This window comes from Flavobacterium sp. (genome assembly GCF_004211145.1).
GTDB lineage: Bacteria > Bacteroidota > Bacteroidia > Flavobacteriales > Flavobacteriaceae > Flavobacterium.
Genome location: NZ_SEBS01000024.1, coordinates 1 through 57671, shown reverse-complemented (window position 1 = coordinate 57671; position 57671 = coordinate 1). Strand labels below are relative to the sequence as shown.

45 protein-coding genes and 1 tRNA gene (1 of these 46 running past the window's edge) are annotated in these 57671 nt (G+C 48.0%); 14 read left to right on the top strand and 32 right to left on the bottom strand.

Annotation, left to right across the window (positions count from 1 at the left end; translation table 11 throughout):
* Positions 1-514, top strand: the 3' portion of a protein-coding gene (locus tag EOO50_RS11915; RefSeq protein WP_290840407.1) for an ATP-binding protein. It extends 3644 nt beyond the left edge of the window; only the last 514 of its 4158 coding nucleotides appear in the window; its start codon lies off the left edge, out of view; it ends in the stop codon at positions 512-514.
* 53 nt (positions 515-567) lie between these two features.
* Here EOO50_RS11915 and EOO50_RS11910 read toward each other — a convergent pair whose 3' ends face one another.
* The 10 genes from EOO50_RS11910 to EOO50_RS11865 all read right to left on the bottom strand — a co-directional run bounded on the left by EOO50_RS11910 (position 568) and on the right by EOO50_RS11865 (position 18316).
* Complete coding sequence (locus EOO50_RS11910; protein ID WP_290840405.1) at positions 568-2898, bottom strand: BamA/TamA family outer membrane protein; 2331 nt, start codon at positions 2896-2898, stop codon at positions 568-570.
* Between the two features lie 70 nt (positions 2899-2968).
* Complete coding sequence (locus EOO50_RS11905; protein WP_290840403.1) at positions 2969-8083, bottom strand: translocation/assembly module TamB domain-containing protein; 5115 nt, start codon at positions 8081-8083, stop codon at positions 2969-2971.
* 551 nt (positions 8084-8634) lie between these two features.
* Positions 8635-8994, bottom strand: coding sequence for a response regulator (locus tag EOO50_RS11900; protein WP_290840401.1), 360 nt, complete (start codon positions 8992-8994; stop codon positions 8635-8637).
* Positions 8995-9040: 46 nt separating this feature from the next.
* The gene (locus EOO50_RS11895; protein WP_290840399.1) at positions 9041-10507 is read right to left on the bottom strand and encodes a PAS domain S-box protein; all 1467 of its coding nucleotides are present in this window, start codon (positions 10505-10507) and stop codon (positions 9041-9043) included.
* A 71-nt stretch (positions 10508-10578) separates the two neighbouring features.
* Positions 10579-10959: a DUF3037 domain-containing protein gene (locus tag EOO50_RS11890; RefSeq protein WP_290840397.1), complete on the bottom strand. Its 381-nt coding sequence runs from the start codon at positions 10957-10959 to the stop codon at positions 10579-10581.
* Complete coding sequence (locus EOO50_RS11885) at positions 10940-11719, bottom strand: HipA family kinase (RefSeq protein WP_290840395.1); 780 nt, start codon at positions 11717-11719, stop codon at positions 10940-10942. The genes EOO50_RS11890 and EOO50_RS11885 overlap by 20 nt, the downstream gene beginning before the upstream one ends.
* Positions 11720-12204: 485 nt before the next feature.
* A complete protein-coding gene (gene pdeM, locus EOO50_RS11880; RefSeq protein WP_290840393.1) occupies positions 12205-12858 on the bottom strand; it encodes a ligase-associated DNA damage response endonuclease PdeM in 654 nt (217 codons plus the stop codon).
* The gene (locus EOO50_RS11875; RefSeq protein WP_290840391.1) at positions 12855-15317 is read right to left on the bottom strand and encodes a ligase-associated DNA damage response DEXH box helicase; all 2463 of its coding nucleotides are present in this window, start codon (positions 15315-15317) and stop codon (positions 12855-12857) included. Before EOO50_RS11875 ends, pdeM begins: the two co-directional genes overlap by 4 nt.
* Positions 15318-15394: 77 nt before the next feature.
* Positions 15395-16996 carry an ATP-dependent DNA ligase gene (locus tag EOO50_RS11870; RefSeq protein WP_290840389.1) on the bottom strand — a complete coding sequence of 534 codons (1602 nt, stop codon included), beginning with the start codon at positions 16994-16996 and terminating at the stop codon, positions 15395-15397.
* A gap of 222 nt (positions 16997-17218) precedes the next feature.
* Entirely contained in the window at positions 17219-18316 is a 1098-nt protein-coding gene (locus EOO50_RS11865; RefSeq protein ID WP_290840387.1) for a ligase-associated DNA damage response exonuclease, read from the bottom strand.
* A gap of 457 nt (positions 18317-18773) precedes the next feature.
* On the opposite strand from EOO50_RS11865, the gene EOO50_RS11860 reads away from it, so the two are divergent.
* Complete coding sequence (locus EOO50_RS11860; protein WP_290840385.1) at positions 18774-19541, top strand: SDR family oxidoreductase; 768 nt, start codon at positions 18774-18776, stop codon at positions 19539-19541.
* A 177-nt stretch (positions 19542-19718) separates the two neighbouring features.
* Entirely contained in the window at positions 19719-20450 is a 732-nt protein-coding gene (locus EOO50_RS11855; protein ID WP_290840384.1) for a DNA-formamidopyrimidine glycosylase family protein, read from the top strand.
* Here EOO50_RS11855 and EOO50_RS11850 read toward each other — a convergent pair whose 3' ends face one another.
* Positions 20451-20948 carry a hypothetical protein gene (locus tag EOO50_RS11850; protein ID WP_290840382.1) on the bottom strand — a complete coding sequence of 166 codons (498 nt, stop codon included), beginning with the start codon at positions 20946-20948 and terminating at the stop codon, positions 20451-20453.
* Positions 20949-21025: 77 nt separating this feature from the next.
* On the opposite strand from EOO50_RS11850, the gene EOO50_RS11845 reads away from it, so the two are divergent.
* Positions 21026-21973 (top strand): LD-carboxypeptidase, encoded by a 948-nt coding sequence (locus tag EOO50_RS11845; RefSeq protein WP_290840380.1) that lies wholly within the window; start codon positions 21026-21028, stop codon positions 21971-21973.
* A 163-nt stretch (positions 21974-22136) separates the two neighbouring features.
* Here EOO50_RS11845 and EOO50_RS11840 read toward each other — a convergent pair whose 3' ends face one another.
* Together EOO50_RS11840 and EOO50_RS11835 are read right to left on the bottom strand one after the other, a co-directional pair.
* Complete coding sequence (locus tag EOO50_RS11840) at positions 22137-22328, bottom strand: cold shock domain-containing protein (protein ID WP_290840378.1); 192 nt, start codon at positions 22326-22328, stop codon at positions 22137-22139.
* Positions 22329-22458: 130 nt separating this feature from the next.
* On the bottom strand, positions 22459-23172 hold the full coding sequence (locus EOO50_RS11835) for a phosphodiester glycosidase family protein (protein WP_290840376.1): 714 nt from the start codon (positions 23170-23172) through the stop codon (positions 22459-22461).
* Between the two features lie 187 nt (positions 23173-23359).
* On the opposite strand from EOO50_RS11835, the gene EOO50_RS11830 reads away from it, so the two are divergent.
* Complete coding sequence (locus EOO50_RS11830) at positions 23360-24325, top strand: SMP-30/gluconolactonase/LRE family protein (protein ID WP_290840374.1); 966 nt, start codon at positions 23360-23362, stop codon at positions 24323-24325.
* On the opposite strand, the gene EOO50_RS11825 is transcribed toward EOO50_RS11830, so the two are convergent.
* The 3 genes from EOO50_RS11825 to EOO50_RS11815 are packed head-to-tail and all read right to left on the bottom strand — an operon-like array spanning position 24282 to position 26421.
* Entirely contained in the window at positions 24282-25124 is an 843-nt protein-coding gene (locus EOO50_RS11825; RefSeq protein ID WP_290840372.1) for a sterol desaturase family protein, read from the bottom strand. The genes EOO50_RS11830 and EOO50_RS11825 overlap by 44 nt on opposite strands.
* The gene (locus tag EOO50_RS11820; RefSeq protein ID WP_290840370.1) at positions 25121-25441 is read right to left on the bottom strand and encodes a hypothetical protein; all 321 of its coding nucleotides are present in this window, start codon (positions 25439-25441) and stop codon (positions 25121-25123) included. The genes EOO50_RS11825 and EOO50_RS11820 overlap by 4 nt, the downstream gene beginning before the upstream one ends.
* 11 nt (positions 25442-25452) lie before the next feature.
* Positions 25453-26421, bottom strand: a complete 969-nt coding sequence (locus tag EOO50_RS11815) for a helix-turn-helix domain-containing protein (protein ID WP_290840368.1) — start codon at positions 26419-26421, stop codon at positions 25453-25455.
* A 128-nt stretch (positions 26422-26549) separates the two neighbouring features.
* Between EOO50_RS11815 and EOO50_RS11810 the strand changes: the two genes are divergently transcribed.
* On the top strand, positions 26550-26924 hold the full coding sequence (locus EOO50_RS11810; RefSeq protein ID WP_363331753.1) for a VOC family protein: 375 nt from the start codon (positions 26550-26552) through the stop codon (positions 26922-26924).
* A 110-nt stretch (positions 26925-27034) separates the two neighbouring features.
* Here the strand turns inward: EOO50_RS11810 and EOO50_RS11805 are convergent, their stop codons facing one another.
* The 5 genes from EOO50_RS11805 to EOO50_RS11785 form a co-directional block, all read right to left on the bottom strand.
* A complete protein-coding gene (locus EOO50_RS11805) occupies positions 27035-28480 on the bottom strand; it encodes a glycoside hydrolase family 30 beta sandwich domain-containing protein (RefSeq protein ID WP_290840364.1) in 1446 nt (481 codons plus the stop codon).
* Positions 28481-28593: 113 nt separating this feature from the next.
* A complete protein-coding gene (locus EOO50_RS11800; RefSeq protein WP_290840362.1) occupies positions 28594-29712 on the bottom strand; it encodes a M23 family metallopeptidase in 1119 nt (372 codons plus the stop codon).
* Between the two features lie 291 nt (positions 29713-30003).
* Positions 30004-31248 carry a beta-ketoacyl-ACP synthase II gene (fabF, locus tag EOO50_RS11795; protein ID WP_290840360.1) on the bottom strand — a complete coding sequence of 415 codons (1245 nt, stop codon included), beginning with the start codon at positions 31246-31248 and terminating at the stop codon, positions 30004-30006.
* A gap of 127 nt (positions 31249-31375) precedes the next feature.
* Complete coding sequence (locus EOO50_RS11790) at positions 31376-32107, bottom strand: SDR family NAD(P)-dependent oxidoreductase (RefSeq protein ID WP_290840358.1); 732 nt, start codon at positions 32105-32107, stop codon at positions 31376-31378.
* Between the two features lie 75 nt (positions 32108-32182).
* On the bottom strand, positions 32183-32767 hold the full coding sequence (locus EOO50_RS11785) for a TetR/AcrR family transcriptional regulator (protein WP_290840356.1): 585 nt from the start codon (positions 32765-32767) through the stop codon (positions 32183-32185).
* A 130-nt stretch (positions 32768-32897) separates the two neighbouring features.
* On the opposite strand from EOO50_RS11785, the gene EOO50_RS11780 reads away from it, so the two are divergent.
* Positions 32898-33230, top strand: coding sequence for a hypothetical protein (locus tag EOO50_RS11780; RefSeq protein ID WP_290840354.1), 333 nt, complete (start codon positions 32898-32900; stop codon positions 33228-33230).
* A gap of 2 nt (positions 33231-33232) precedes the next feature.
* Here EOO50_RS11780 and EOO50_RS11775 read toward each other — a convergent pair whose 3' ends face one another.
* From EOO50_RS11775 to EOO50_RS11750, 6 genes are all read right to left on the bottom strand, one after another.
* Positions 33233-33451: a hypothetical protein gene (locus tag EOO50_RS11775; RefSeq protein ID WP_290840352.1), complete on the bottom strand. Its 219-nt coding sequence runs from the start codon at positions 33449-33451 to the stop codon at positions 33233-33235.
* A gap of 3 nt (positions 33452-33454) precedes the next feature.
* Entirely contained in the window at positions 33455-34459 is a 1005-nt protein-coding gene (locus EOO50_RS11770) for a hypothetical protein (protein ID WP_290840350.1), read from the bottom strand.
* A 21-nt stretch (positions 34460-34480) separates the two neighbouring features.
* Positions 34481-35194 carry a LytTR family DNA-binding domain-containing protein gene (locus tag EOO50_RS11765; RefSeq protein WP_290840348.1) on the bottom strand — a complete coding sequence of 238 codons (714 nt, stop codon included), beginning with the start codon at positions 35192-35194 and terminating at the stop codon, positions 34481-34483.
* Positions 35191-36288, bottom strand: a complete 1098-nt coding sequence (locus EOO50_RS11760; protein WP_290840346.1) for a histidine kinase — start codon at positions 36286-36288, stop codon at positions 35191-35193. The genes EOO50_RS11765 and EOO50_RS11760 overlap by 4 nt, the downstream gene beginning before the upstream one ends.
* An 89-nt stretch (positions 36289-36377) precedes the next feature.
* Positions 36378-37529 carry a heparan-alpha-glucosaminide N-acetyltransferase domain-containing protein gene (locus EOO50_RS11755; protein WP_290840345.1) on the bottom strand — a complete coding sequence of 384 codons (1152 nt, stop codon included), beginning with the start codon at positions 37527-37529 and terminating at the stop codon, positions 36378-36380.
* Positions 37529-38326: an SPFH domain-containing protein gene (locus EOO50_RS11750; RefSeq protein WP_290840343.1), complete on the bottom strand. Its 798-nt coding sequence runs from the start codon at positions 38324-38326 to the stop codon at positions 37529-37531. Before EOO50_RS11750 ends, EOO50_RS11755 begins: the two co-directional genes overlap by 1 nt.
* 27 nt (positions 38327-38353) lie before the next feature.
* On the opposite strand from EOO50_RS11750, the gene EOO50_RS11745 reads away from it, so the two are divergent.
* Entirely contained in the window at positions 38354-38503 is a 150-nt protein-coding gene (locus tag EOO50_RS11745; RefSeq protein WP_290840341.1) for a hypothetical protein, read from the top strand.
* A 101-nt stretch (positions 38504-38604) separates the two neighbouring features.
* Positions 38605-39570, top strand: a complete 966-nt coding sequence (locus EOO50_RS11740) for a sugar phosphate isomerase/epimerase family protein (protein WP_290840339.1) — start codon at positions 38605-38607, stop codon at positions 39568-39570.
* Positions 39571-39699: 129 nt separating this feature from the next.
* On the opposite strand, the gene EOO50_RS11735 is transcribed toward EOO50_RS11740, so the two are convergent.
* The gene (locus EOO50_RS11735; RefSeq protein WP_290840337.1) at positions 39700-40200 is read right to left on the bottom strand and encodes a DUF1772 domain-containing protein; all 501 of its coding nucleotides are present in this window, start codon (positions 40198-40200) and stop codon (positions 39700-39702) included.
* Between the two features lie 223 nt (positions 40201-40423).
* Here EOO50_RS11735 and EOO50_RS11730 point away from each other — a divergent pair, with 223 nt between their 5' ends.
* Complete coding sequence (locus EOO50_RS11730) at positions 40424-41470, top strand: NAD(P)-dependent alcohol dehydrogenase (protein ID WP_290840335.1); 1047 nt, start codon at positions 40424-40426, stop codon at positions 41468-41470.
* A 763-nt stretch (positions 41471-42233) separates the two neighbouring features.
* Here EOO50_RS11730 and EOO50_RS11725 read toward each other — a convergent pair.
* Genes EOO50_RS11725 through EOO50_RS11715 form a run of 3 tightly spaced genes read right to left on the bottom strand, consistent with a single transcriptional unit; the run spans position 42234 to position 52168 of the window.
* Positions 42234-44174, bottom strand: coding sequence for an OmpA family protein (locus EOO50_RS11725; protein WP_290840334.1), 1941 nt, complete (start codon positions 44172-44174; stop codon positions 42234-42236).
* Between the two features lie 12 nt (positions 44175-44186).
* Positions 44187-45107 (bottom strand): type IX secretion system membrane protein PorP/SprF, encoded by a 921-nt coding sequence (locus tag EOO50_RS11720; RefSeq protein WP_290840332.1) that lies wholly within the window; start codon positions 45105-45107, stop codon positions 44187-44189.
* 44 nt (positions 45108-45151) lie between these two features.
* Positions 45152-52168, bottom strand: coding sequence for a gliding motility-associated C-terminal domain-containing protein (locus EOO50_RS11715; protein ID WP_290840330.1), 7017 nt, complete (start codon positions 52166-52168; stop codon positions 45152-45154).
* Positions 52169-52553: 385 nt separating this feature from the next.
* On the opposite strand from EOO50_RS11715, the gene EOO50_RS11710 reads away from it, so the two are divergent.
* From EOO50_RS11710 to EOO50_RS11695, 4 genes are all read left to right on the top strand, one after another.
* Positions 52554-53270 (top strand): helix-turn-helix domain-containing protein, encoded by a 717-nt coding sequence (locus EOO50_RS11710; RefSeq protein WP_290840328.1) that lies wholly within the window; start codon positions 52554-52556, stop codon positions 53268-53270.
* 193 nt (positions 53271-53463) lie between these two features.
* Positions 53464-53548: transfer RNA gene (locus tag EOO50_RS11705), tRNA-Ser, on the top strand.
* 171 nt (positions 53549-53719) lie between these two features.
* Positions 53720-56155: an ATP-binding protein gene (locus EOO50_RS11700; protein WP_290840326.1), complete on the top strand. Its 2436-nt coding sequence runs from the start codon at positions 53720-53722 to the stop codon at positions 56153-56155.
* 199 nt (positions 56156-56354) lie between these two features.
* Positions 56355-56816, top strand: a complete 462-nt coding sequence (locus tag EOO50_RS11695; protein ID WP_290840324.1) for a hypothetical protein — start codon at positions 56355-56357, stop codon at positions 56814-56816.
* A 53-nt stretch (positions 56817-56869) separates the two neighbouring features.
* On the opposite strand, the gene EOO50_RS11690 is transcribed toward EOO50_RS11695, so the two are convergent.
* Entirely contained in the window at positions 56870-57331 is a 462-nt protein-coding gene (locus EOO50_RS11690) for a JAB domain-containing protein (RefSeq protein ID WP_290840321.1), read from the bottom strand.
* Positions 57332-57671 lie beyond the last annotated feature (340 nt).

The following is a 57671-nucleotide window of genomic DNA, read 5'->3' as shown; positions in this document are numbered from 1 at the left end:
CCGATTGTCAAAAACCGAAGACCATTTTGTAACCGTCGACATCAATGCGGTCCTACAAAACGTGCTCACCGATTACGAATTGCTCATCGAGGAAAAAGGCGCGGTCGTGCTCGTCGATGAGTTGCCTTCGATCAAGGCGATCCCGTTGCAGTTGAACCAATTGTTTTCGAACCTGATCGGAAATGCGTTGAAGTTCACCGAAGTATCGCCCGTGCTCACTATAAAATGTCGTGTGGTCAGGAATCAGGACATTCCGTTCGAGACGAAATTACCCAACGACGTTTCATTTTTGGAGTTGATTTTCTCAGACAACGGCATCGGGTTCGACCAGAAATACGCGGCGCAAATCTTCACGATCTTCCAACGATTGAATCAACGAACCTCATTTTCAGGAACCGGTATCGGACTCGCTTTGTGTAAGAAAATCGTCGAAAACCACCATGGATTCATTACGGCAAGAAGCCAGGCGGGCGAGGGCGCGTCGTTTTATGTGTATTTGCCCGTTGGGGTTTAATTCGTTAAGCGTTTAATTAGCCAAAACGTCCATTCACTGATTTACTAATTAACCTAAAACGGATATCCAATCGCCAAATTAAACACCAAATTCTCTTTCCTCCAAGCGCCGCTTCCGAAATCGATCTGATCGAGAACCCAACGGTCGCCTTCAGGTAAATACGGTTTGCGAAGCGGAAACGCCAAGTCGGTTCTGAGCACGAGGAACGACAGGTCGAAACGCAATCCCAATCCGGTTCCCACGGCGAGTTCGTTCATGAATTTGCCCGTGAACTTCGCTCCGGGTTTTGGATTTTCGGCCGTTCCGTTGTTGCGAAGCCAGATGTTTCCGGCGTCGATGAAAGCCGCTCCGTGCACGACACTAAATAGTTTTTGTCGGACTTCAGTGTTCATTTCGAGTTTTACGTCTCCCGATTGATCGGGTAGGAAATCGTCGTCGGGTACGTCCTCGTAGAATGTTCCAGGCCCGATCGAGCGCGCCCTGAACGCTCGGATACTATTCGTTCCTCCGATGAAAAATTGTTTGATGAACGGCAATTCGCCCGAATTCCCATACGAATATCCATACCCGAAGATTACGCGGCTCGCCAATTGTGTGTTCGGATTAAACTTGTGATAGTGTCGGAACTCGGCCTCGATCTTCACATACTGGCTGAACGGCACGCCAAAAACCTTCGTCGTGTCGCCTTTTTGGACATTTGCGCCCGTCGCGAATCCGGCGATCGTTCCCGCAACGTCCAAAGTCCCTTTGAAATAGATCGTGTTTTTGAGTCGCTGGCGCATCGTGTTCGTATATGTGTATGAATACACGGGTCCGAAAATCAATTGCTGCTGGATTACTTTTTCGAGCGTTCCGGTTTCATCTTCTAGAATGCGTTGTCGGTACAAATCGGTGATGTTTCCCGGATTTACGTACGTGACTTCGGTGACTTTTAACTCGTGTTCCTTGCGCACGTTTTCCTTCCACAAATAACTGAACGAACCCTTGAACGAGTTGAGCGAGTACAATTGTTCGCGCATCTGATACTCGTAACCCAACGTTGCTTTGGTCTTCGGCATGAAACCGCTTGCCGATTCGAACTTGAAAGGCGAAATGAAACGCGGCCAGACCAGATTCGCTTCGCCACCGACGCGGTACACGTTGAAGCCTTTGTTTTGTCCCGAAACCTGGACTTCGAGCCCGCCGAAAGCCGTAATCTGCAGCAATTCGGCGCCTTTGAACGTGTTTCGGTTGCTCCAGTTCACGTTGAGTTCGGTTCCCGTATAATTCGCCGAATTCGTTTTTCCGACGACTTCCACGCGGATCGATTTCTTCGGAAGCGGCGTCAAATAATAAAACGCATCGAGGTTGGTTCCTTCTTCATCGTCGACCACTTTAAAATCGTTTTTGACGAACTTGAAAACACCCAGGTTCGTGAGTCGGTTCAATGTTAAATTATGGTTCGTGCGGCTGTAGACGTCGCCTTTCTTGAAGTACATCGTGCGGTCGAAAATCCTTGGTTTGAACAAGTTTTTCTTATCGATGATCGTGAAGTCATTGTAATACGTGACGTCGGTCGAATCCACGCCGACCGTATCGCGTTGGCGCGTGTAGTTCGGATAGATGAAAATGTCGTTAATTCGGTAAACTTTTTTCGCGTCCTCGGGCGTGTCCGATTTTACCTTCACGAACAAATCGACCTTGTGTTCGCCGATCGTACTGTCGATCTGCACTTTCAGATAATCGGCGTTGAAAAAGAAATACCCTTTCTGCTTGAGCCGATTGTCGATGCGCTCGCGTTCGTCCTTGATGATATCAAGGTCATAACCGTCCCCGACCTTCAGCAGGCTGCGCCGTTGCGTCCTGGCGATCGTGCTGTCGAGATCAGTCGAATCTAGCGTGTCCTTCGGGAACGTGACGCTCTTGATGGTATATCTCGGGCCCGGCGTGACCGTAAATTCTGATTTTGCGCGCTTGCCGCTGCGTGTGGAATCGGCCGAGACCTTGGTTTTGAAGTAACCTTTGTTTTCAGCGTAATTCTGCAATATATCGGCGTTGTAATCGAGATCGACTTTGCTGAAAAGCACGGGCGCTTCACCGACTTTGTTGCGCAACCAGTGTCGGAAACCCTTTTCTTTCTTGGGTTCGCCCGCGATGTTGTAGATGTATAATTTCGGACGCAGACCCAGAATGGATTTGTTCGGAATCGGGCGCACCAATCCTTTTAATTCTTTTTCGAGTGCTTTGCGGTCTTTTTTCTTCATGACCGAATCTTTGACGGTGACTTCGGTTCCCGTGTACAGAAGTTCGCCTTCGGGAAGGAAACGCGTGTTGCTGCAGGCTGCGATCAGCGCGCAAATTAGTAGGCCGAGAATTTTTTTTAGTCGCGGATCCGCAGATTTCAATACGGATTGTTGCGTGGAAAAATGCTTAGCAAAATCCGCGAATCTGCTGCAAAAAAGATAAAAGTAATGTTTAATCCTGGCTTCCATCTTCCGGTTCAGTTTGTTCAAGTTCTTTTAATTTGGCGTCGTTCTCGGCTTTTTTCTTCGCATCGGCTTCCTTTTTCTCTTTCTTGCGCTTGCGGTCTTCGCGTATCATTCGCTTTTCCTCGGGGCTGCGATGGAACAGTTCGTTGAATTTGTTGTAATCCATCGTGATGATGAACGCGACGCCCGTTTCGATTACTTGGCCTTGCAACGCCATTTGGTATTCGTTTTTGCGATAGGCGCGCACGGCATAGCGACCGTCACGCGTGAGTTGGTATTCGGCCGACAAATCTCCGGCGATGTTGTTCGTTTCCTCATTCGCCTGCTGCGGACCTTCGAGCCCGAAGCTGCTGCCGACCGTGACGTTGAGTCGGTCGTTGAGCAAGCGTTTCGAAACCGCGACATTCAAGTCGGTGCGGTTTTCGCGCGAGCCCGTCGTGTAGTCATCGCTCGATTCGAGATCGAAGTTGAATTCGACGCCTTTTACCAGTTCGGTCGCGAGGTTGTTGAGTTGTTGCGACAGGATTTTGCTTACCGACTGGCGTGCGAACGTCTCGCCCGACAAACCGCCGGCTTCGCTCGAGAATGGATTTTCGCCTATGAATCGGTTCAACAAAAGAAGCGCGAAAACCTGTTTGTTCAATTCGGCGGGATCGCGTCTCAATTCTTCGAGTTTGGTCCTCGATGCATCGACGACATCGCTTGAAACGCCGTAGTTCTTGTCGGGCAAGACAATGTCAAACGTGATTTCGGGTTTCAACAATTCGCCCTGCATCTTGAGTTGCGCCTGGAACGGAAGCCGTTGTTTGTAGATGTTCTTTTCAGAATCGGTTCCCGTTAATTGGTTCCCGATCAAATCGATAGGCGCGGTGTTCGCGGTATAAACGGCCGTAATGTTGATGTTGGCCGACGTCGGTTCGCCCGTCCATAAAATGTAACTGCCGTCGGCGATCTCGAACTTGCGTTTGATCAAGTTGAACGACATTTGGTAGAAACCTTCCTTGAGTTCGTAACGTCCCGTCAGACTCGTTTTTCCCGATGGATCGATGCCGCCGTTGAGCCGCGCCTCGCCCTTGAGTTCCAGATAATCGCCGTTTCCTTTGTCGATTACGAGTGAAAGCGTCGCTTCTTTATTGATCTCGATGTTTACGTCGATGTCCATTCCCTTGAACTTCGACGTGCTCAGCGAATCCTTTTCAGTCATCAATTTTTCAGTGAGTTCGGGATTGTCGACGTCGATGAATTCAACGATTCCTTCGCGGTCGGCGATTCCCGGATCCTGTTGCGGCAACACGACGGTGAATTTCGTGTCTTTGTTCACCTTGAGCGAGCCCGTCACGACAGGTTTGTTCAAATCTCCGGCGACATTCAGATTCGTGTCGATAAACAGTTTCCCGTAGAACAGGTCGCTGTCTTTTTCGGTCGAATTCACGGCCTTGAAATTGTCGGCGCGGATTTTCAAGTCGAACCCGAAGTCGCGGTAATTCTGAGTGAGCACGCGTCCGTCGAGGCTTAGTTTATTGTTGTCGGAATCCACGAATTCGAACTTATCGAAGTTGATTCCTTCGTTGTTGAACGTGATTCGTTCGTCTGAAACGCGCAATTCCGAATTGAGTTGCGTGATCGTGAATTTCGAATCGTTGAACGCGATGTCTCCGTCGATGTTCGGATTGTCGGCCGTTCCCGTGACCTTGAGTTTGCCCGAGAGGAAGCCGCTGCTTTTTGACAATTGGCCCATACTGAACGCCTGAACGCTCATCATCTGCAAACGCTGCATGTCGAGATCAAGGTCAAAAGTCTTGGTGTCGGCGCGGTAGTTTCCGTTGAGATTTACCTGGTTGTCGTTGCCTGAAATCACCACGTCGGCGCGATACGTATTGGCAACGATATTGTCGACCTTGATGTTCACGTTCCCGACCGTGTCCTTGCTCACCGTGAGTTGCTCGATCGTCAGGTCGGATGTGAAAACCGGATTCGTCGCAAGGTTTTTGAGCAATACGTTTCCGTTCAGGCTTCCGCCTATTGACAAACCTTCCTTGCTGTCCTTGGCGATGATTTCGGTAATCGTCTCGAGCTTAAAGTCAGTGAACGTCGCTTCGAGTGGCGCGTCCATTGCTGTGGATTGCGATTGGAGCTTGATGCTGCTGCCTTCATTCGTCATCTCGAAATCCTGTGCATTCACGCCGCCGCTTCCAAGTGAAATCTTATTGTCGGTCGCGATCGTCCACGGGTCGTAGTTGAGCACGAGCCCGTCGGGATTCAAATGGATCTGGGTGATCTGTTCGATGGCCTTCATGTCGCCTGCGATCCGATAATGTTCTTTCCCCGACAAATCGCGCACTCGCAACGTGTAGGTCACGACATTGTCTTTCACGGTTCCGTTCAGGTTCGTGTCGGGCAGCTGGAACTGCTTGTTCTCGATCTGGTCGATGTTGATGTTGTAGACGAGCGAATCCTGTTCGGTATGGATATCGATCACGCCGCCCGAAATCGTGTTGTCGGCGTACACCAAACGCGGGATCGTTCCTTTTACCGCCAGACTGTCGATCGACGATTTGTAGCCGCCTTCGATATGGATCGGTTCGAGGCGCGTGAGTTCGGGAACGAGTTTGAGCAAGACGGGATCGTTGTTCACATCGGCCGAGAATTCGAATTCCTGATTGCCGACGTCTTCCTTGCGCGCTTCGGATTTTGGCTTGGTCGAATAATATTTGGCGATGGTGTTCGACAGCGCCGTCCCGACTTTGGTGAGTTTGTATTTCCCGTTCATCTCGGCGCGCAGGAATTGCGATTTGAGTGCGAGTTTGGTCGAATCGGCGGTTGAGACTGCGGTCGCCGTGAGTGAATCGAGTTGGAATTGTTCCTTCTCGTTCGCGATCACGAAATGGTAGGCGTTTACGGTTCCGTTCAACATGTCGGGATTTGTCGAATCCATGTCGGCGACGACTTTTCCTTTGAGCTTCATCGGGCCCGCGTGCAGATTGAGTTTGTCGAGGTCGGCCATGTCGATGTTCAGGTCGAGTTTCACGGCCGGATATTTGTCGCGGAAATTCCCGCTTGAAACCATGTCGAACGTCAAATTCGGATCGTCCATCGAGGCCGTCGCGTTGAATTTCCCATTTTTGATATCGCCTTTCAAATCGAGGTTTTTGTACGTGTAACCGTTGAAATCGGCCTTGATCAATCTTCCGTCGAGTTTGGCGGTGGCGGTTTTCGGATCGAGTCCTGTTCCGATCACTTTGGTTTTCAAACTGATCTTGCCGATGGAATCGTTCTTCAGCAATTTGCCCAGATCGAAGTTGTCGAGCGCGACGTCGGCGTTGTATTTCTCCCGGTTTTTGGTTCGCGCGTCAAACGTGGCTTTGACTTTGGCATTGCCGAAACTGCTTTTGAGGTTCAAATTTGCATTCAGATTGTTCGCTTTTCCCTTAAATGTTCCCGACAGTAAAATGTTTGTGGGTAATTGGATATTGTTCGGAATCGTTCCCGGCGGCACGAAACCGTTTATGTCTTTCGCGGTCGTGTTGACTTCGCGGATGTTCAGGTCGAAGTATGCATTCTTCGCGTCGGGCAGACCGATGATGCGACCGCTCGCCGCCAAACGCGTATTCCCGATGCCGCTGATCTCGATGTTCGGGATCGTAAGGTCGCGCAATTTGCCGCTTACCGACCCGTTGAGGAACACGATCGCGTTGGGATTATCCTTGAACGGATTCGTGTCAGCGAGCGTCGGAACGAATTGCAAAATATCTGAGAATGCCAAATGACTGTCGTCGAAAGACGCGTTCACGCCGAGTTCGCCCGGATTTTCCTTGATCGATTCAAGCGACGGATACGTTACGACGACGTGATCGCGCACCAAAGTATTAGGCGTTTTGAGATACAGGTTTTTCAAGTGCGCGCGTGTCTGGCCGTAGAAGAAATCCGTGCGTAATTCCTCGATCTCGACGCCGCTTTTGTCGCGCATAGCGAATTCGCGCACGTTTCCTGAAATCACGCTCGTCGTATAGCTCAGTTGTGTCGCCTTGAGTTTGAATTTTGAAAGTTCGAGGTGTTTGTAGTCGATGCCTTTCGCGACGGGAGCCGAATTTTCATCGTCGAACCTGAAGTTCACATCCGATATATCGGCCTGGTCGAGTTTTACGTTCCAGCCTGTGTTCGCGGCTTTCGATTCGAGTTGTATCTCGCGATTCATCTTGACTTGCTTGATTTTGCCTATCGTAAAACCGCCTTTCAAACCTTTCATTTCCATTGCGCTGATCGCGAGCGTCTGCTTCTGGATGTCGGTCTTGTCAAACTTCATTCGCAATTTGTCCAGCGATAAACCTGAGTTTAAGCGCGTTCCGGCGTTGTCGTAACCGATCGAGATGCGTTTGAAATCTATTTCGCCGAGCTTGATTTTGAACGATGGATTTTTAGCCAGGGAATCGGCGACTTCAGCCGTATTTTGCCCGATCTCGCGAATGAGTTCGCCCTGTTTCAAGCTCAGTTTCAAGCCGTCCATCGTGATTTTGGGCACGTCGAAATCGGATTTGTCGAGGTCGAATTTCTTGATTTTGGTATCGAAATGATGGAGTGCGACGGTCAAATCGTTTTTGGTGATCGCGTCGTCGAACCTGACTTTTATGCGGTCGAGGTTTACTTTTTTGATCGAGAATTTCATCGGTTTGGCATTCGGATCCTTGGGTTCGCCCGAATCGAACGCTTTCAAGATATAATCGAAATTGAAAATGGAATCGCGGCTGCGCGTGACGTTCGCGTTGATTCCTTTGAGGTCGATGGAGTTGATCTCGACCGTGTTGCTCATGAGTTTGAACAGGTCGATGTCGACAGCGATTTTTTCGGCCAAAATCAACGTGTCGCCTTTCTGGTCGCGCAGGAAAACGCCTTCGACGATGACTTTTTTGGGCAGTCCGATTTCGATGCGATCGATTCGGACAGGTGTTTTGATCTTACCTTCGAGATACGTTACCGCTTTGTCTTTTATGTAGTTCTGAACCGCCGGAACCTGGATTAAAAGTACGATAAGCAAAAAAAGCCCGATGACGATTCCCACCGTCCAGGCTGATATTTTGAGGCTTTTGCGTACATATTTGTTCAACTCCCGCTGCTTTTTTTAAAGGTAAGCCAACCGCGTGGTTTTCCAATCGGAGATTAGAAAATTTTAAAATGAATTTGCTTACAAAAGTGGAATTTTTTGACGTTTTGCGAATTATAGAGTGTATCGCAGATTTTGTATAATTACCATTTGAAACTTTGCTGCGGATATTTACATGGATTTTGCTTTGGATATGCGGACTTATACGGATTTGTCCGATTTGAAAGTATTGAAATTTGGATCCGCGCTAACACCGGATTTGTATGCGCATTGCCATTTTTCGCCACGGATACACGGATTTTCACGGATTGTTTTGAAATCATCAATACGTGAGCCACGAATTCACGAATGCGGTTTGAAATTCGCGAATCTGCGGCGAAAGCATTGTGAATAGAAATAGGTTCCTATGATTATCGATTCAGGTATTTCAAATGTAATCCCTGAAAATCCGTGTATCCGTAGCAAAAATGTGCCACGAATATAAAATAGTTAGCCGCGAATTCACAAATGCAGTCACATTCGCGAATTCGCGGCCGAAAATATTTTAAATCTTACTAGATATTAAGCAGGAACGTCTCTTTGTTCAGCGCCGAGGTATGGAACTGCCAGTTGATGCTGAGCACTTCCGTCAACACTTTCTTGAGTTGCGTGAAATCGTTCGGTTTGCGAATATAAATGTTCGCGCCATTGATGAACGTGTCTTCCATATCCTTTTCAGAATTCGAAGTCGAGTAGATCGCCACCGACAAATCCTTGAACTTTTGAATCGCCCGGATTTCCTTCAAACATTCCACGCCCGATTTGTACGGCATATTCAAATCCAGGAAAAGAATATCAGGGCGTTTGTTTTTTGGATCTTCGAGATAACCTACCAAATCGCGCCCGTCTTCGAGCATCGTAAGGCTGGTTTCCATCTTAAGTTCGCTTAGCGCGTCATTGAAAATGCTTCTGTCATCCTGGTCATCGTCCAATGCCGGTTCCCTCGTATTCCTGCTTTCCGTGCAAGCGCTGGAAAAGTTCGAATATCTTTTGCTTGTAAACGGGATCGAAGCCGATTCCGTTGTCGGAAACTGAAATTTTCCAGAATTCCTTGTTCGCCCGTTCCTCAACCGCTACGATTTCGGCACTTATTTTTACGATCGGCGCTCTATCGGGTTTGCTGTATTTGAGCGCATTCGAAATCAAGTTGTGCAGCAATTGCTGGAATTGTATCGGAATAACTGAAATCGACGGCAATTCATCTGAAAATACGGTCGCATTTTTGCCCGAAATCACTTCTTCAAGACTCGTCTTGACTTCCTTGATGATTTTATTGAGGTTCGTTTTGACGAATTTGACATTTTCGGCATTCGTACTTGAATACTCGAGCAATGATTGGATAAGTTTCTGCATGCGGTTGATGGCCGACGTCATGCGTTCGAAATACTCCGACGATTGGGCCGAAAGTTTCGATCCGTCGACATCCAAAATCCGTCCCGCGAACATGTTGACCTTGCGCAACGGTTCCTGCAGATCGTGGGATGCGATATAATTGAAGGATTCCAAATCCTCGTTCGTCGACTGCAATTCGTGGTTTTGGGAAACGAGCCTGTCGTTGAGCTGCTTGAGCTCGAGTTCCGAATTGATGCGTTCGGTAATGTCGCGAGCGATCACGAGCACGGCGTAGATTTCGTCGTCCTTCTTTAGCGGAATCATGAAATCCTCGTAGTAAATGTTTTTGATCACCGATTTATAGACCGGATTATGGATCGTTTCGCCCTTCAAGGCGCGCAATAGATCTTCGTAACCTGAAGTTCCTTTTGATTGTGGATAAACGTCGGTCAATTTCCTGCCGATAACTTCGTCCTTCAAACCGTACATGCGTTTGGCCGCATCATTCACGGCCAGGAATTCCAAGTCTTTTCCGTACACGAGCATGACGTCGACCGAGGCGTTGAAAACCGTATCCGAAAAATCCCTATTGTCCTTTAATTCCTGCGCCTGACGAAGGATTTCAGACGTTCTCGCGTGGACTTTTTCTTCTAAGATGTCGTTCAAAAGTTTGGTGTCGTGGATGTCGGTCACGCTGCCGATGTAGCCGATGAAAGTTCCATCGGTATCAAAACGCGATACGCCTTTGTCGAGCATCCAGCGGTATTCGCCATCGTGACGCTTCAATCGCATTTCCTGTTCGAAACCAATCTGCTTCTCAAAATTCGCATCGTAGTTTGCCGCTACGCGAGCGACATCGTCGGGGTGAATGCAATGGATCCAGCCGTCGCCCAGTATTTTCTCGAGCGTCTCGCCCGTAAAATCGAGCCAGCCTTTGTTGACGAACTCGCATTGTTTCCGGGCATTCGACATCCATATCAACACGGGCGCCGTGTCGGCAATCATCCTGAAATGGTCGTCTATATCTTTCCTTTCGGAGCGATCGATCTTGGTCATTCGTTTATTGAGTGAAACGGGGTTTTAAACAAATATAACTTTTTACAAAAGTCGTTTTTCTTAAAGAAAAGTTATAAAACCAGTTCCGACAACAGGCGTTGAAGCGTCAGTTGAGGGTCTGACGTAAAGCCCGGATGCGGACGCGACGTTTGGATTACAGTACTTCGGATTGCCGTGAGCCAGCGGAAACGTTCGGCGGTTTCCATTTGTCCGATCGGTCCCGAATCTCTCGCGCCCACAGCTATCTTTTCAAGCGATTTCAAATTCGCCATGACTTGTTCCGAATCGGTTTCGTTGCAGAATGCGCGCAATTTCGATTCGTCGAGCGCACAGATCGCCTTGAGGAATTTGTGTCGTTTGCAGAATAAGATTACGCCCGCGTTCAGGAATTCCTCGCGTTCGATTTTGGGCACGACGCGGATCACCGCAAATTCATAAAGCTGCTCTTGCATCGTTGGCCTGTTTGATGAAAATGGAGGAATTGTCGCGTCGGACTTTTAAAAATTCGAGGTAGATCGCGCGGATTTCATTCGGTTTGAGTTCCGATTCTTCCCAATGCAACCAATCGTCGGGAATCAAACCGACAATTTCAGATAGCAGTTCGTCGGTCAAAATCGCTTTGAATTCGGCGTCCACGGTTTCGAGTTCCGACGCGTTTTTTATCAGGACGTGATCTTTTATCATCGCGAATGCCACTTTAGCATGCCCGATCGGATCGGTGAACGCGTGATGGAAATACAAGGACGCGCCGTGATCGATTAACCACAATTCTTTGTGCCAGATCAACATGTTCGTGTTTCGGAACGTGCGGTCGACGTTGGTCAGAAATGCGTCGAGCCAGACGATTTGGGAGGATAATTTCGCATCGACTTCGGTCACGACGGGATCGAACGTGATCGCGCCCGAGAGGTAATGCATCGCCAAGTTCAATCCTTGTGAGAATTTCAGCAAATCCTGGATTTCCTCATCGGCTTCGCTTTGTCCGAACGCTTCGTCGAGGTTCGCGAATACGAGTTCGGGTGTTCGTAAATTGAGTGCGCGCGCGACTTCGCCACCGATGAGTTCGGCGATCAGGGCTTTCACACCGTGTCCGGCGCCTCGGAATTTGAGGACGTATTTAAAGTCGTCGTTTCCTTCGGCCAGCGCTGGCAAGGAGCCGCCTTCGCGTAGTGGGAGAATGTAGCGTGTGACGTTTATGGTTCGTAGTTGCATTTTTTTTAGTTGCAGTGAAGACACGAAGTTAGTTTATTTTATTTTTTCTTTTGCCACGAAGGCTCGAAGACACGAAGAAAGAAATCCGATAGTATTGCAAGCCGTAAATCAGGTAAAAGCTTTTAACCTTCGTGTCTTCGTGCCTTTATGGCCCAAAACAATCAAATTTTCCGTGCCCTAATTAGTCCGCACAACCTGATCATCGCAATCACATAAATCAAAGTAAAAGCTTTTAACCTTCGTGTCTTCGTGCCTTCGTGGCCCAAAACAATCAAATTTTCCGTGCTCAGTCCGCATAACCTGATCATCGCAATCACGTAAATCAAAGTAAAAACATTTAACCTTCGTGTCTTCGTGCCTTTGTGGCCAAAAACAATCAAATTTCCGTGCCCTAATTAGTCCGCATAACCTGATCATCGCAATCGCATAAATCAAAGTAAAAGCTTTTAACCTTCGTGCCTTTACATTTTCGTGGCAAAAAACAATCAAATTTTCCGTGCCCTTAAATTAACCCGCATCACCTGATTATCCGCAATCACATAAATCAAATCATCCTCACTCGGTTCCAAAATATACTTCCCCGTAAATTCCCCGAAAGCCGGCAAAATCATCTGGTTCTTCGTCCGAAAAAAACAAGGCAAATCCATCGACTGCCTTCCTTTTCCTCTCAAATGCACGCCCGGATGAATGTGTCCGCAAAACGTAAAGTAACCGTCGCGTTCTTCAGGTTCGTGCGTGAACAAAAATTCCGCGACTTTGAGTTCCGAGGCGATCGCCATGCCGACCGATTCGTATTTCTCAGGTTTCAAAATGTCATGGTTTCCGATAACGAGTACGAATTTCTCACTTCGCGCGTTGATCCAATCGGCGAAAATATCCCATTCCTTGTTGATCTTGCTGTGGAAAAGATCGCCCAGAAAGCAGATGACTTGGGCGTTGAAAAAGTCGGCGATTTTCGTCAATCGGTCAAAATTACCTGAAAAGGCTTGTTTGGGAAGCGCGATGCCATGTCTTCGGAAGTGGGAAATCTTACCCAAATGCACGTCTGAAATCAACAGCATACTTCGGTCCTTCCAAAAAACCGCGCCCGAACAATGCAAAACAAACGTATTGTCGTGAATCTTAATCTCTAAAGTCATTCTATCCCTTTCATGTAAGAGGCCGTCATTTTCGCGATGCGGTCGGCCAGCGTCTCGCTCGAGAGTTTTTCGCGCAGTCGGTCGGTGATGATCGGAAAGCTGAACGGCGTTGGTTTTTCGCAGATTTTCCATACGATTTCCTGTGCGTTTATGCGTTCCATCGCCTGTATCAATCGGCCTTCCTCGAGTTGGTGCTCGAACGTTTCGCGATATGCTTGCTGCAAAAGTAAGTTATCGGGTTCGTAATCGCGAAATACTTCGAACAAAAGTTGCGTGGAACTTTGCAAGTGTTTGGCCTTGACGATCTTGCCCGGATAACCTGTGAAAACCATTCCTGCGATCACGGCGATGTCGCGGAATTTACGTCTCGCCATTTCGGTCGAATTCAAACTCGTCTGCAAATCCTGGTGCAGGTATTCGGGTGTGAAAAGGTTGTTGTCGATCACCGATTGCATGTCGATTTCCTTGTCGCTCAACAACTCGAAACCGTAATCGTTGTACGCCAATGAAAAAGTGATCGGCTCGAGCAGACTGATGCGGTAGGCGAGCAGCGACGCCATGGCCTCGTGCACGAAACGGCCCTCAAACGGGTAGAAAATCGCATGGAAACCTTCGCGCGTCTTGAAGGTTTCAATCAAAAATTCATTTGCGTCGGGCACGATCGATTCGCGTCTTTGGCGTTTGAAAACGGGCGCCATCGCCTTGAGTTCTGGCGACATTTTTTCGTGGTTCGCGGCATATAATTCCTGACGCAGCAATTCGCTCATTTGTGCCGACAACGCCAAACGTCCGCCCATCCACGAAGCGAATCTCGTGGGTTTCCGCGTCGCTTTCCGAACCAATACCTGCATATTTTTGACGCGATACAACTCGAGTTGTTTGCCCGCGAATTGGAAAACGTCGCCGGGTTTTAATTTTGAGATGAACCATTCTTCGATCGATCCGATGAAACCGCCGCTCATGAATTTGACCTGCATGACGGCGTCGCTCACGATGGTTCCGATCGACATCCGATGTTGGGTCGCGATCGAGCGTTTCGTGATTTTGTACAACCCGTTTTCCTGGATTTCTACTTTTTTATATTCGTCGTAGGCTTGCAGCGACTGGCTTCCGTGGACGATGAAATTCAGGATCCATTGAAAATCCTCGCGCGACATAGCTTGGTAGCAGAACGTCGATTTGACTTCGGCGAAAATCTCGTCGGGGAAAAATCCGTCCGAAATCGCGAGCGTATTCAAATATTGCACGAGCACGTCCCACGAGTTCAAATACGGGATACGATCTTCGACGACACCATTCTCGACCGCTTTTTTCAACGCCGACGCTTCGACGAGTTCGATCGCGTGCGTCGCCAAGAAGTAAATCAAACTTTCCTTTCCGGGCCGGTGATTCGATCGTCCGGCACGTTGCATGAAGCGCGCGACGCCTTTCGGTCCGCCGATCTGGATGATGGTTTCGACGGGCGCGAAGTCGACGCCCAAATCGAGACTCGACGTACAGACGACTGCTTTCAATTGTTCGTCGCGGATCGCATTCTCGACCCAAATTCTCACGTCACGGTCGATGCTTCCGTGGTGCATCGCGATTTCTCCTGCGAATTCGGGATAACGGTCGAGTAGTCGTTGGTACCAAAGTTCGCATGCCGATCGTACGTTCGTGAAAACCAAAGTCGTGCGGCTTTCCTTGATGATACGCGCGACGTCGTCGATCAGGTGAAACCCCATATGACCGCGCCATGGATAACTTTCCATCTTCGTCGGAATGATCGAAACGACGTTTATTTTTTTGTACAAAACGGCTTTGATCAACACCGAATTTTCAAGTGCTTCCGAATCGGGACCGAGCAACACCTGACGCGCTTGTTCGAGGTTTCCGATCGTGGCCGAAATTCCCCAGATGCGCAGATTCGGAGCGACCGCTTTTAGCCGTGACAATCCGAGTTCCATTTGCACGCCGCGTTTCGTGCCGAGCAGTTCGTGCCATTCGTCGACGATGATCGCGGAACAGTTTTTAAACGTCGTCGGATAATCTTTTGATGCCAATAAAAGCTGCAAACTTTCGGGCGTCGTGATCAGTAAATCGGGCATTTTTCGTGCTTGTTTGGCGCGTTCGGCCGCCGACGTATCGCCCGATCGGATCGCGACTTCGAAAGGAACACCTAAACCTTCGACGAGTCTTTCGGCGGCTTGCTTTATTTCAACCGACAACGCGCGCAACGGCGTGATCCAAATGGCTTTCAAACCGGGCTTGTGTTTTGACAAATCAGGATTTTTTTTCATATAATCCAAGATCACGGGAACCCAGAGCGCATAGGTTTTTCCACTTCCCGTGGGCGCGTTCAACAGGCCGTGTTTGCCTTGCAGGAATGCGGTCCAGGTGTCTTTTTGGAATGGGAATGGTTGCCAGTTCTGATCTGTGAACCAGTTTTGCGCTATGTTGAAGAGATCGTTTCTGTTCATGTGTTGGCCTGCGGCCGTTTAGGGTTTAGGGTTTAAGGTTACCGCGATCTAACGCTAAACCCTAAACTCTAAACAAATTAACATATCAAACTTTTCAAATCCTCAATCGAATTCGCCTCATCAATCTTCTTATCATGCCGCCATCGCAAAATCCGCGGAAACCTCGTCGCCACGCCGCTTTTATGTCGTTTCGATAACGCGATACCTTCAAATCCGATTTCGAAAACGAGCTCGGGCGTTACGCTTCGGACCGGCCCGAAACGTTCGATCGTATGGCGTTGTATCCAATTGTCGACCTGTCGGAATTCGGCGTCGGTCAAACCCGAATACGCTTTCGCGAATGTGACGAGTTCTTTTTCGCCAGCTTCGTTGTCCTGCCACAGCGCGAACGTGTAATCGGTGAACAAATTCGAGCGGCGTCCCGAACCGCGCATCGCGTATGTGAGCACGGCATCGATCGCCAACGGCTCGATCTTCCATTTCCACCAATCGCCTTTTTTGCGTCCGACCTGGTAAGGCGAATCGCTTTTCTTGATCATCAAACCTTCGGATTTGAGGTCGCGCGATCGCATGCGTTCAGCCGTGACGTCGTCCCAATTGTTCAGGCAAATGCGTTCGGACAAATGCAACGGGATCGTATTCGGCGCGATTTGATGAAACATCGTTTCCAATAATTTCCGACGTTCTTCGTACGGTTTCGGTCGGATATCTTCGCCTTTCCATTCCAATAAATCGTAGGCTTTGATGATCACGGGCGAGTTTTTAAGCACGGCCGCCGAGACGGTTTTGCGCCCGATGCGCGTCTGCAAATCATTGAACGTTCCGATTTCGCCATTCGGAAATGGTAAAATTTCCCCGTCGATCACGCTTCCGTCGGGAATGACGCCCACGAACGCGTGAAGTTCGGGATATTTGTCGGTGACCAGTTCCTCACCGCGGCTCCAGATGTAGATTTCGCCTTCGCGGATAATCGTTTGCGAACGGATGCCGTCCCATTTGTGTTCGATGCTCCAATCTTTCGCGTCGCCCAGATTCGCGACGTCGCCTTCGATCGCATACGCCAAATAGAACGGGTACGGCTTCGATAAGTAATCGGAGCTTTTCTCTTTGATTATCAGTTCGTTAAACGATACCCTGTCAGGGTCCCAGTTGCCCATCAATTTGTGCGCGATCAAATCCTCATCCACATCGACGGCTTTCGAAAGCGCGCGCGTCATCAATTTTTGGCTGACTCCGATTCGGAAACTTCCCGTGATCAATTTCGTGAAAACCAGTCGCTCGTAATAATTCAATGCGAGCCAGTTTTCGTGGAGATATTCGCGTTTTTCCTCGTCGGATTTTTTCTTTAAAGCGATCATTTCCTGCATGTATTCGGTCAATGATTTGTCCGAATGTTCGAGCGTGACGGGAATGACGAGTGCGATGGTTTCGGCCAGATCGCCTACTATGTGATAACTTTCCTCGAAAAGCCACATCGGGATATTCGCCAATTCGTTCGCCCACAATCGCAACAACGTCGTGTTTACGGGACGCGGCGGACGTCGGTGCGACAAGATCGCGATCGTCCAGACACGGTCTTCATCGGATGCATTTTTAAAGTACGTGGTAAGCGCGTCGACCTTGACTGACGTTTTGTTTGAGGAGTCGAGGGCTTTTATGAGGTTGGCGAAGTTCTTCATAATTAATGATGAACAATTAATGATTAATAATTGATCGAATCGGAATAGTTCGCGCTTTAGCTTTCAAAACAGCAAATCGCCATGAAGTCATACAAATTGGAACCGGGTGCATCATAATTATACGTTTTGACTTTGATCAGGACGCGCGCATTCCTTATAATTATCTTCATCAGGACTACAAGCATTATTCATTATTCATTATTAATTATTAATTCTTCATTATTACTTCAAAAGCGTCCGTATACTTTTTTCCAATTTCACATTTTCATCAACAACAATCTCAGTCGCGTTTTCAAGTTCCTTTTCAGCCGATTCATCATTTTCGTGGCTTGTTCCCATCTCAGCCGATTCGCCTTCGTATTGCGTTTTCGCGGTTCGGGCGTCGTAGCCCAATTCTTCGCGCAGGTAACGCGAGAAAATGTCGGAGTAACCATGTGTCGAAATCACTTTTTCGCAACCGGTTGCTTTTATCGAGTCCAACAATCCGTACCAATCGCAATGATCGCTGAGCACGAAACCCTTGTCGATCGCACGTCTCGCCCTCGCGCCCCGGAACGCCATCCAGCCTGAAGCCGTCGCGGTTACGAATGGCGACATTTTGCGCAGCCAGATCGAACCGTGGGCGCTTGGCGGTGCGACGACGATATTGCCGAGCAGGTCTTCTTTTTTGGTGTCGCGCGTGATGAGCTCCGTTGGTGGCAAGTCGACTATGTTGCGCACGACGGCCGTCATGTTTTCGACCGCACCGTGCGTGTAAATTTTCCCGATCGAAGGGTCGAGGTGCTTGATGATATTTTGCGCCTTTCCAAGCGTGTAGCCAAAAATGATCGAGGTCTTTTTCTCGGCCTGATTTTCAGACCACCACGCGTTCATGTCGTCAAAAACTTCCTGTTGCGGCAGCCAGTTAAACGCCGGCAAACCGAACGTACATTCGGTGATGAACGTGTTGCATTTCACGACTTCGTAAGGCGTCGAAATCCCGTCGTCCTGGGTTTTGTAATCGCCCGTAAACACCCAGACTTCGCCTTTGTGCTCGACTCGGACCTGCGAACTTCCGACGATATGCCCGGCAGGATGCAACGAAAACTTCACGTTGTTCACGAAAAATTCCTCGCCCCATTCCACGCCGCCCACGTTGATGTCGCCCAACCGATGCCTGATGATCGGCACATTATAATGATGCGTGATATAATTTTTATGTCCCCAACGAGAGTGGTCGGAATGGCCGTGCGTGATAATTGCGTTCGTAACGGGCCGCCACGGGTCGAGGTAGACGTCGGCGGCTTCGCAGTAAATGCCTTTGTCATTGAAGCAGAGCAACGGTTTTTGTTTTGCGGCCAATTGTTTTTTCTTAAAGTTAGGAAAATCGGCGAGAGGATTTTTTTGGTTTTGGGCAAGTTTAACGTTTGTTTGAGTAGGTGCCAGGCGCAAGGATCAGGATGCAGGGTTTGAATCGTTATTATATTTTTTTGGGCGTTGCGCCTGTGGACGTTTTTGGTTTAATTTAGGAATCGAGTCGGCGCCGGGCTTGCGGCACTCGCTTTTGGAAAAGCCTGCAGGTTTTTGTACGCCTTCACGTTTTCGTGAGGCTTTTCCAAAGAGCTTAAACAAAGCCGCAATCCCTAACGCGGTATAATGTCGGAACACGCTTAAAACTTTTGTTAACGTCTGTCACATCGAGAACTGTAATCCGTAATTTTAAATTGACAGTTGGACAATTGATAATTGACAATTAATAATTAATAATTAATAATGATTCGCTGGGCGGATATGAGTGATGGCGAAACTAAAGGATAGAACCGCATTTATTACGGGAGCCGATTCGGGTATCGGACAGGCGATTGCGATCGCGTTTGCCCGTGAAGGCGCGCACGTCGCGGTATGTTACCATTCGGATAGGGAAGGAGCGAAGGAAACCGCGTCGGTCATTGAAAAACTCGGACAAAAAGCGTTGCTCATCAAATTGAATGTTTCCAAGGAAAAGCAGGTCGAAGATTCGCTCGACAAAGCCGAAGCGGAATTCGGAGGAATCGACATATTGGTAAACAACGCAGCGCTCAATGGTTCAAACATTCCGCTCGCCAAAATGGAAATCGAACAGTTCGATACCGTAATCAAAACAAATCTGTACAGCGTGTTTTTCTCGAGCCGATGGTTCGCCAAAAAAGCACGCAAGGGTTCGAAGATCATCAACATCTCGTCGGTTCACGAAAATATCGCGACCGCCGGGAATACCGATTACAACGCTTCGAAAGGCGCCGTCCGGATGTTCATGCGTTCGCTCGCGCTTGAAATGGCGCCGCTTGGGATCACGGTGAACAACATCGGTCCCGGAATGATTCTGACGCCAATGAACCAAGAAGCACTCGACAACAAATCCGTCCGTGACGAAAAGTCGGCGCATATTCCATTGCTTCGTCCCGGCCAGCCTGAGGAAATCGCGAAGCTCGCCGTTTTCCTCGCGTCCGACGACGGGAATTATGTTACGGGAAGCACGTATTTTATGGATGGCGGTTTGATGATAAATCAGGGGCAAGGCGCGTAATTTACAATTGACAATGGATAATTTACAATTGACAATTGGATGAGTCGCTTGCGATGAAAAAACGTATTTGGACACGTAAGACTGAAATAAGTTTTTGATTTTCAAATCACACCGAATAATTATCCATTGTCCATTGTCAATTATCCATTATCAATTATTCATTATCAATTAAAAAAAATGCCCGAAGGTCCAACACTCGTCATCCTAAAAGAACAAACCACCCAATTCGAAGGAAAGGTCGTCACGGCAGTCGCCGGAAATACGACTATCGATCTCGAAAGGTTGTTGCACAAGAAGGTGAAATCGCTGCGAACCTGGGGAAAGCATTTCCTGATTTCGTTTGATGGTTTTTACGTGCGCGTTCATTTTCTGATGTTCGGGTCGTATTCGGTCGATGAAGATCGAAAGGCAAAAATCAGGCTCGGACTGACTTTTAAGAACGGCGTACTCAACTTCTACGCGTCGAACATAAAACTGGTCGAAGGCAAGGTCGAGGATGATTATGATTTTGCGGCCGACATCATGGGCGATAAATGGGACGCACGAAAAGCCAAGCGGCGACTAAACGAAATTCCCGACGAAATGATTTGCGACGCGTTGCTCGAGCAGGATATTTTCTCGGGTTCGGGAAACATCATCAAGACCGAAGTGCTATACCGCGCAAGAGTTCATCCCGAATCGAAAACGTCTAAAATCCCCGCCGCGAAAATGAAGAACATCCTTCACGAAGTCCGACATTACGCGTTCGAATTCCTCAAATGGAAGAAAGCCGACGAACTCAAGAAACATTGGGAAGCCTACACGAAAAAGAAATGCGGGCGCTGCGATTTGCCGATGCATAAAAAGGAAACGGGAAAGAAAAAACGCCGTAGTTTCTTTTGTACGAACTGCCAGAAATTGTATGCGTGATTACTCGAACAGGACAAACGATGTGCGTTTCCCGATCTTGTAACTCGACGGGATGTCGAAAACGTCGCGTAACAATCCGTACGCAAGCAGCGAGGCGACATTCCCGGCATTTGCGGGTTGCTGCTTTTGGTATGCGTTAAAGCAATTCGGGGCGATTTCGAAATAACTGTTGTAATGTTTCCCCAGCGTCATCCAGTTGTCGTGGATCACGTAACTCGAGTATCCGCCGTATGCGTTGTCGATGAAATACAGCGTCGATTTTTTTAACCATTCGATGTTCGGTTGAAAGTCGGGTTGCTCGAAGTCGCTGAAGTCAAATCGATTTTTCTTTTCAAGGATGGAAATCGCTTTCGTGCCGAATGTCGTTTTCTCAGGCGATGTAAGCGACGTCGTAGCTGAATTTCCGATCGGCGTTTCCGGCTTAAAATCTGATGTTTTATCCTGTCCGAAACTCATTTGCGCGACGCATACCGCAAAAATAAAAGTAAAGATTTTCATATCGACTTTTTTTTAAAGTTACAAAAAATTTATTCTGACGCCGCTCCAATTGGCTACATTTGTGCAAACCGAATTTTATGCAACGTCCGTCACATCTCCAAAAAGGCGATACCGTTTATTTGCTCAACATTGCGCGGAAAGGCGTTTACGATACTGATTTCGTGACGTCGGTTTTTAAAGATTGGGGTTTGAATACGATCGTCGGCGAAACGATTTCCGACTCGAATTTCTGCCAGTTCTCAGCCAATCCTGAAATAAGGTTGCGCGACCTGCAAACGGCGCTCGATTCACACGAAGTCAAGGCGGTCTTTTTTTTGCGCGGCGGTTACGGAACCGTTCAAATCCTTGACAAAATCGATTTTTCAGGATTCGTGGAGCACCCGAAATGGCTCGTCGGATTCAGCGACATCACGTACCTGCATTCGCACATCAACCGAAATTTCGGCATAGAAACCATTCATGGCGCGATGCTTTTCGGATGGAAAACCGCAGGAAAAAGTGATTTGGAAAGTATGCGGAATGTCCTTTTCGGGACGAGAGATTCCGTTGTATTCGACAATCTCGAAAATCATAAGACAGCGAATGTCGAAGGTGAACTGGTTGGCGGGAATCTGTCGATTTTACACACCGTCATCGGAACGGCATCAGACATCGATTGCGACGGTAAAATTTTAATCATCGAAGATACTTATGAGAACCTGATGAGCATCGAACGCATGTTGTACGCGATGAAACGTTCCGGAAAATTCGAGAAGTTGAAGGCGATCCTGTTCGGAGATTTCATCATTCCGCTAAAGGACAACGAGACGAGCAATTGCATGGTCGCACAAATTCCTGAGCCCAACGAGGGAAATATCGAACAAGCGCTTCGAATCATGGTGCTCGATTTTTTCAAGGAGTATGATTTTCCGGTTTGCTTCGGGTTGAACGTCGGGCATCGCGCCGATAGGAACGTGGCGCTTAACTTCGGGCGAAAAATCAATCTTGAGATTTCAAAAGATAGCCTCGAAATCAATTATATGTAATCATGGATTAAAAAACCGCCGTGAGTTTGTATCTCGATTTTTGAAATTTTAAAGTCTAGGGCGATTTTAGTCTCTAACGCTTCTTGAGCGTGTTTCCAAACCTCGTGAAAACAAAAAACTGCCCTTGTGGGGCAGCTTTACAATAAACTGGTACTTTGATATCTTAGATCACTGTGACATTTACTGCGTTGAGTCCTCTTTTTCCTTGTTGTACTTCATAAGTAACTTTGTCGTTCTCGCGAACACGTCCGTTAAGACCAGTTACGTGTACAAACACGTCATCACCACCGTCGTTTGGAGTGATAAATCCGAAGCCTTTTGCCTCGTTGAAAAATTTGATTGTTCCTTCGTTCATTTCAGAAAAAAATTAATTAAGTGCCAAAGATATATTTAAAATATTGGTATTCAGTATTTTTTATAAAATTTTTCAAAAAAAATATTTAAGAGCTTCTGTTCAGCGCTTTAAGTGTCTGCGAAAGGCCGAATTACCTGGGTAACGCGACGCCAATCATTGCCCCGAAATCACCGTCGGTTTGCATCGTTTTGGTTCCCGAAACATAGGCGCGCGACACGAATCCGTCGAGATATAATGCATTTTTGCAGCCGGCGTCCTTGAAAAACATCGCGAAATCGTAGAAATTTATTTCGGTTTTTGAAATTGCGAACAACACTTCGCCGTTCGGTAAAATCCCGACACCGTTCCGGACGTTCAGATTCGCCGAACCTTTTTTGAATGCGGGATGTAATTCGCCTTCGATGACCAACATCGGACCCGATTGGGTCGCGTACCTGCAACTTTTCGAATCGATGTAATTTTCAGTTTCACGAATGGTTGGAATTCCGTTTCGGTCGACGCAGAAAATCCCGTTCGGCTTCAGATAAAAATTCCCATTTCCACCTGAATTGTCGCGTGCGATCAGTACTTTTCCGTTTTCGATGTACAGGCCTTGGGGCGAAAAATCTTTCTTGAACATACCGGCGTTCATCGCGAACAGCAGTGTTTTATTTTGTTTTTCGACAAGTTTCCTTAGGTTTCCGAGGCTCGCGATGCGGTTGCCTTTCGCATCTTTCCAGTACAGCGCAAAATGTACTTTCGAGAGATTGGCGCGGTAGGAAATTATGTTCGATTGTTTGATTCCCGCTGACGCCGACATGAGCAACAGCAAACACAACAAACCGATCAACCGTAAATTTTTCATGTGACAAATGTAATTTTTTAGTCACTGATCGCTTCGATACAGATATAAAAGTGTTGCGATTTTTTACATCCGTGGAGATCCGTGCATCCGTGGCTAAAAAAATAGGTGTTACGAGTTTCCAACCGATTGGCAAAACATTCCGCGGCAAAAAAAACAAAAAACCGTTAGCTTTGCAAAAACGCCCCAAATGAAATTTTTTGTATTCCTAAGCTTAGCATTCGCGGTGAATGTCGCCGCCCAGCCCAACTATCTAAAGTCAGGAAAGATCACCGCCATCGATCCGACATTCTCGACACTGGTCGCGCCCGATGCCAAAATCGAAATTCTCGCCTCAGGATTCACCTGGGCTGAAGGTCCTGTTTGGGTAAAAGATGGCGATTATCTGTTGTTTTCGGATCCGCGCCAAAACGAGATTTTCAAGTGGAACAAAAAAGACGGGCTCACGACCTGGCTCAACAAATCGGGTTATACGGCCGCGGCTTTCTACAGTGACGAACCCGGTTCGAACGGATTGTTGATTAACAAACAGGGCGAACTCGTGGCCTGCGAACAAGGTAACCGACGCATCTCGAAAATGAAAATCGGCGAGGCGACCAAAACGACGATAGCGGGCTCGTTCGACGGAAAACCGTTTAATTCGCCCAACGACATCTGCCAACATTCATCGGGTGCGTATTATTTCACCGATCCGCCTTACGGATTCCAAGGCATGAAAGACGACCCGACCGAGCGCACGCAAATGTTCGGCGTATACAGGATCGCGCCCGACGGAACCGTGACGCGCATCATCGACAACTTGAAACGCCCGAACGGTATCGCACTTTCGCCCGACGAGAAAACGCTGTACGTGAGCCAAACCGATCGCGAAGCCGTGATCATGTCGTATCCCGTAAACGCTGACGGATCGGTCGGGAAAGGAAAAATATTCTTCGATTTACGTCCGTTGTATACGGCCGCCGACGGCATGAAGATCGACAAGGATGGCAACATCTTCACAGGTGCCGGAAACGGCGTCATGGTCATTTCGCCCATGGGAAAATACCTCGGCAAGATCGATACGGGAATGCCTACGGCTAACTGCGCATTCGGAGCCGACGGTTATTTATACATTACGGCCGGGAAACAATTGCTTCGCGTGAAGACGCTTCTTTAGGGACCGATCTCGCTTCGAGTTTTCGCGTCCATTTCGCAGGTAATAACGGATACGCGAGCTGCTTCCAATAGACTTGCGGGAAATTTTCGTTTATGCCGAAATGTTCGGGCTCTTTATTCGGCGACACATAGGTTCCGAAAAGCAAATCCATCAAAGGCGAGATGTTCGCATAATTGCCGCGGTCGCGTTCCCGGTCGTGATGCCAATGGTGCAAGTCGGGCGAACCGATGAACATTTTGAGAAATCCGATGTTCAGCCTGACGTTGCTGTGGATGTAAATCGCCCAAATGCCGCGAAACGCGACGAGCATCGCAATCGCGTTCAAATCGAAACCGAACACGAATGCGGGCAAATTTATGAGTCCGATCGTGTACACCGAATCAAGCGGATGTTCCCGGTGAGAAGCGAGCCAATCCAAGGTTTCGGCGCTGTGATGCACTTTGTGGAAACGCCACAGGAAATCTACCTTGTGTTGCAACCGATGTCCCCAATAAATGATCAAATCGCTCAGGAAAAGGATTTCGATGGCCTGCAAAACGAACGGTTGCCCTGACAGCGCTTCGCGGAATCCAATCGGCATCCAGGCGTTCAGCCAATTGCTGAAATATGAAAGCACCGCAAGTACGATCCCGCTCCAAAACAAATACTGTCCGAGGAAATAACCAAAATCGAGCAGCCAGTTTTTCCTGAACACTTTTTGTCCGGGTTTCGCGGGAAACGCTTTTTCCATTGGGATAAAGACCAACGCGAGGAAGAAAAGGCTCGCGCCCGTTGCGATCAGTAAATAGACGAAACTCATGGCTTTGCAGGTTTCACTTTTTTGGACAAATCGCGCGGCACGGGAATGCTGTCCTTTGAAAGTATGTCCGGAAATTTCAATCCGTCGGTCAAAATTACCGTCTTTGACGACGACATCCGAAAGACCATTGAATCGTGTCGGCGTTTCGCAATCGAATCGAGCAGGCTGGGCGCGACTATTCCGCCGCCGTTATGGCTTGAAAGCCGGTTTTGGTCGGATTTCGGCTGTGCGAGATTCGCTCTATAACAAACGAAAACGCCAATCAGAAAAACGAAACTCGTCAATGCATACAATTTAAAAAACCTGCTTTTTGCCATGATCGCGCGTTTTAGTTTTTGCTGTACTTGTTCCTATATTCTACAGGCGTCAAACCCGTGATTTTCTTGAACACGTCGCGGAACGATTTCGTATCGGTATAGCCGACGTCGAACATGACCTCGTTCACGTTCTTGAGCGACGCCTCGAAACTGCGTTTGGCCGATTCGATTCGCACGCGCTGAATGTATTCGCTCACGGTGTTGTTCGTCGCGCTTTTGAAGCGTCGTTCGAAACTGCGTCGGCTTACGTTGACTTTGTCGGCCAAAACGTCGATCGTGATTTTTTCGGTAAAATTGTCTTCGATGAAATCCTGGGCCGTCAAAATCTCGTTGTCGCGATGGTCTTTCTGGGCGCGGAAAATCGTAAAAGCGTGCTGGTTGTCGCGGTCGATGTCGATCGCAAAATATTTGGCCGACAGGATCGCGATGTCGCGGCTCGTATATTTCTCGAGCAAATACAGCAGCATGTTCCAGATCGAGGCCGCGCCTCCGCTCGAATAGATTCGGCCTTCGTCGGTGATGATGCCGCCGTCGACGATTTCGATGTCGCTGAACATGTTTCGGAACTCGTCGTAATACGCCCAATGTGTCGAGCATTTCCTGCCGTTCATCAATCCGGTTTCAGCGAGCAGGAACGCGCCAAGGCAAAGCGATGCGACTTCGGCTCCGCTGTCGTACATTTTATTTATCCATTCGATGGCGTCGCGGTTCAGCTCGATCGCGTTTTTCAAATCGCCGTAAAGCGCGGGAATAATCACGACATCGGTAGAAGTAACCTCGTCGAGCAGGCGAGTCGTGGTAATCGTGTATTCTCCGTCCTGCGCTTTTATGTGTCGTTCCAAACCCACGAATTCCACATCAAACAAAGGCTCGTTTCCCGATGCAGTGAGAAAACTGTTCGCTGTCGAGAAAACGCGATACGCGGGTGTAACCGCTTCCATGACGGCACTTTGGGGAACGTAAATCGAGATGCGCTTCATCGGATATCAAAATTTGGCAAAAACAAATGTAAGAAATCCCGTGTCACATTCGCCCCGTTCGATAGCCGTAATCGCACCGCGTTTTTGCAGTCGAAACGCAGCAATTTTGTAGTGTAGCCAATGCTGTTATGACGATGCATCCGTTTTTTACCTTTCACGGCAATTGTCGCGAAGCCATGCAATTTTACCGCTCGTGTTTCGGCGGGACGCTTTCCATGATCGAAATCGGGCAAAGCGAACACGCGCACAAACTGCCCGAAAGTGTGAGGAAACTCGTTTTGCATGCGAGATTGGAATGCGATATGTTCGTGATGCTCGCGTCGGATCTGGGCCAACGATCGGGAACCGGAAACGGAAGAATTTCGCTGTTGATCGAATGTGACCAACGCGAATCGAAACGTCTTCTGTCGAAATTGTCCGACAATAAAATCCAGGAAACTTCCGATTCAAACACTTCTGTCATAGACAAATTCGGTGTCGAATGGATTCTTTCCCACAAATAAAAAAAGCGCAGGAAAATCTCCCGCGCTCTTATATCCAATCGAAAACCAAACGTCCTCGCCAATAAAACCATTCGCTAATCCGCTAGTTTTCTAATCCGCAAATCACCCAATTACCAAACAAACGTCGCAACCGAACCCGCGTCCAAAAATACCGGAACCCATTGGTTGTTGTGGCGAATGTTTACGGTCGATGCCGAAGTTCCGTCGTTCTCGGCAATCAGCACTTTCTTTCCATCGGGACGTTTGAACGCGACGGTGTTGATGTTGCCCGAATTCGTACTTCCGATCCTGACCGAACCCGCAGGAACAAACTTGGCTGCGTGTGCGATGATGTAATACGAAACGTTTTTCGTGTACGTGTTGCCGTTGTTCACCGTGATCGCGCCCTGACAAGTCGTGCAGCCATTTTCAGTATGAGGTCCGTAACTTATGTTGGTGGCCAAATTCCATTCGAGCGCATTTTTACTCCAGTTTCGCATCGAACCGATGATTACGTTTTTTAGGTGCCATTTCAAGTCGCCTCCGAAATCGCCCGTCGAACTCGTGAACTGCTCGGTGAAATAAAGATTTTTGTCGGGATACGCGGCGTGTACGCTTAACATCGAATTGATATTTCCGGCGTACAGGTGGAATGCCGATCCATCTACGAAAGGTCGCGTCGCAGCGTCGTTCAAAATCGAAAGCGGATAGGCCGTATTGTCCAGATTATGGTCGTACACAATAATTTTCGTGTTCAATCCCGCCGATTGGAACGCAGGTCCCAAATGGTTCTTGATGAAGTCGTTCTGTTGGTCGGCCGTCATCACCATGCTCGGATTGTTGCCGCCGTGGAGGGGTTCGTTCTGAGGCGTGATCGCGGTGATGTTGATTCCTTCGGCCTGCATGGCTTGCAGATAATTCACGAAGTATTGCGAATAAACGCCGTAGTTCGCAGGCAACAGACTTCCACCGACGAACGAGTTGTTGTCTTTCATCCAAGTCGGTGCCGACCACGGAGTAGCGACGATTTTGATATTCGGGTTGATCGCCAATATTTCGGTAAGCAGATTGACCAGCGCGTCGTCTGACGAAATGCTGAAATTCGCAAGCGTCGGATCGGTTTGTCCCGATGGCATGTCGTCGTACGTGTAAGGCGAGGCGCTCATATCAGAAGCTCCGATGCTGATACGCAGATAACTGACTCCGATTCCTGAAGCACCGAATAAATCCTGCAGTAATTCCTGTTTCTTGGCTGCGGTCAATTGGTTGATGACCGTTACGCTTCCACCGGTCAGCGCGTACCCGAAACCATCTACGGTTTGGTAGGTTTCGCCTTCAGTGACGTCGATGTTCTGGTTGTTGTTCGGCGTCGTGGTGAAGTCGAGAATAGTTGTCTGCTTGATGAGTTTCACCGATTGGTCGCTTTTGGTAAGCCAAAAATCGACTTCGTTCACGCCAGGTTCGACAGGATCCGGATCGGGAGTCGTATCGCCATTACCGTCTCCGTCGCTGTTTGAGCATCCAATTTGGCAGGCAAGTAATGCCGCGAGTCCAAAAGTGGAAAGTAACTTTTTCATAGTTTTTTGTTTTTTTAGAGGCGCTAAAGTTAGTTTTTTCTTACACTACAACGCTTTCGTATCAAGACTTTAACGTAATAGTTGGAAAAAAAGCATCCGGGAAACGGAAAGCCTTAGACTTTTACAAGACTTTTATGCAAGAATGCTTTTTGTCCGACCGATGTCTGGACGTGGATCCAATCTTTGGTTTGCCCGAGAAATGTAACCGATTCCCCAGCTTTCAATTCACCGATCTTGTTGAAATCAGTGTCAGGACCTTGACGTAGCGTCGCTTTGGCCGATTTGATGCGAAGCGAAGCCGACGAGAAATTCATCGGGAATGATCTTGCGACGATATTGTCGGTGCGATATACGAACGACAACGGATTAACGGCCCCATAATCGCTGTAGATCCCAAAGTGCAGATGCGTCGCGCCGCCCTTCGCATTTCCCGTATTCCCGACGAAGCCCAGCGTATCCCCAACTTTTACCGATGTCGCGCTTTCCACGGCGATTCGGTCCAAATGCGCGTAATACACGGATTTCCCAAAGATTCCCGTCCTGAGCCAGACTTGTTTGCCGCCGATGCCGTGATCGCCCGTGCGTGTGACGATCCCGTCGGCGACCGCTACGACCGGAGTTCCGCGTTTGGCGAAGATATCGATGCCTTCGTGGCTGCGTTTCCCCGCATCGCGCACCTGGCCCCAAAAACTTTGGATCGCAGCATTTCCTTTGCCCGAGACCGGGAATTCATACAACGGTTTCTTGTTGATGCTCACGAAGAAATTGCCCGTTGCGCCGAATTCGGGTTGTACGACCAATTTAAAAAGTCCTGCGTTTTCACCTGCGGCCGAGATGCGCGACCCGACCGTTTGCCCGATGCTTCGGAACGAATTTCCGTCCCATTCGAATACTTCGAGAAATGTGCGTTGGGCAACGTCCTGCGTTATTTGGGCATCGAGGATTTCGCCTTCCTGAAGCCCGACGGTGTAACTGTAAGCGATCGGTGTTGCCGGGTTGAAGCGTCCTTTCTCGCCATACGGCAAGGTCACGATCAAACTGTCGTTGACCGCCGATTCATAAGCGGATTCCCAACTTTTGACATCTATATCATTTTTCAATTCCCGCACGTAGAGTTCGCGTGCGCTAGGGTTCGTAATGGCGTCGGTCACTTTCGTGATTCCCGAACAGCCGCAAGCCGATAAAAGAAACAGGCTCGCAAATAACGGATAAATCAGTAGGTTTTTTTTCACGGTTGGGCGTTTTGCAGGAATTGTGCCAGCCTGCGTTAGAGGTTTGATTTGGAATTTGTTTTAACGCCGATTTGTGAGATTTTGGTATAAATTGGTAAGTGCGTTGTTTATTAGCCGCGAAGTTTTTTTGCTGCGGATGATAGATTGAATCAGGAAATCGCGGTAATTTTTTTTAGCCACGAATGCACGAATGCACGAATGCACGAATGCACGAATGCACGAATGCACGAATACACAATGCACGAATTCTTCGAAATTTTATCTATTTGTGTAATTCGCGGCTAACAATCGTTAGATCTTCCTGAAGATTGCCGTGGCCGTATGTCCGCCGAAACCGAAGGTGTTGTTCATGATGAACTCGTGGTCGAATTTTCTTGCCGTTTTAGAGACGATTTGCAAACCTTCAGGAATGGCGCGATCGGGATTTTCGAGGTTGATCGTAGGTGGCACGATCGCGTTTTTGAGCGACAGAACGCTGATGATACTCTCGATCGCGCCCGCCGCACCAAGCAAATGTCCTGTCATGGATTTGGTCGCCGTGATCAGGACCGGATGATTTCCGAACACCGATTTGATTGCGCTCAGTTCACTCAAATCACCTTGAGGCGTCGAAGTCGCGTGAGCGTTTATACTTCCGATTCGTGACGGTTCGAGACCTGCGTCGGCCAAGGCTTTCAACATGCCTAGTTTGGCACCGAGTCCGTCGGGGGAAGTTCCCGTCAAATGGTAAGCATCGGCCGCCATTCCGCCTCCGACCATTTCGGCGTAGATTTTCGCGCCTCTCGCTTTGGCGTGCTCATATTCTTCAAGGATCAACGCGCCCGCGCCTTCACCGGCCACGAAACCGTCACGGTCGGCGTCGAAAGGACGCGATGCTTTGGTAGGGTTTTCGTTGTTCTTCGACAACGCCTGGGACGCGCTGAAACCGCCAATTGACGATGGCGTGATCGCAGCCTCGGAACCGCCGGCTATCATCATTGAAGCCTTTCCCAAACGGATCGTGTCGAACGCGCTGATGATCGCGGTGTTCGACGACGCGCACGCTGAAACCGTCGCGTAGTTCGGGCCGTACAATTTGTGTTTTATCGAGATCACGCCGGCCGCGATGTCGACAATCATTTTCGGGATGAAGAACGGGTTGAACCGTGGCGTTCCGTCGCCCGCATGGAATTCCGAAAGTTGCTGTTCGAACGTCGTGATTCCGCCGTTTCCCGATGCCCAGATCACGCCGACTTCAGCGCGTTCGCCGTCTGACAAATTCGCGAAGTCAATGCCGCTGTCACGGATCGCTTCGTCTGATGCGGCGACTGCGTATTGCGTGAACGGATCGTATTTTCGGACGTCTTTTCGGTCGAAATAGTTTTCGGCATTGAAATCCTTGACTTCGTGCGCGAATTTGGTTTTGAACAGCGTGGTGTCGAACTTCGTGATCGGGCCCGCACCGCTTTTTCCTGCGATTATATTTTTCCAAAATTCGGGAACTGAATTCCCCAGCGGCGTGATCGCGCCCAATCCTGTGATGACTACTCGTTTCATTTGCTTGTGCTTTGATTAGACTTATTTTTTGTTTTGAATGTTGGATTTTAAATTTTGAGTTGGGATGAACAGTCGGTTTATCAACAGTATAGTGGCATTTAAAATTCAAAATCTAAAACATATTTTTTCAATTGTTCAGCGCATTGAAAGCCGCTTCAGGTGACGAGAGATACAGTTGGTACAGATCGGCGGTCATGCCGGGATGGATTTCAAAAATGTCGTTTTCGATAGCGTCGACCAAGGATTTCGCGACATCGGCGGGATTCATGCCGTTTTCGCCTCCGATCTCTTTCGAAAATTCGGTGTTCACCAATGGCGGCATAAGTTCGAAAACTCTAATGTCATCGTTGTTGCGCGTCAAGGACAAACGCAAGGATTGTGAATAGGAGTGAAGCGCGGCCTTGCTTGCGGCGTAGGTCGGTAAGGTGATTCCGGGAACAAACGCGACGATAGACGAGACGTTTGCGATTGCGGCGTTTTTGTTTTTTCGTAGCGTTGGCAGTAACTTCTCGGTAAGCCGGATCGTGGAAAGATAGTTTGTGAGGATTTCTTCCTGGGCTTTTTCAAAAGCGTTCGCGTTCTCGTCGGTCAGTTTGTAATACTGGGCGTTCCCGGCATTGTTGATCAGGACGTTAAGCGTCGGGAAATCGCGTTGGATGGTTTCCACGAGGCGTTCTACATCATTGTGTTCGGTCACATCGGCTTGGATGAAGCGGGCGTTTTCGAGTTGGGAAACGGCGCTTTCAAGACGTTCTTCGTTTCGGCCCGTGATGATGACTTTGTTGCCGAGAGCTGAAAATTGTTTGGCCATTTCGAAGCCGATTCCGGAACCGCCGCCGGTGATTAGGATTGTTTTCATGTGCTGTAAGATTTTAGATTTTAGAATTTGGATTTAAGATTTTGTACCGATTGGTATATTTTTGAGTAAAAAAAATTAGAGTTCGTGTATTAGTTTTTTGAGCGAGTCGTTGATCAACAACAAATTGCTTTCGCTTTCAGTGAGTTTTGCAATCATGGTCGCGCCTTCGATCAGCGCCAGGATTGTGATGCCCGTTTTTTCAGAATCGGTTTCGGGTTTGAATTCGTTTGCCTTTTTTCCATCGTCGATTATTGCCACGATCGATTTTTTCCAAGCCAGGAACGCTTTTTTAGCGACGGCTTTGAGTTCGGGATGCGTGTCGTCAGATTCGGTCGATGTGTTCAGGATCGGGCAACCACCATCGGGTAAACCGCCTTTGAAAAATCGTTCGTAGACATTTGGATACGCCATGAGTTTTTCGCGGTTCGATTTCGCCGATGCCATTTCAGTATTGAAAACCGCGTTCATTTTCGCGGTATTGAACTTGAACGCCTCGACTGCGACTTCGTCCTTGTTTTGGAAATTGCCGTAGATGCTGCCTTTCGTGAGTCCGGTGGCTTGGGTCAGATCGTTCATCGATGTTCCGGCATAACCGCGTTTGTTGAAAACCGGTGCGCTTTTTTCGATGATGAACTGTTTAGTTATTTCGGCTTTTCCCATGATTACTTTAATTCTGATGTAAATATATACCGATTGGTATTTTTATAATCCACTTTTGCATTGTTTTTTTCGATGACGGGATAATGCCTTGATTCTCATCTGAATTTTTATATTTGGGAAAAAACATCCCATGTTAGGTTTTCTCTTCATCTATTTCATCGGAAAATATTTTTACGACCTCGCCGGCAAATTTGAAAAGCACAAATGGGGTTATACGATATTGGCCGTCGTAGTATATTACGCGGGCACGGTTGTATTCCTCATTCCGCTTTTTCTCATCGGCAATTTTGTCGCACCCGATTCCGTGGAAGGTATCGACGACACGGTGGTCGGCCTCATTGGCATTCCGTTCGGGATTCTTTCGAACGTGTTGTTATACAAATTCCTTAAATGGAAATGGGAAAAGGAAGCGGCCAAAGTTGAGACAATCGAAGACATCGGCGTAATTGAGGAATTGCGATAGCTCTATTCCAGCTCCTCACAATCAAACCCCAGCCGATTCAAAATCCCGATAACGGTCATCGAAACCTGTACGCTGCTGTCCACGCGCAAAATATTGTCGCGATCCTCGAAATCAAAATTCCATTGTCGAATGGCGTTGATCGAATTGAGATAAGCGGTAATCATTTTCGCCTTGCGCTTTGAATTTACCGACGTCTTGAAAACTGAGATCATTTTATCCATAGTCTAACGTTTTGCTTTTTTTCTTATCGTCGGGCTGAACGAGACGCCGCACGAGAGATAACCCGTCGCGTTCCGGTTCGCTGACAAAACGTAATCGTTCGTCGATTCGCCTCGTTCCGAAACGCGCATGTTGAACATATTCGACAAACCGGTCTTCGCATATCCCACGATTCCGTGTCCGAAATAATGTTCGTACGTGATTCCCGAGCGGAGTTCAAGCGTCCTGAAATCGTACACGTTCGCATAGTTAGGGTTGTTGGCGTACATGTAGAAACCGTCGCCCGAGAGTTCGGTTCCGATCGAGAATCTCCCATTCGTAAACACCGGACGTTTCAACAAAGCACGTTGCGGCAAAATAAAGTCGAGCGACCAGGGCGAATCCTTGAATTTGTGTTCGACCGTGAAAACCGGAGCGAGCGGCACGGGCGATGTCGGGTCGATGAAAACCATGATCCCAACGCCGATCGAAGTCCGTTCGGTGCGTTTTAAGATAAGTGTCGCGCCGACGAAGCCCTTTACGCGTTCCATGTTTTTATCGGAACCGTCGACCGTGACATTCGCGAGGTAGACGAGCGGTTTTTTCCAAAGGCTGCCGTAATACATGGCGTTTATCGTCGCGCCCAAATAATGATAGCCGTTGTTCTCGTCGAACGGACCTTGATCGGCTGACAGCAGTTCGACGTCCTCGACATCAAAACTTTCGTATCGATAGTTCAGCGTGGCCGAAATGTTCCAACGCGGCCTTCCGATCAACAGGTAATTGAACGCGGCCGAAAACTTCTCATGGTTTACCAATCGGCCTTTAACGTAATCGTTTCCGTCGAGTTCCGAATCGAAATCGGCAGGTAAATAACGTCGGTACTGCACGTCGATCATACGCGTCCTCGGGAATTTTTCGACGATCGCGAATTTCACCGAATCCTGCAATTGCTGTGATTTTTGAGGCGTTTCCTGTGCTGTCGCGACCGTGCATACGAATCCCAGCAGTACTAAAATGTTCTGTTTCATGATCGGTGGTTTAGTTGTGTGTCAGGGTTTGTCGCCCAAATAAATGTCGAGGAATTGTTTTCGATAGACTTCCCCGATCGGAATCTCGGTTTGTTGTATGTTGAGGCTGTGATTGTCGAAAGCCGTAATGTATTTTGTGTTGACGATGTAGGATTTGCTCACACGGATAAAATCATGTTCGGGCAACAACTTCGAGATCGTGCGCAAGTTCATCGCCGTGATGATGCGGCTTTCCTTGCAATGGATCACGACGTAATCCTTCAAGCCTTCCACATATTGGATATCGGCGAACGAAATCTTGTGGAATTTCCGGTCCGATTTGATCAGCATGAAATCACTCGCGGCGCTTTCGAACGTCGTCTTCCTCTCGTTGCCCGACAGCAATTCGTGGTACGAGAACGCTTTTCTCACGGCTTTTTCCAAACGTTCCTTCACGATTGGTTTCACGATGTAATCGATCGCGTCGACCTCGTAACTTTCAAGCGCGTATTGAGAAAAGGCCGTCGTGAAGATCACGAGCGTTTCCTCAGGAATGGCCGCCGCGAACTCCAAACCGCTGATTCCCGGCATTTGGATGTCGAGGAATACCAGATCGACTTTGTTCCCTTTGAGGAATTCCTGCGCTTTTTTCGCGCCCGAAAAACATCCCAAAACCGTAAGTTCAGGAATTTCCTGCAGCAACAGCAAAATGCCTTCGCGCGCGAGCGGTTCGTCGTCTACGATGATGCAGTTCATATCGGTAGCATGAGTTTGAGTTCGTATTTGCGTTTGCTTTGTGAAATCCCGAGCGTGAACGCGTCGGCGTACAAGAGTTCGAGTCGGCGCTTGGCGTTTGCGAGCCCGAGTCCGCCCGCGGTTTTTACTGTGGTTTCCTCAGGTTTTGTGTTCGCGCAACTGAATTCGAGTCGGTCATCGAAAAGGGAGAAAACGACTTGGACGCTCGAAGGATTTTCAGCATCGGCGCTGTGCTTTATCGCGTTTTCGACAAAGCTGATGAACAGGTTCGGCGGCACTTCGAAGTTGTGGACGCGTTCCTGGTTCGTAAGATTGTTTTCGATGTCGAGCGAGAACGTGAATTCGTCGCGACGCGTTTTCTCGAGTTCCATGAAGTCGGTCAGGAATTGTATCTCGGGCAACAGCAACACGGACTGCGCATTGTTTTCGTATAATTGATATCTCAAAAAATCCGACAATTTATGGATGACGTTCACGGCTTTGTCGGGATTTTTCCGCACCAAAACATTCACGTTGTTGAGCATGTTGAACAGGAAATGCGGATTGACCTGGTTGCGAAGTTCGCGCAGTTCCATCTGGAGCGAATTCGTCTCGAGTTCGTTGATGCGCTGGTTGTCGCGCGCCCAACGCTGGAACAACTTGATCGAAGTCGAAGCGAAAACCATTAGTAAAATCATGTGGACCGCGACGAAATATTCATGGAACGTGTCGCCCGATAGATGCATTTTTTTCGAGCTGTGGCTTCGGGTCAACACATAGCCGTCGAGATAGAGTTCCGAGAAATACGCGAAACTGAAATAGCCGCCGATGATCAACAACAGCAAAATGAAGATATACTTCACATAATCGCCTTTGTACAAAAGTTTCGGCACGAGCAAATACATGTTCAGGTAAAACATCGACAGGAAATAGAAATTCCACATCATGCTTCGCACCAAATCGAACGGCTCACGGCTATCTTTAAGCAGTTTCGACGCGCAGAAGAAAATCGTGATATACAGCAAAACCAACGCATGCCGCCAAATCCTGTACTTCTTTTGGATCAGGAAATTGATCATGCGATTGTCGCTGCAGTTTTTGAAGAATGCGCCCATTGGTTTTTGTTAGCGTTGCGAAATAACGACAAATGCACGTGACTCGCGCCGCAATTATACCAAACGGGACTTTTTTTATACCAAACGGGTCACAGGTAACGCAGCCACCAGCTTTTGTTTTGGGATTTGTAGCGCGAATACGATCGGCATGGGAAATATAGAATCGTGACGATCGAAAACCAGATCACATAAATCCAACCGAGATTTACGCCGCTGAATTCATCCAAAGGCCGTCCGAAACGCATGGCTTCGAAATGCATTTGGCCAAATGAAAATCCTTGAATCAGCAGCAATAAAATCAACGTGCCGTGAATCGCGTACCAATGGATCAAATAGTAGAACATCGGGACTTTGCCGAAGGTTTCGAGAATTTCCGTAAGCCCGTTCCGACTTTTCCCGGCGAGCCATAACAAGATGAACATTACGCCCAAAGTCAACAGGCAAAATTGCAATGTCGGCGGATATTTCGTCACGTTAAGGAACGACATCACCGTAAAGATCAAGTCTTTTTGCATGGACCAAGGCGCCAAATCTCCGATGTTTAGCAGTCGTAAAACAAAAAATGTTGTGACGCAAATCGAACCGGTCGCAAGCAATCTGGATTGATAGTTCGATTTCGTGAACCAGCTTCCGACGCCGTAACCCATGAACAAAATCGCGGTCCACGACAAAATCGGGTAGGCGTAGATGAGTGCGCGTCCTTCACCCAATGGAACGAAATTCGAAAAAAACAGGAACGAGAAAATAGTTTTGATTGAACCGTCCGCAACGGGAAGCAATGGCAAAATGGTTTGTATTATCAGTAGTGCAATTCCGACGATTCCGATTGTCCCTGACGAAAATTTGAGCAGCAATCCCAAGAAGATGAATCCGAAACCCAAAGCCGCGATCACTTGAAACAATATCGTGTGGAACCCGATGTCGAACCAAATCCCGAAACCGACGACCGTGAATTCGAGGAATATCAGCCAAAGGCCACGTTTGATCAGGAAACTGCGGTTCGCGCTGACATTTCCCGATTTTTGAAGCGATAGGAAAGCCGATGTTCCCGCGAGGAAAACGAAAGTCGGTGCACAAAAATGCGTGATGAATCTCGTGAAGAAAATCGCTGGCGACGTCGTGGCGAGATCCGTCGGATTGTTCGAAAGCGACGGCGCGTGCATCAGATCGCGAATGTGGTCGAGCGCCATGACGACCATGACCAGACCACGGACGATGTCGATGCCGTGCACGCGTTTCATCAGTCCACGTTTTTAAAGAAAGCCGGAGCGTTGCCATAGATTGGCGTTTTTCCGTCCCATTTCTCGATGAATTGCTGTTGGATCAAAAGTGCATTTAACGATTGCTTTCGCAGTTCGTTGGCTTTCGCTTCGGCTTCGGCCTGGACGATCAATTTTCGCGCTTGCGCTTGTGAAACCTTGAGCTCGTTCTCGACGCGCATTGCCTGTTGGACGGCGGCGTTCTTCGCGTTTATGGCTTCGGTGATCGTTTCAGGATATTGGATGCCCGACGTCATCTGTTCCAAAATAAAACCTTCTTTTTTTAGCAGTTCACCCATGTTCATCTGGATGGAATTCTCAAATTTTTCGCGGTTCGAGATGATGCTGTCGGTGGAATATTTGTTGAATTCAATCCGGAACGCATCTTTTATGTAATTGAACAATGTCGTTTCGGTGATCTCGCGGATGTCTTTGCGGTACTTCTTGAAGATTACGGGCGATTGGCCGTCGCGTACCTTGAACGACAGCGTAGGGTCGACTGAAAATACCGAACCGTCTTTCGCATTCACCGTAAACGCGGTGTAATTGATCGTCTGCACATACGTCGGAAACTCGTACACGTTCTCGGTAAACGGATTGTACCAAACGCGGCCCGTGACCAAACTTACATCCTGGACGCCTTTTTCGCTCCCGTACAATTTGACGAGAATTCCCTCGTAACCCGCGTCGATACGCTCGTTGCATGAATTGAACCCGATCAAGACGAAAATCATCAAAATAAAAGCACTCACGAGGAAAATGATTCGGCTTCGCGTCATGGCATAAAGGTTTTTAGTAGGAATTGGATGAGTTTAAAAAGGATGAACAGCCCGATGCACGCGAGCAAAACGCCCAAAAATACGCAGGTGTTCGACGGCGCGCTGATCATGTCGAATGCCCAGGTGAACAGCCAGAACAAGAACAGCAGCCCGATTGGAATCGAAACGATCGCGTAGATTTTTTGGTTGGTCATTTGGCTGGTTTCTGTTCAAATGTAAGAAATTTTGAGCCTGACTTTGGAATAAGTTGTTAACTTTAAAAGCAAGAAACTTCCATTATGAATAGACGTAAATTCCTTACACAAACGAGCCGATTCGGGCTTGCGGCTTCGATCACAGGCTTGACGTTGCCGAGTTTGTTCGCCGCCGAAAACGACCTGTTCGCACCTTCGGCGAAACCATTTTTCAAATTGTCGCTCGCGCAATGGTCGCTGCACCGCGCGCTGTTCAGCAAAGTATTGCCCGCATTGGAATTCCCCAAGATGGCCAAGGAACTCGGTTTTGAAGGCGTCGAATATGTGAACGCTTTTTACGCGCCTGAAAAAGGAAAGGAATCGGCGCTTTCCACGACTGCAAAAGAACTCAGGAAACGCAGTTCCGATCTCGGGTTACAGAATATCCTGATCATGGTCGACGAAGGTGATTTATCGACCGACGACCAAACCAAACGCAAGGCCGTGGTTGCCGATCACGTGAAATGGATCGATGCTGCGGCCGAATTGGGTTGCCATTCGGTGCGCGTGAACCTGTTCGGAGGAGAAACCGAGAAAGATCCGCAGAAATGGATGGACATGTCAGCCGAAAGCCTGCGTGAACTGTGCGAGACCGCGTCGAAGAGCAAGCTCAATATCATTGTCGAAAACCACCATCAGCTTTCATCGGATGCCGCGAAAGTCGCCAAGATCATGAAAAACGTGAATCTCAAGAATTGCGGCACGTTGCCTGATTTTGGGAATTTCTGCCTCAAACGCGAAGGCGGACAACGCTTCGAAGGCGCTTGCGTAGAGGAATACGACCGCTACAAAGGCATTTCGGAACTGCTGCCGTTCGCGAAAGGAGTGAGTGCGAAGTCGTATGATTTCAACGCGTCGGGCGACGAAACGACCATCGATTACAAACGCATGATGAAAATGGTCAAGGATTCGGGTTACACGGGATTCATCGGAGTGGAATATGAAGGGCCGAGGATGAGCGAGATGGATGGGATTTTGGCGACGAAGAAGTTGTTGGAAAAGTTTGGATGAATTGTTGAATAGTTGATTTGTTGATTCGTTGATTTGTTGATTTGAGTTTGTGCCTTCTGTTGGGAACTTAGGCCGACAACGCAAGAGATTGATTCTAATCAACAAATCAACGAATCAACAAATCAACAATTACAGAATCTTCTCCGAATAAATCCGGTCAATCGCACAAAATGAAAATACAATTCCGGCGAATACGATCAGCGAGCGCAGCCAGTTCATCGACATCCATTCGGACGAAAGCCGTTTGAGTGTCCCGGTATCGGGAAGCGGTTCGAGCTTGAACATGATGTCGTTTCTGGGATGGAAATAAATGAATGTGAATATGTCCGCCGACAGATAGCACAAGAACGCCAAACCCAAAAACATCCGGACCGATTTCGATCTTTTCCACAATACGATCAGCGACAATAACGCGAAGACCTGCGTGAGAGGCGAAAATATCTTGAAGAAATCACCGGGATTCACGACCTTGAAATATTCCCTCGTGGCGATCACCGAATTCGGGATATCGCTGTCGACCGCCACGGCATTGACCAAGGAATTGTAAATATTTACGAAGAGGATTCCGCTCGCAAACGAAACGGATGTGAAAAGAATTACTTTTTTTATGTTCATTTGGCTGATTTGCATTTAATTAGGTTTTCTAAAGATATCTATTTTTGTTTGTTTATGCGTTAATTAGAATCGATCTCTCGCGTTGCATATTCAAAGTCCCAACGGAAGGCAAGAACTCAAATCAACAAATCAACAAATCAACGAATCAACGCATAAACAAATCAACAAATCAACGAATCAACGAATCAACAAATCAACAAATGTGTAAATTCGTACCAATCTAAAAATACAACCAATTATGACTACAACAGCAAAAGCATACGCTGCCCAAACGGCATCGACTCCATTGGCGCCGTGGACGTTCGAAAGACGCGACTTGAAACCGCACGACGTCCAATTCGATATTCTGTTCTGCGGCGTCTGTCATTCCGACCTGCACCAGGCGAGAGGCGAATGGGGCGGAGAAGTTTTCCCGATGGTTCCCGGACATGAAATCGTGGGGAAAGTAATCGCCGTCGGATCCGATGTCACGAAATTCAAAGTGGGCGATCTTGCCGGAACGGGCTGTCTCGTCGATTCCTGCCGCACCTGCGACAACTGCCAGAAAGGTCTGGAACAATATTGCGAGAACGGTTCGTCCCAAACGTACAACGGTACCGAACAAGACGGGAAAACACCGACTTACGGCGGATATTCGAACACGATCGTCGTCCACGAAGATTTCACTTTAAAGATTTCCGACAAATTGGATCTTGCCGCGACCGCTCCGTTGTTGTGCGCCGGAATCACGACATATTCTCCGTTGCGCCACTGGAAAGTAGGCAAGGGCGACAAGGTTGCCGTCGTCGGGCTTGGCGGATTGGGTCACATGGGCGTGAAGTTCGCCGCTGCTTTCGGAGCCGAAGTTACCGTTTTGAGTACATCGGCAAGTAAGGAAGCCGATGCCAAGAAACTCGGAGCGCACAAATTCGTCGTTACCAAAGACGCTGACCAAATGAAAAGCGTTCGCGGTTATTTCGATTTCATCCTCGACACGGTTTCGGCGCCACACGATTTGAACGCCTATTTGGGATTGCTCAGGACCGACGGCGTTTTGTGCGTCGTGGGAGTGCCGCCCGATGCGCAGCCGGTTCACCATTTCAGCGTGATCGGCGGCCGAAAATCGTTGGCCGGTTCCGGAATCGGAGGTTTGCCCGAAACTCAGGAGATGCTTGATTTCTGTGCCGAACATGGAATCGTTTCCGAGATCGAGATGATCGACATCAAAGACATTGAAAACGCGTACACAAGAATGCAGAAAAATGATGTACGATATCGATTTGTGATTGATATGGCGAGTTTGTAATTGATAATTGACAATTGACAATTGACAATTGACGATAAATCCGTGGTTTGGGCTGCGGATTTTTTTTTGCCACGAAGGCACGAAGGCACGAAGATTTTACGCTTTTTTTATTGATGGCTTATTTTACTCGGGCCGAGTTTAGTTTTTTTTTTCGCGGCAGATTACTCAGTCCGTTCTTGGATTTCGTAATAATGAATCGTGACTCTGCACCTTGTACCTTGCACCTTGCGCCAAAAAAAAACCGCCAGTTAAGCGCTGACGGTTTTTAGGTGCATTTTAACTCAATTCCCAACTATTGCTTAAAGAATTATCGGTCATATGGCGCGCGCGAATGGACGCTGGAAGCCATCGGCAGGAACCGCCTGCTCGGAATGTGTATTGTTTTTTGCTGGATTATGGTAAGCCGGATTAGTGGTGGATGTGTGTTCCGGTATTTTCGTTTTGATTAAAAGACTATTCGTTTTTTGATTTATGATTGATGACGTTACCGTAAGGATTGCAAATTTCCTTTATGATTGCGTAAGGTTAATCAAATAATCTTAAAAATGGTGTACCGATTGAGTATCGGTCGGTTTTGGCTGAGAGTTTTGCCACCGCCATTTAGCAAATTTTTCGTGAATAGATAAAAAAACATCGATTCGAAACTGTAAGAATATTCAATTCATAAAGGCGATCTTTCAAAAATGCGATTGCTTCAATTTTAACTAATAAAAAAGCCGTCCGAAGACGGCTTTTCCAAACACCCAAACTTAAGTAACTTAACTTACTTATCGATTACGATGAAGTCAGAGCGGCGGTTCGCGAGGTGTTCAGCCTCGGTACACTTGACTCCGTTCTTGCATCGGTTCGTTAGACGGCTTTCGCCGTATCCGATAGCACTGTCGATGCGGCTGGCATCGATCCCTTTGGATATGATATAGTCTCTGGTCGATTTGGCGCGACTGTCTGATAATTTCAAATTGTAAGCATCTTTCCCACGTGAATCCGTATGCGATTCGATCTTGATTTTAAGATGCGGGAATTTCGTCATCGCGAATACGACCTTGTCAAGTTCGACTGCGGCCAGATCCGTAATGTTCCATTTGTTGTATTCGAAGTAGATCGGATTCACGGTAATCTTCTCGACATCGCCTTTCTTGGTGATCAGGTCGTCGTAGTTCGTGAGTTCGAAATTCACATCCTTGGTCTGATTCCCGTTTTTCTTGCCGATCTCAAGTTGTTTTTCCTCACGACTGTGATTGGCTTTGGTCGCTGCGATCTTGTACGTCTTGCCGCATGGAACCGTGACGACATAATCGCCGTTGCCGTCGGTAGTGGCCGACGTGATCGCGGTATCCATCAAATCGGTGACTGAAACCGTCGCGCCCGCAATGGCCAATTTCGATTTCGCGTTCGTGACTTTGCCCGAAACCAATTCGTCGCAAGGTGGTTTGACCTTCGTGAAGAAATAAATGTCGTCGTCGCCTTTGCCCATTTCGCGGTTCGAGGAAAAATAGCCGTATTTGTCTTCGGTGTCGACGATGTACGCGAAGTCGTCTTTGTTGGAATTGATCGGAGCACCGAGATTTCTCGGTTCCGAAAAGTTCCAGTCGCCCGTCATTTTCGATTCGTAGACGTCGAGCCCGCCCCAGCCGAAATGTCCGTCGGAAGCGAAATACAACACGCCGTTGTTGAACGACGGGAACATTTCCTCGCCCGCCGTGTTGATCATCGGCCCGAGATTTTTAGCAGGTCCGACCGTTCCCGCAGGATCGACTTCGGCTACGTAAATATCCGAACCGCCTTGTCCGCCGGGCATATCCGACGCAAAAAACAGCCATTTCCCGTCATTGCTCACCGCCGGATGTCCCGTCGAATACGCATTGTTGTTGAACTGCATGTCCTCGAGTTTGCCAAGTTTGCCGTCTTCACTAAGCGCGCCTCGTACAATCTTGAATTGGTTCGTACCCGTTTTGTCGTTCACGAGCTTTTTGTTGTCCTTGACAATATTGCGCGTATAGTAAACGGTTTTGAGATCCGGGCTGAAAGCGGCCGTCGCGTCGTGGTATTTTGTCATCGCGTTCGGTAAGAAAGGCTGCACGTTCAAGAGAGTGCCGTCGTTGACATTGCGTTCGGCCACATACAAATCGAGAAATGGCTGCTGGTTCCAATTGTAGAGTTTTTCGTTGTATTTCGTCGTGTCCTTTGCCGATGCGAATACGATCTTCTGTCCGTAGAACGCTGTCCCGAAATCCGACTTCGATGAATTCACGTCGAGCTGTTTCACCGTGTACAAAGGCTTTTCCTTGGCAAGGCTGTCCATCTGCTTTTTCTGCAGGGCGTACTTTGCCATGACGGCGTTGTCGTTCTTTGCCGCAAGATATTCCTTTGTGACTTTGTCGGCCTTGGCGTAATCCAAAGTTGCCTTGACCGATTCGGTGTATTTGATGAAATAATCGTTCGATAAAGTGCTGCCCTGGATGTCGTACAACATCTGGTAATACTTGAGTGCTTCCTTTTTCTGCCCGACGTTGTAGTGCGAATCCCCGGCCATTTTGAGGATGTCGGCTCCGGGATTTTCCTTTTCGGCGAGTGCTTCGTCGTACAACTTCGCGGCCTCGGTGAACGAATACTGCTTGTATAATTTTTCAGCCCGCTTGAGCTTGCTCTGTGCCGATGCCACCGAAATGACCAAGCACGCTATGATGATATAGAACTTTTTCATGTTTGGTGTGTTTTAGAAGAATCGTGGAGATTTGATCTGGTTCGTTTTCTTGTTCATCTGGAAACGCAATAGGATCTCGTGCGTACCATCGTTGTATTTGGTGAGGTCGCTCGTCGTGTAATCGTACGAATATCCGATGAAGAAGTCACGTGAAATCTGGAACCCTGCGAGTGCCGAGACCGAATCGTCGAAACGGTATGCCGCGCCGAGCACGAATTTTTCCATGAACATGAAGTTGGCCGAAATATCGAACTCGACCGGAGCACCGCTCACGACACGACCCAAGACGGCCGGCTTGAACTTGAGGTTATCTGAGATATCCCAAACGTAACCCGCGGTCAAATAATAGTGCAGGCGATCGACGTCGACCGATTCCTCGATGTCATCGTAATAGTCGCTTCGGATAAAATTCGGAACCGAAACCCCGACGTACCAGTTTTCCTTGTACAAGAACGCACCGGCCCCAATCTGGGGAATGAACTTATTGTCGATGTTTTGGTTGAGCAACGCGTCGGCTTCATCATAGAAACGACCTTTGCTCCAGTCGATGTTGAGTACGCGCGCTCCGGCTTTTACACCGAATGCCAGTTTCGTGTCGTAGTTCAAATTCAGCGTGTACGAGAAGTTCGCGTTGAAATAGATGTCGCTCGACGGGCCTAATTTATCGTGCACGGCCGAGAATCCGAGCCCCAGTTTCTCGTTTGAAAGCGGGCTGTGGATCGTCAATGATTGTGTTTCAGGCGCGCCTTCGATCCCGACCCATTGGGAACGGTGAATCAGAACGGCTTCTAAAGCTCCTGTTGATCCCGTGTAACCGGGATTTATTACGAGCGGGTTGTACATGTATTGTGTGTAACCCGGATCCTGTTGCGCATTTCCATCCAAAGTAAGGATAAGGAAAATGGCCACGATTGTATATATGTTGAATTTCATGTTTACAAATTTTTAGTTAATGGCAGTTTCTGTTACCCTTTGGGTTAACGCATGATGTATAACCATCCGGCCTTGTTCGCGCCGCTTCCGTCGTTGAGCTCAAGCACGTAGTAATACGTTCCTGCAGGAAGTTTATTGTCCTCGTTGATCGGCGAGTTCTGGTTCGCGGTACCGTCCCAGTTGTTCATGTAACCGCGTGTTTTGTAAACCATGACGCCGTAACGGTTGTGGACTTGGAGCGTGTTGTTCGGATAGTTTTCGATACAGTCGATCCTAAAAGTATCGTTCTGTCCGTCGCCATTAGGAGTGAACTCGTTGTATACGATCAGGCAGATCGGTTCTACCCAAGCCTCGGCTCCGTTGTTGAGAACGATCGAATCATCGGGCACCGAATCGTCGATCGTCACCGTGTTCATATAGTTTCCGGTCGCGTTCACCATAACCACGATCTCAAGCGTAGCCGATGTGTTTCCGGTTAACGCAGGTATGATCCACAAACCTGTGATCGGGCTGTACACTCCGGCTGAAGCCGTGCTGCTGATGTAGGTGTAACCTGTCGGCAAAGCTTCGTTCACGATGATATTGGTGAAGTTGCTGATGCCGTTGTTGTTCACCGTTATCGTAAACGTTACCTCGTCTTCGATGCCCGGATTGAAGATGTCGACGACTTTCGTGATTGTGAGATCCGAACAAACCGTGATCGTGATATTGCGCGTGGCCGTTGCCGTGTTGCCGCAATTCGCGTCGGTGTAGGAAACCGATACCGTTCCTGTTCCGACTTCGGTCCATTGTACGGTTACGGTGTTATCGGTTGAAGTTCCGCCTGCGGTAATCGTTCCGCCTGTGACTGTCCAAACATAATTTTGCATACCTGCAGCGGTCGAGTAGGTCACGGTTTCAGATATACATGAGCTGTCAGTTCCGCCTGTGATTTCGGCTGTGTCGGAACCTGAAACGGTCACGTCTATCACCAATCTCACTGCACTTTCGCAATCGCCTTCAACCAAAGCCGCATAATATGTTCCGGTTACGAGCGCCGTGGTTGCCGATAGTGGCGTTCCGCCTGTCGCAGTCGTGTAGAATACGACGTTGGTTTCGTTCACATCGAGATCAGCGACCGTCGGGTTGTTCGCGAAACAGAATTGTTGGGTCGCGTCGGTCGTCGTCGGTGTCGCAGGATTGCTGATGAAGACGGTGATTTCCAAACGGGTTCCGCTTTCGCAATTTCCGTCGGATAAAGCCGCGTAATAAACGCCAGCGGTCAAAGCCGTAGTCGCTGCGATCGGTGTTCCGCCCGTTGGAGTCGAGTAGAAGATGACGCCTGTTTCGTTGACCTGTATGTCGGCAACCGTAGGGTTATCCGACTGGCAGAACGTTTGTGTCGCGCTGTTCGTAGTCGGTGTTCCGGGCGCTCCGATAGTAATCGTGATTTCCAAACGGGTTCCGCTTTCGCAAACGCCGTCAGAGATTGCCGCGTAGTACGTTCCCGCCGTCAATGGCGTCGATGGGTCGATCGCGGTTCCTCCTGTCGGGGTCGAATAGAAGATCACGCCGGTTTCGTTGACTTGGATGTCGGCGACCGTCGGCGCATCGATCGAACAGAAATTCTGTGTAGCCGAATTCGTCGTCGGCGTATTCGGGTTTCCGATGGTTACGGCGATTTCCAAACGTGTTCCGCTGTCGCAAGTGATGTTTCCGAAGGCGGCGTAATACGTTCCTGCGGTAAGCGGTGTCGCTGGGTCAAGTGCCGTTCCTCCGGTTGGAGTAGAGTAGAACACGACGCCGGTCTCGTTTACCTGAAGGTCGGCAACCGTGGGGTTGTTTGCCGCGCAGAAGTTCTGCGTAGCCGAGTTCGTCGTAGGAACCTGAGGTTCGGTGATGATCACGGTGATCTCGATTCGGATCGAACTTTCACAACCGTTTTCGAAATTCGCCGCGTAGTAAACTCCGGCAGTCAATGGCGAAGTAGGATCGAGTGGTGTTCCGACCATGATTCCGTAAACGATCACATTCGGTTCGTTGAACTGGAGATCGGCTACCGTAGGATTATCTCCCGAGCAGAACGTTTGCGTCATGCTGCTGGTAGTCGGCGGCGCAGGGTCGTTGACCGTAACCGCGATTTCAAGACGTGTGTCGCTCTCACAAGCGCCGCCCGTCAATGCCGCGTAATAAGTTCCCGTCATCAATGGTGTCGCGGGGTCGTATGCGTTTCCGTCAACAGCCGCGTCGTAGAAGATGACGCCTGTTTCGTTGACCTGTATGTCGGCTACCATCGGTGAAGTCACCAAACAGAAATCCTGGGTGGCATCGTTCGTAGTCGGTGTTCCGACAGTGCTCACGTTTACCGCGATTTCCAATCGGACGCCGCTTTCGCAACCTGTCCCGGCTTCAACCAACGTCACATAATACGTTCCCGTGACTAGCGGAGTCGTTTCGGCCAAAGGTGTTCCTCCTGTCGCGACGTCATACACGTTTACGTTCGCTTCGTTTATGTCAAGATCGGCAACTGTCGGGTTGAGCGCCGCGCAGAATTCTTGGGTTGCGTTGCTCGTCGTAGGAGTTGCGAGATCGCTGATCGTGATCGTGATCGCGAAACGGGTTTCGCTTTCGCAGGTTCCGTCGACGATGGCCGCGTAATATGTTCCCGCGACAAGTGGCGCAGTCAGGTCGAATGTCGTTCCGCCTGTCGGTAAATTATAGAATACGACTCCCGATTCGTTGACCTGGATATCGGCAAAGGTCGGGTTGTTCGCGGCACAGAAGTTTTGCGAATCGTCGCCTGTCGTCGGTGTCAAAGGATTTCCGATGGTTACGGTAATCGCCAAACGCGTTTCGCTTTCGCAGACGCCGTCGGTCAAGGTCGCGTAATAGGTTGCGCCCGCAACAAGCGGAGTCGTGGCGGGAAGTTGATTTCCTCCGGTCGCCGCATCATAGAAGATCACGTTGGTTTCATTGACTTGCAGATCGGCGATCGTCGGGTTGTTCGCTGCACAGAAGTTTTGCGTCGCGTTGTTCGTCGTCGGCGGAAGCAATGTTCCGACCGTTACGGTAGCTTCGGCAAGTTGTCCCGCCTGGTTGATACAGGTCGAATCGCTTACTACTGCAACGTAATACGTGTACGGGCTTGCCGTTTCGTCGAGTCCGGTTATCGTCAACGTTCCGTTCGCGATCATATATGTCACGCCTCCAACCGTCAAACCATCGGTGATCGGCTGTGTCGTGTCGTTCGTGAAATAGAAGGTGAATTGTGGGTTCGGAAGTGTCGACGTCGGAGTCAGGACCGCGGTTCCGTCGAGACAGATTCCCGCGTCGGCAACCGTGATGTCGGCTGCAACCGATGACGGTAAGATCGTGAACGTGACTTGAGTCAGATCCGCCGTAGCCGTCTGGCAATATTCGGTCGAGCTGAATCCGACGAAATACGTGTATGTTCCCGGAGCCAAACCTGTGAGTTGCAACGATGGTCCGGATTGGTTAGGAACAAGCGTCATCGTCGTGCCGTCGAAACTGTACCAGTAGAATACAGGATTCGTAATCGTGATCGACGTGTCCAAGGTTGCGAGCAACGTCACGTTTCCGTCAGGTGAACAGATCGAAGTTTCGGCGAGACCGTTTATGGTTACGTTTTCGATTCCGTCCTCAGGCGCGGTTTCCACGACGTTGACCGTCACGCTTCCGCGGCTCAGGAACGAACACCCGAAACGGATCGGTTGGATCCAGAACACGTGTTGTCCCGCTGATAAATCGGCCGGAAGCGTGAATGAGTTTCCGGTCGCGACTACGTTTCCGCCCACTTCGGCGTCGTACCAAACGAAGGTCGTACAAGGAACCGCGTCGGCTTCAAGCGTCAATGTCTGGCCTTGACAAGCCGTGATCGTGTTGGTTTCGTCGGCGCCTTCGACCTGCGTATCGGCAAGGCGTTCCACATCGTGGATATTCAGGAATTCGAGTACGCCTGCAACGCCCCCGAATCGGATGCGAAGACGGTCGAATGTCGCTGTCGGTTCAAAAGTCAGGATAGCCGATTCACCTCCGCCAAGCAGTTGCAGGCTCAATAGTGATGTCGAAACCAACGTTCCAGACACGGCGTTCCCGATCATCGGTTGGATCGAGATTCCGGCCAAAGCGCTAAGGCTCAACAACGATCCCGGTTTTGAGATTCGGATGCGAACCTGGTCGCCTTCGATCGATGGCGTGTTGAAGACTACGGTCAATTCGGCCGCAGCCAAAACGCCGAGCCCGCTGTACATCGTAGCCGATGAGGTTTGGCTGTTGTCAACGGCTTCAAAAGGATCGTCAACGCCGACAGTTGCTGTAAGCGCTCCGACACCAAGGTCGACCGCTCCGAAAAGCACGTCACGAACATCGTCTCCGCAAGCCACTTGGGTTGCCGAAGTCGTATAATAGGCCTCAAAAACCTTGGCGTTTTGCGCCAGGCTTACGGTCGAACCGATCATGACCCGCACGCCGTCGTAATCCTGAGGTCCCGAACCGTTTGATGGAACGAATGTGAATTCAAATGCATTTTCTCCGGGAAGCAAATCGACCAACGAGCCTGAAACCGGTTGGAAAGCGCCGATGGTTTGGGGCACGCCTGAACCGTTGCGTTTTGTTCCGACGACCGAGAATCCTCCGATCAACGTCAAACCGCTGTATTCAGAACCGAGTTTGATCGTTACGGGCGTTCCCGCAGCGATGGTTTCTTCCCATTGAAGCGTTTGCCATGTCGTCCCGACGCCGAGTAATCCGATTCCGGTCGTGATCGTCGAGAACGTTTGTACGTTTCCATCGACTGCATTCGGAGCGTTGGACACGCCGCCGGTGATGATCGATCCCCAACTTTGCGTTGTCGCATAATCAGGTTGCGTAAGCGGCGGACATTGGGCGGGATCCAGAACCGTTACCGTTACCGATGCCGTGGCTGAACACGCGCCAGTTACGGCAACTGCTGTGAATGTGTAGATGCCTGTTTGGGTGAACGGACCGGCCGTGTTTCCGGCGAGCGCGTTTCCATCGGAGTCGTACCACGTAATGGTTCCGTTCGATGTGGCATTAAGTGTAACCGAATTTCCTACGTTCGTTACGAGCGCGTTTGCAGCAAGCGTCAACGTTGGTTGTGCCACGATCGTGACGACGACTTGCTGCACGGTCGATGAACACGCACCGTTGTTGCTTTGCGCCTGTATGAAGAACGTGCCGTTGGCCGTGATGTTTGCGGCTGCTTCGGCTGTGATCGGATTGTTGTTGCTGTCGAAGAACAAATAAGTATTCGATGCATCAAAATTCGTGATCGCGTCGACGAGGTTCACCGATCCGCAACCGCTAATATTCGCTTGGACCTGTAGCGTAAGTTGGTCGGAATAATTAACGACGACTTCCTTTAAAGTCCCTGAGACGTTCGTGCAAAGACCTTCGACCTGCAACGCTATATAATAGGTGTAAGGCGAGTTGGCTGCCGTGAGTCCGGTGATCGTCAATGCGCCCGTGGTCGGGTTTTTAACGTAGGTCGCGCCTGGAGTTCCCGAATAACCCGTAGTGATTTCGGTCGTCATGCTTTGGCTCGTGTAATAGCGGATCACCGCGCCTCCGATACTGCTTGAAGGCGTGAGCGTCACATTTCCTTGACAGGCGGTTTGCGGGCTTGCGATCGTGATGTCGGCGGCTGTCGGTAAAGAAATGACGTCGACGTTTATGCGCACTCGAAGTGATTCTTCAGGACATCCGACTCGGACCGCTGATACAAAAAACGACGTATCGGCAGTCAGCACAGGTGTCGTAAACGGCGCGCCCGACTGGGTAACGGCTAACGGGGTAGTGCTCGTTGCCGTGGCGTACCAGTGCAATTCGTAGTTCGCGGCCGTAGTAGCAACGAGTGATGCCGCGTTTCCGGCGCAGATCCTCGGGTTCAACGTGAACGGGTCGGTGATGACCGGAATGCGAGGAACGCGGGTTATGTCGTATAGATCCAATGTCTGGTTGAGGTTGACGCCCAACAATGAATTGTACCGCACGGTAATCCTGTTCGCGGGCGCTGAGGTCTGGAACGGGATCGTCGCGATTTGGTTGCCTTGCAGCAGGTTGAGCAATTCGGCGTTCAATAAAGAGCCGACGGAAATGGTCTGTACGACGTTCGGCCCGTTCGAGGCGACGAGTTGGATGCTGTTGAGGACACCGACTTCGACGAGCGATGGATTGAGTCGCAGACGGACATTGAATTGGTCGTTCGCATTCGAGACGCCGTCAAAATAAACGGTCTGTTCTATCGATGCAGCGACGCCCAGGATGCCCAAACTTAATTGAGAGAAGTTCGTCGTGCTTGCGTCGAGTACGTTTTCAGGATTATCGACACCCGCGCCTGCAAGGTTGATGAGGTCGAGCGTGATGCCGTTGCCGCTGAATGAAGTGTATGACGGTTGACCGCAGTTGTCGGCTTGCGAAATGTAGAAAGCGTCGTACACATACAAAGTGCGAACGTTAAACAAACCGACCAAGCTACCGAGGCGGCTTGTAAGCCTGATTCGATTGTATGCCTGAGCGGGTGTGATCGCGATGAAAAAGTCGCCGTTCTCATCGGTTACGATCCGCAATCGGTTCTGCGCGAATTCGCCGATATCCTGGCTGTCGCCCTGTAATACGACGGTAGCGTTGTTTTTGGCCTGTACGGTAAATTCCTGATTGCCGATGAGAACCGTTCCGAGGACATCGGCAAGAACGCCGCCAAGACTGCCGCCTAATAGGGCAGGAAGCAGGTTGTCGTCGGTCTGGATCTTGACGTAGGAAGTCGTGTTGGCGGGTAGTGTCGTATCGTATTGCAATTCGACGTGGCCCGAATAGGCTCCGATTCCCAAGGCCAATCCCGAACTGGCGCGGACATTTGCCCGTGTGACGAGGTTTTCGTCGACGGCTAATGGCGCGTTATCGGTGTTTGCCTGGCTCGAAATCGTTTCTGTATAGACTCTAACCGATTGAGAGTAAGTGGTGTTAAGAAAAAGTATCGGTAAGAGGAAAACTAGAATGTACTTAAATTCGTACATTCGCTTGAACGTAAAATTTAATTTCATAAGCTAAGTGTTAAGTTAATATAAGGTTTGGGGGATGGGATTTTTATTTATGTTTCATAAAGCGATTTATAATAATTTCGTTTTTAAGATTTTAAGATTTGTTTAATTTCTTGTTATAAGAAAAAGTCTATATTTGTTTCGATTCATCGACTATTTAAATACCACACTAATTGTTGATGCGTTATAGTTTCCAAAGTTTAACCCAGTAATCATGGCAACATGCGAACTGGTTGTTCAATTGAATTCTTGATGGCTGAGAAGCTTGATAGACAGTCAATTGGCTGTATAAGTTGTAAGCCCTCGACGATTTATATGGTGAATACATCACAATATTCATAACCATTGTTTTTATCGCTTAGATAAAGATAAAACTCATTTTGCGAATATGCAAGAAAATAAATCACAAAATGCGATTGACGTAATCGACAGGCTTAAAAAATTGCTTAAATTAAAGACGGATATTCAACTGTCTGAGTTCCTTAACATCAAACCAAACACGATTTCGACTTGGAAAAAGAGGAACAGTCTCGACTATGAGGCCATAATCTCGATAAGCGAACTTTACGAGCTCGATTTGAACGAGGTGTTCTTAAACAAACGTAAAGGTTCCAGTTTATCTTCATCGACTCCTTTGATCACACGAGAAGTGATGTTCCAGTACGCTTCAGGCGCTGACAGGGAGGCATTGCTTGAAATTGTTCCGACGTACAAGTTTCCGTTTGTCGACACCGACGATTCGATTGCTTTCCAGGTCGTAAGCAATAATATGTTTCCGTTGGTCGACGAGAATTCGTTCGTTATTTGCCAATCGGTGAGCATCGAGGATTTGAAGGATAGTTCGATTGCCGTCGTCGTTTCGAGAAACAAGGGGATTTTCCTCAACAGGATCAATACATCAAACCTTGCGTCGAACCAGTTGATTTTGACGAATGACAATGATTTCTATAATGATACTGCTTTAAACAGCAACGAAATATCTGAAGTTTGGTTGGTGATCGGCGTGATCTCGTACGATATGAACCATGAAAGTCGCTTCAAATTCATCAACGACAGCCTTAAAAAAATCAACAAGTTCATCAAAAAGAACGAAATGACCGATTGATAGAAACCGGGCAACCGGTTTTTTTGTGCTCGTGCATTTTTTTTCTCATTTTTTTGACGCTGATTTTTAACGAGTTATTTGGCTTGCGCAAGAATATATCGCCTTGCGTGCGTTTTTTGAAAAAATAGTTTTGGAAAACAGAAAAGCCTTGTTATATTTGCAACCGCTAACAGCAATGGTAGCAGACCTTATTGGAGAAATGGCAGAGTGGTCGATTGCGGCAGTCTTGAAAACTGTTGACTGTAACAGGTCCGGGGGTTCGAATCCCTCTTTCTCCGCTGAACAAGAGCAAGCCCCGTCTGGGATTACAGACGGGGCTTTTCTTTTGGTACAATATAGGTACAACATTTCCATTCTTTAGAATTTGAAATAAAGCAGTTTGCTTTTAGTGTTGTACCTTTACTCCCCCCCCCCCAATAAAAATTTATTGAAGAACAAATTAAAGAGGCATGGCTGACGATTATAAAGACGAATATTTACCGAGATTAGAGAAAAGTTTGCTTTACGCGACATTAAAAGAAAGAATAAAGGAAAAAGATAGCGAAGTTATTACGCTCGTGGGCTCCGCCGTTTCAGATGCATTTCAACGCACTAAGACGATTTTACGCCACATGGGCGAATACACCTTGCATGATGGCGACCATTTATTCAGAGTTCTTAACATCATGGAGCGGCTTCTAGGTGTAAAAAATATTGAAAGCCTCTCAACGCCTGAATTAATGATGCTTATATTGAGTGCCTTTTTTCATGACATAGGAATGGCACCGGACGAAAAGCATGTACTTGCATGGAAAAAAGTTTGGGACAACGAGCCTGAATTTGCTGACAGTGAGGACAAAAATGCATACGACCAATTTAAAAGATTTTATGAAGCACGACCAGACCAGCAGGAAATCATCAATCGATTTATTATACAAGGAAAGCACAGTCAAGCAGAAAGTATCAAATCTTTTTTGATAAGTGAATTTATCCGTCAGACTCATGCTGATCGAGCACGTGACATTATTGACAGAGATTGGAATGGCAAAATTCGTTTTCGCGATAGTGATTTAACCGTTGAACTTGCGCAGATCTGTTACAGTCATAATGAGGATGCTCTTAAACTATTAGATTTGGAAAAAAATCATTTATGTGGCGTGGATATTTCAGCATGTTTGCCGCTCATCGGAGTAGTTTTAAGGCTGGCTGATATTCTTGACTTTGACTCAAAAAGAACACCAGCAATACTCTTTTCGCATCTGTATGTCCGTAATCCGGTTTCTTTGCAGGAATGGAACAAGCATAGAGCAATTGAAGCATGGGAAATTAAACCTGAAATTATACAGTTCAGCGCAAAGTGTACTCATCCGGCTATTGAAGCGTCGATTCACCAATTTTGCAATTTTATAGACCACGAATTGTCTATATGTAATAACATAGTTTCCTCGTTAAATGAATTTAATGCCAATAAAGGTCGCAATGTAGTATTGAAATTTCCCTTTAAAGTCGATCGCGAAAAAATATCTACACAAAGGAATGTGCGCGGCGAACCTCTTTACATCTATAGAGACACACAATTTAATCTAAGCAAGCGTCAAGTCATTGACTTGTTAATGGGTACAAAACTTTATGGTAGTCCTGAAGTCGCATTGAGAGAGTTACTGCAAAATTCAATTGATGCATGTCTGCTTAGACAAGCACAGGAGAAAAATTGGGGAAATCTCTACGAACCGTTGATAAGCGTCAAATATTATAAAGAAAATGACGATTCTATACTGGAAGTAACCGATAATGGTACAGGTATGGATCAATACATTATTGATAACTATTATTCCAGAGTTGGTTCTTCATTTTATAAATCTGCTGATTTTTATAATTTGAAATCCGAATCTAAAGCCGATTTCACCCCAACTTCTAGATTTGGAATTGGAATCCTATCAAGCTTTATGGTTGCCGATACTCTAATGGTCGATACGAAGCGTTTATATAAACCGCATAAGTCTAGTGAAGCTTTGAGTATTACTGTCGAAGGGCAAGAAAGTATATTTCTTATTCAAAGTGGCCAGCGAGAAATTCCGGGAACAACAACGAAGCTTATACTTCGAAAGAATAGAAATCCTTGGGATGAACTTTCCGAAGAAGCGTTTATTAAGTCTGTGGAAAGAGTTATTCCAAATCCACCATTTAAAATTAACATCGAAACGACGACAACTTCAAAAGTCCGTGATGAAAATAGTTTCATCGAAACAAAAGCAATTTCGATGCAAGATTATACATGGCACGACCATGATAATATCCGAAGGTTTGACATTGAATTGGACGATAAATCAGTTGGTATTATTGGCTCTGTGAATGCAGCAATTCTAGAGAGTCATGGCGTGCCTGTCTTGGAAATTGACCTTAAATCAAGAGAAGTTGATATAGAAGGAAAGCCTTATAAACTTCAAAAAAGCATCAAGATTGAGGAAAACTCAATTAAAGAAACTGGAACAACAATAACGATAAATGATGACGGGGAAATCAAAGAAAATAAGTCTTCAAATCAGTATATGCGCTCTGCATCTCGATTGTCATTGCATGGTATAGAAGTACCAACGACCTTGTTCATCGAGTGGTATTCGATAAAAAATAATCAAGTTCGTTTGGCATGGCCGTTTCCATTTACGATAGTTGTTGACATTTGTGGAAATCGTGACCTTGACTTAAACTCACCCCGTACCGAAATTATAATGAGTGATAAATGGCAATCTTTTGAAGAAGAATTGGCCTATCAAATTTGCAGACAAATTGCAGACAAAGTCGATTATACCTATTGGGAAAAGCTTAAAGAAATTTTTACTGCACAATCTAAAAATAAAACTTTTTTAGCAGGCATGAATAGAGTTGTAAAAGAACAAGATTTTTAAAAAAAAATAGCTGATTGTGAAAAATAATTTGATTGAAATTTTTATATTTGCGACAGGTCTTTTGGTATGCCTGCTCGTTCGTGCAAAGATTTTATCAACCAATAACTAGATAATATAAACCTTCAAAGCTTATTATCCGGCCAAAGTTTACGAACGCTCAATCTTCAGGATAATAATCTTTGATATAAAGGATAATATTATGAACTCTATTGATTACTTCAAACTTCAAGCAAAAAATCTACACAAAGATTTTAAAACAAAAACGCCGCCGGTGGATAAGACGACCACTGCATTTAAGTACGAATACAGTCCAAAGTATTTTGACGTAGAAATGGTTATCGCCAACTTCGATATTGACGAAGACAATTTCACGCTTATGCAAGCCCAGCATGTCATCGCAAAAATTGCGAACTTTGATAAATGGGCGTCGCTACTACAGGCTTCACCTGCGGAACTGGAACTTACGCAATTATTGTACGATTACCAGCACAGAATTGATTTGACCGGATGGCTATTTTATATTGCCGACGCGCAGTCAATGAATGAAATCGAGCTCGATGCAGAGATTCAGGTAGATATTTTTAAACAGATGGTTATCGAAGAAGATATTTTTGATGACCAAGTGATAGAAAGCTATCTGTTACGACACTACGAATATTAAGAAAAGTTCAAAAGCCCTGCGTGGATAATCCACACAGGGCTTTTTTGTGCAAGTTAAAGTTTTAGATGTATTGCAGGCATTTGTCCTTCATCCGACATTGAGGCATATCCTTCCGATGTTAAAACGAGGTGGTCAAGAACCTGCATGTCCAAATTCTTTGCACCCTCGCAGAATTTTCGGGTTAATGCTCTGTCCGCATCACTGAACTGCATATTGCCCGACGGATGGTTATGAGCCAGAACAATTCCCGACGCTAGCGCCTTGACTGCTGTCGCGAAAACAAGTTTTGCATCAACCATACAATCGGCGACGCCACCACTTGAAATATGCGACACCCCGAGAACGTTATTTTTCCGGTCGAGCAACAGGATTTTGAACTGTTCCTGCAACTCGATTTTCCCTTCGTCCCAGACTTCCGACAGGACTTGATATGCGTCGAACGACGACGTGATTTGCTGGCGGTCTGCGAATTTTTGTTTGTTGTGATAGACAAGTTCCACCTCCGTTACTTTCATGAAATCGTTTTTAAGCTTTGACATTTTTAATTCCTTTCGGCTTCTGCTTCGGTTTCAGTTTCGGCTTGGCTTTTTTTTTGGCAGCTTCGATTTGGGCGACATAGCACTCGTTGACGTCCTTGAAAGGCGCATACTTTTCGTTCATGGGCTTGAAGGCACAACCTTCGACCTTCGCCAGTTCCTTCAAAGTCATCGTCGTACTGCTTCCGGCGTCATCATTGTGTCTTGTCCTGAAATAGGTTGACCGTTTTGGTTAATATTTCAGGCTATAAAATTTGTATTCGTGTTCGTTGTTTTTGTGTGCAAATTCCGGCGTCTGCATCTGCAGACTGTAATGTCT

Bases quoted from the DNA above. Each gene is read 5' to 3' on its own strand.
- EOO50_RS11900 (WP_290840401.1), bottom strand. From the start codon at position 8,994: ATGGAAACCAGCCTTACGATGCTCGAAGACGGGCGCGATTTGGTAGGT.
- EOO50_RS11895 (WP_290840399.1), bottom strand. From the start codon at position 10,507: ATGACCAAGATCGATCGCTCCGAAAGGAAAGATATAGACGACCATTTC.
- EOO50_RS11890 (WP_290840397.1), bottom strand. From the start codon at position 10,959: ATGCAAGAGCAGCTTTATGAATTTGCGGTGATCCGCGTCGTGCCCAAA.
- EOO50_RS11885 (WP_290840395.1), bottom strand. From the start codon at position 11,719: ATGCAACTACGAACCATAAACGTCACACGCTACATTCTCCCACTACGC.
- pdeM (WP_290840393.1), bottom strand. From the start codon at position 12,858: ATGACTTTAGAGATTAAGATTCACGACAATACGTTTGTTTTGCATTGT.
- EOO50_RS11875 (WP_290840391.1), bottom strand. From the start codon at position 15,317: ATGAACAGAAACGATCTCTTCAACATAGCGCAAAACTGGTTCACAGAT.
- EOO50_RS11870 (WP_290840389.1), bottom strand. From the start codon at position 16,996: ATGAAGAACTTCGCCAACCTCATAAAAGCCCTCGACTCCTCAAACAAA.
- EOO50_RS11860 (WP_290840385.1), top strand. From the start codon at position 18,774: ATGGCGAAACTAAAGGATAGAACCGCATTTATTACGGGAGCCGATTCG.
- EOO50_RS11855 (WP_290840384.1), top strand. From the start codon at position 19,719: ATGCCCGAAGGTCCAACACTCGTCATCCTAAAAGAACAAACCACCCAA.
- EOO50_RS11850 (WP_290840382.1), bottom strand. From the start codon at position 20,948: ATGAAAATCTTTACTTTTATTTTTGCGGTATGCGTCGCGCAAATGAGT.
- EOO50_RS11845 (WP_290840380.1), top strand. From the start codon at position 21,026: ATGCAACGTCCGTCACATCTCCAAAAAGGCGATACCGTTTATTTGCTC.
- EOO50_RS11840 (WP_290840378.1), bottom strand. From the start codon at position 22,328: ATGAACGAAGGAACAATCAAATTTTTCAACGAGGCAAAAGGCTTCGGA.
- EOO50_RS11835 (WP_290840376.1), bottom strand. From the start codon at position 23,172: ATGAAAAATTTACGGTTGATCGGTTTGTTGTGTTTGCTGTTGCTCATG.
- EOO50_RS11830 (WP_290840374.1), top strand. From the start codon at position 23,360: ATGAAATTTTTTGTATTCCTAAGCTTAGCATTCGCGGTGAATGTCGCC.
- EOO50_RS11825 (WP_290840372.1), bottom strand. From the start codon at position 25,124: ATGAGTTTCGTCTATTTACTGATCGCAACGGGCGCGAGCCTTTTCTTC.
- EOO50_RS11820 (WP_290840370.1), bottom strand. From the start codon at position 25,441: ATGGCAAAAAGCAGGTTTTTTAAATTGTATGCATTGACGAGTTTCGTT.
- EOO50_RS11815 (WP_290840368.1), bottom strand. From the start codon at position 26,421: ATGAAGCGCATCTCGATTTACGTTCCCCAAAGTGCCGTCATGGAAGCG.
- EOO50_RS11810 (WP_363331753.1), top strand. From the start codon at position 26,550: ATGACGATGCATCCGTTTTTTACCTTTCACGGCAATTGTCGCGAAGCC.
- EOO50_RS11805 (WP_290840364.1), bottom strand. From the start codon at position 28,480: ATGAAAAAGTTACTTTCCACTTTTGGACTCGCGGCATTACTTGCCTGC.
- fabF (WP_290840360.1), bottom strand. From the start codon at position 31,248: ATGAAACGAGTAGTCATCACAGGATTGGGCGCGATCACGCCGCTGGGG.
- EOO50_RS11790 (WP_290840358.1), bottom strand. From the start codon at position 32,107: ATGAAAACAATCCTAATCACCGGCGGCGGTTCCGGAATCGGCTTCGAA.
- EOO50_RS11785 (WP_290840356.1), bottom strand. From the start codon at position 32,767: ATGGGAAAAGCCGAAATAACTAAACAGTTCATCATCGAAAAAAGCGCA.
- EOO50_RS11780 (WP_290840354.1), top strand. From the start codon at position 32,898: ATGTTAGGTTTTCTCTTCATCTATTTCATCGGAAAATATTTTTACGAC.
- EOO50_RS11775 (WP_290840352.1), bottom strand. From the start codon at position 33,451: ATGGATAAAATGATCTCAGTTTTCAAGACGTCGGTAAATTCAAAGCGC.
- EOO50_RS11770 (WP_290840350.1), bottom strand. From the start codon at position 34,459: ATGAAACAGAACATTTTAGTACTGCTGGGATTCGTATGCACGGTCGCG.
- EOO50_RS11765 (WP_290840348.1), bottom strand. From the start codon at position 35,194: ATGAACTGCATCATCGTAGACGACGAACCGCTCGCGCGCGAAGGCATT.
- EOO50_RS11760 (WP_290840346.1), bottom strand. From the start codon at position 36,288: ATGGGCGCATTCTTCAAAAACTGCAGCGACAATCGCATGATCAATTTC.
- EOO50_RS11755 (WP_290840345.1), bottom strand. From the start codon at position 37,529: ATGAAACGCGTGCACGGCATCGACATCGTCCGTGGTCTGGTCATGGTC.
- EOO50_RS11750 (WP_290840343.1), bottom strand. From the start codon at position 38,326: ATGACGCGAAGCCGAATCATTTTCCTCGTGAGTGCTTTTATTTTGATG.
- EOO50_RS11745 (WP_290840341.1), top strand. From the start codon at position 38,354: ATGAGTTTAAAAAGGATGAACAGCCCGATGCACGCGAGCAAAACGCCC.
- EOO50_RS11740 (WP_290840339.1), top strand. From the start codon at position 38,605: ATGAATAGACGTAAATTCCTTACACAAACGAGCCGATTCGGGCTTGCG.
- EOO50_RS11735 (WP_290840337.1), bottom strand. From the start codon at position 40,200: ATGCAAATCAGCCAAATGAACATAAAAAAAGTAATTCTTTTCACATCC.
- EOO50_RS11730 (WP_290840335.1), top strand. From the start codon at position 40,424: ATGACTACAACAGCAAAAGCATACGCTGCCCAAACGGCATCGACTCCA.
- EOO50_RS11725 (WP_290840334.1), bottom strand. From the start codon at position 44,174: ATGAAAAAGTTCTATATCATCATAGCGTGCTTGGTCATTTCGGTGGCA.
- EOO50_RS11720 (WP_290840332.1), bottom strand. From the start codon at position 45,107: ATGAAATTCAACATATATACAATCGTGGCCATTTTCCTTATCCTTACT.
- EOO50_RS11715 (WP_290840330.1), bottom strand. From the start codon at position 52,168: ATGAAATTAAATTTTACGTTCAAGCGAATGTACGAATTTAAGTACATT.
- EOO50_RS11710 (WP_290840328.1), top strand. From the start codon at position 52,554: ATGCAAGAAAATAAATCACAAAATGCGATTGACGTAATCGACAGGCTT.
- EOO50_RS11700 (WP_290840326.1), top strand. From the start codon at position 53,720: ATGGCTGACGATTATAAAGACGAATATTTACCGAGATTAGAGAAAAGT.
- EOO50_RS11695 (WP_290840324.1), top strand. From the start codon at position 56,355: ATGAACTCTATTGATTACTTCAAACTTCAAGCAAAAAATCTACACAAA.
- EOO50_RS11690 (WP_290840321.1), bottom strand. From the start codon at position 57,331: ATGAAAGTAACGGAGGTGGAACTTGTCTATCACAACAAACAAAAATTC.